The organism is Haematospirillum sp. H1815 (assembly GCF_012102705.1).
Lineage (GTDB): Bacteria > Pseudomonadota > Alphaproteobacteria > Rhodospirillales > Rhodospirillaceae > Haematospirillum.
The window spans coordinates 1-57,671 of sequence record NZ_JAAVTA010000002.1; the positions used below are offsets into that span (position 1 = coordinate 1).

Sequence of the window (57,671 nt, forward strand, 5' to 3'; positions counted from 1 at the left end):
ACACGGTCGTCCACGTATCCCTTCCGTCTCTTCACTCTGAAAAACAGCACCGACAATCAAAAAACCAGAAATTCCAGTCCCTCAACGTCGGGACGCACCTTCTAAGCCCCAAATCAAAAACCGTCAACACAATTCATTAAACTAAGATCAAAAAAATGCATCATCCCCCAAGGGGCGTGGGCGTTATAGGGCATGACTGCAATCACATATCGTCAACCTTCGTGGTTGTCTCTGGGTATCAGTGTCGATAGTATCACCGCTTACGCGCGTCAGGCTGTGTTTGTGTTTGGATAAGGATCATCAGGGTGCGGCACGGAAAACCGGTTATCTTTGCGACAGTTGGAATGCTTTTTGGCGCTGCTGCTGTACTGGTTGCCTCTCATCTTTCCACGCCCGCCCCACAACATCTGTCTTCCCAACGCAAAAAATCATCCATCACTGCCGATGCTCAGGTACCAATTGTTGCCGGACCCCGTAGCTTTTCGATGGCATCCCCACCGCCCTCTTCCGGCAGTGACACCATCACTTCAAAAGCGGCGCATCCGTCACCTGCTACGCCCCGCATACATACGGTCAAGATAGAACAGGGCGACACCCTGATGGGTGCCTTGATATCAGCTGGCGTGGAACGGCAAGATGCCCATTCAGCCATCGAAGCCTTGCGTAGCGTCTATGATCCACGTTCTCTGCGTGTTGGTGATGAAATAACAGTTACATTCGACGAACCTGAAAACCAACACCAGTCGTTCCAGGGTTTTTCCCTTGAGCCCAGCCCTGCCTTCAAGGTGCAGTCTTCCCGGAGTGACGACGGTAGCTTCTCATCGTCATCAATCAAGACCCCACTCAATGACGAAATGGTCCGGATTGAGGGCGACATTGGAACAAGCTTGTTTGCAGCAGCGGGTGAAGCTGGTGTGCCGGTTGATATCATACAGAACCTGATTAACATCTTTTCTTATGATGTCGACTTTCAACGCGACATACAGAAAGGGGATCGATTTGCTCTGCTTATCCGGCGCAAGATAACCCCACGGGGTGAGCCGGTTGGTGATGCCGTTCTGCTTTATGCGGCCATGACGCTCTCAGGGCGGACAACAGCCCTGTGGCGCCACGAAAGTAAAGACGGACGGATCGATTACTTCAACAGCAAGGGCGAGAGTGTTCGGAAGGCACTGCTCAGAACTCCGATCAATGGGGCCAGGCTGACATCAGGTTTTGGTACCCGCGTGCACCCTGTTCTTGGGTATTCCCGTATGCACAAGGGTGTTGACTTCGCCGCGCCCCGCGGCACACCCATTTACGCGGCCGGTGATGGCGTCATTGAAATTGCTGGCTTCAAGGGAAGCTATGGCAATTACGTTCGTTTGCGCCATAACAACGAGTACGCTACCGCGTATGCCCACATGTCTGCGATCGGCAAGGGTATAGCAACGGGCAAGCGTGTCCGGCAGGGGGAGGTTATTGGCTACGTAGGAACAACAGGCCGTTCGACAGGCCCACACCTGCACTACGAAATCATGAAAAGAGGCAAACAGGTCAACCCGCTTGGTGTCAAGTTCCCAACGGGGAATGTCTTGGCTGGCGCTGAGCTGAGACGCTTCCAGGGGCAGCGGGCTACGATGGAGAAGGTGTATGCAGATCTTCCTGTCGGTATGAACAGGAAGCTTGCACGCGCACACTAACGCCTCCCTGCCTGATCAAAAAAGCCCCCTGCAAAAGGGGGCTTTTTTACTCGCTCAGAAAAGAAACAGACCGATCATCATGCCTCAGCCTGTTCTGTCGATACAGGATCAACAGCAACACGGGCCACTGCACGACGACGACGCGGCTTTCTGACGTCCGTTGTTGATACATCTGAAGCAGCCGTATCAACGTCACTAACACGAGAAACCGTCTCTTCCTGATGGATAGCGGGGGCGAGGGCGGGAGCTGGCGCGGGTGCAACAACGTCAGGACCAGCCTGATCGACCTCACTTGGCATAACAACAAAAGGCTGGGCCTCACTGCCAAGCACCGGAGCAGAGAAAACCTCCCTCTCACGGACAGGATGCTCATCATTACGCCGGTTTCTTGCGTCACCACGTCGATCGGAACGGGGGCGGAAATCAGCATCTCGCGGACGTCGCGGACGCGACTGTCCCTCATTGCCAAATTCAGAAGATGCCTCTTCCAAGGCAACACCGGGATCAGTAACAGATCCCGTACTACCTGCAAGACCAACGGCTTCAACCGTTGCTTCCTGCAAATCTTCACCGTCCTCGTAAAACTCGTCCGGGCCCTCCAGGGCTTGCCCCTGATCAAGCCTCATAACCGAGCGCTGCGGATTGTTCTGATTGATGGCGAGAATAATGCGGAGATAGTGCTCTGCGTGCTGAAGATAGTTTTCGCACAGCAGGCGATCACCCAAAGCAGCCGCATCACGGGCCAATGCCTGATACTTCTCAACAACCTGATGCGCATTTCCGCGCACACGAACACCCGGTCCGTTGCTGTCATACACTTGGTTGCGCGATGGCCCCCGTCCCTTGTACATCTGGGACTGGGGCTGGTTATTGCGGCCGCGCATGCGGCCCTTGCCGTTCGAGCCTGGCTTCATGACTCCATCAACATCAAGAATTCGACCTCCCGTTCGGGGAGCGTCCCGTTTATTCACGAATCCCGCAATGGCACAACAGGAACCCACAACCGGAAAACAACCGGCACACGCCATGCAGGATAATGATTTTCGCGTGGTACTCGCCCGGGGCGTCCGTAAGGACACGTACGCAACGACAACCAGTCTGAAAAAATTCGGATCTCCGGATCTTTCTGTATTTTGATTGACTTCACGATACACGCCACGTTCGACGTGTTTACCCCCGGCGCCTCAGCGCCTTGCATCACCTCTAACCCTAAGCGGGTCTGCTCTCTCTTCCAAGCTCTTTTTTACAGTTATCCTTTCTTTTTTTTCACAAACCGCCCTTCCCATGATCAAGAACCCCCTGAAACAGAAGCCAAGCAACGCTCCACTCCCCCCAAATCACTGTACCGTGTCGGCACAGAAAAACCATGAGCCGTGAACAGAGCCGCAACGGCATCAGCCTGCCCGATCCCGACCTCCACAGCCAAAAGACCATCAGGAGGAAGCAAACGGGCGGCATCCGGGATCAAGGCCCGATAACACCCCAGCCCATCCTCATCTGTACCCACCAAGGCAAGAGCGGGGTCATACAGACGGACCTCAGGCTCAAGAGCGGCTATATCCGATAGCGGAATATAAGGCGGGTTGGACACAATAACATCAAACGTCCCGGCAAGGCTCTGCCCCCAGGAACCCACGATAAAAGATGCCCTGTCACCAACGCCATTGGCATGCGCATTACAAAACGCCATCGCCGCCGCTGCGGGAGCAAGATCGACACCAACCCCATACGCATGGGGCAATTCACGCAACAGGGCAACAAGGATAGCCCCGCTCCCGGTTCCCAGATCCAGAATGCGTAAAGGCACGTCCGGATCTGGGATGTTGCGCAGAACAGCGTCAACAAGCGTTTCCGTATCGGGCCGCGGGTCGAGTGTTGCCGCGTTCAGGGCCAGCTCCAGCGTCCAGAAACCACGATGCCCTATAATCCGCGCCACAGGCTCCCGCGCTTCACGACGCTGAACGAACGTTTCAAGCACCTCCTGTTCCGCGACAGATACAAGGCGATCCGGATACAGCGACAAGGAGCGCGCTGATAATCCGGTCGCAGCGGCTATCAGTTGACGCGCGTCAAAACGCGGATTATCGACCCCCGCTGCATCCAGACGGCAGGTTACCGTTTGCAGAACCTGACCTAACGGCTCTTCCATGCCTCAATCCAGCTCGGCCAGACGCGCAGCTTGGTCATCGGCCATCAAAGCATCAATAAACTCGTCCAGACCATCTCCCTGCATCAGGCGGTCGATAGTGTAGGTTGTCATGTTGATCCGGTGATCCGTCACCCTGCCCTGCGGGAAATTATAAGTCCGGATGCGCTCCGACCGATCACCGGACCCCACCTGGGACCGACGGTCTGCAGCCCGTTCAGCCTCGGCTCGGCGGCGCTGGCTGTCGTACAGGCGAGCCCTCAACATCATCATGGCTTTTGCGCGGTTCTTGATCTGACTGCGCTCTTCCTGACAGGCAACCACTACACCGGTCGGGATATGGGTAATCCGGACGGCTGAATCAGTGGTGTTCACATGCTGGCCGCCAGCACCCTGGGACCGATAGGTATCGATACGGAGGTCCTTGTCCTCAACCTGAACATCCACCTCCAACGCTTCGGGTAGAACTGCAACCGTTGCCGCAGACGTATGAATACGCCCCGATGATTCCGTTTCCGGTACACGCTGTACACGGTGCACACCGGATTCATACTTCAGACGACCAAAAACATTGCGTCCGCTGATACGGGCAACCGCCTCGCGGTACCCGCCCAAACCCGTTTCGTTGGCATCCAGGATTTCAAATGACCACCCATGCATGGCGGCATAACGGTCATACATACGGAACAGGGTCGCTGCAAACAGGGCCGCCTCTTCCCCGCCCGTCCCGGCACGGACTTCCAGAACGGCGTTGCGGCTGTCAGCTTCATCACCGGGCAGAAGAGCAATGCGTACGGCCTGCTCCAGATCCGGTAACAGACGCTTAAGGCGGTGGTATTCTTCCTCGGCCAGATCCTTCATCTCGGGGTCTGACAGCAGGCTCTCAGCATCCTGGAAAGCCGAGCGGACATCACGAAAGGCACGGACCTTCTCAACGACAGGATCCAGCTCCGAAAGCTCCTTGGACAGGCGAGCAACATCGGCACCGGGCTGTTGCAACAGGGCAGAAATTTCATCATGGCGGGCCAGAACCCGCCCCAGCTTCTCATCAAGACTCACGTGTGTATCAGTCCTTGTTTTCCAGAACAAACAAACGCCGCAGTGCGCGTTCTGCCCACCGATAATCCTCTGCGCTGTCCGGACTTCCGGCCATGGAGCGAAGGGTCTCGGACGGATCATGCAGCAAGCGGCCAATCAACAAACGGGTTGCCTTTGACGCATCATCCCCGGCTTCGTGCAGGGCGCGAAGACGCTCAGCCTCAAACCTCTGATGCAAGGCCGCAATAACGGGAACCGCATCACGCTCTGCATGGCAACGAAAGAACGAAGCCACCTCGGCCGAAACCAAGGACCAGGCGGCCCGGGCTTCATTTTCCCGCAGGCTCCGCCCCTCCTCTGCCACATGCTCCAGATCCTGCATGTCATACAGAAAGGCATTGGGCATACGCCCGACAGCGGCTTCTATGTCACCGGGAACCCCCAGATCAAGAAGAAGAACAGGCTTCTGACGGCGCATCCGCAGTGCCATGGCCACCATATCCACTGTCACTGACCACGTTCGCGCCCCAACCGAGGCAATCACAATATCGGCGTTCACCAAAGCCGTTGCAATCGCTTCAAAGGGCAGAACATGTGCATTCAGGCGGGCCGCCAGACGCTCTGCAAGGGATGGTCGACGGGCACTTGCCATAATTGCGCTGACGCCGGCCTCCTGAAAGGCATCGGCCATCATGTCACCCAGATCAACACCGCCAATGACCAGCAAACTCCGCGATCGCAGGTCACCGAAAAGATCACGGGCCACCTGCAAGGCGGATGCTGTCAGGGATACGGGATGCCGGGCAACACCTGTTTCCTGACGCACGCGCTTTGCCGTAGCGTACGCGGCCTGCAAACAGGATTCCAGAGCCGACCCTGTCATCCCCTGTTCGCGAGACAGACGATGCGCCGCCTTCAGCTGTCCAAGAACATGCGGTTCCCCGATCACCATGCTGTCCAGGGAAGAAGCAACAGCAAACAAATGCTGCACAGCCTCTTTCCCGTGCCGGACATACCCCTGCTCCCGGATCTCTTCCACACTCTGACCGGCATGTCCGGCCAGGAATGCCATCGCAGCCATACACAGCGCAGACGGATCGGAACCGACAGCAATCACTTCCACACGGTCACAGGTGGACAACAGGACAGCCTGTCCGACCCCCGATGCTTTCAGCGCATGCAGGGCAGCAGGAATATCCTGGTCCTCGAAAACCAGGGCATCCCGCAGGGAAAGCGTGCCGGAACGGTGGTTCACCCCGACAATACACAGAAGATCTGCCGCCCGCCCGACCATCACACGCCCATTACCCGTGACAGGAGCGGAAACGCGCCAACGCCTCCTCCAGGCTGGCCAGAGGTACCAGTTCCTGCTCACCCGTATCAAGGTCCCGTAAGGTTACGCCACCCTGCGCCTGCTCATCCTCTCCCAGCAAAAGGGCTGCACAGGCATGGACCGCATTGGCCCGTTTCATCCTTTTTTTCATGGCACCCGAAAAAGCCATATCGACCGCAAACCCAGCATGACGCAAACGCGACACCAACTGATCAGCGTCCACCTCCAGCGCCGGGCTGGCCGGTATCACAGCCAGTGGGCGCAGACGGGGCGGCACATCGGCTATCATCATCGCCAACCGCTCGACGCCGGCAGCCCAGCCAATACCCGGAACATGCGGCCCACCCATAGTTTCAATCAGGCCATCATAACGACCGCCGGCCAGAACCGTTCCCTGGGCACCCAGATCATCGGTCACAAACTCAAACGCTGTGTGACAATAATAATCCAGACCACGAACCAGCTTCTGATTGACGGTAAAGGCAATACCATGCCGGGAAAGACCATCCTGGACTGCGTCAAAGAAGTGCTGCGACGCCGCATTCAGGTAGTCTGCCATACCCGGCGCATCTGCAATCAACGCACGGTCTTTTTCATCCTTGGAGTCCAGAATCCGCAGCGGGTTTTTCTCCAGACGGATCTTGCTTTCTTCAGACAGATCATCGCGGTAACGTGAAAGCCAAGACCGCAACGCATCCCTGTACGCCATCCGGCTTTCTGTATCGCCAAGCGTATTGATCTCAAGCCGGACCCGGTCCTTCAATCCGTAAAGGTCAAGAATGTGGGCTGCAAGGGAGAGAACTTCCACATCTGCACGGGGGCTGTCAACCCCCAGAAGTTCGACGCCAAGCTGGTGAAACTGGCGCTGACGCCCCTTTTGCGGGCGCTCGTAGCGAAACATCGGCCCGGCGTAGAAAGCACGAAAAGGAACCTGCTGCACCAGCCCGTTGGACAGAAAAGCCCGGCAAACACCTGCTGTGCCTTCAGGACGCAGGCAAAGGCGATCGCCCGATCGCTCAAACGCATACATTTCCTTGGAAACGATATCCGATGTCTCACCGATGGTGCGGCTAAAAACTTCGGTAAATTCGAAAATCGGCGTCATAATCTCGTCAAAGCCGTACAGGGCACTGACAGAACGGGCCTGCTCGATAACAGCCCTGTGGCGGCGTACGTCATCGGCCATAAGGTCGCGCGTACCGCGAACAGGCTGAAGGGAAGCCATAATACTTTTCTCCCGGAACTCAAAGAACGTGAAAACAGAAGGTATTGACGTTAACGAAAAGGCTACCCTGTAACCATGCTTTCCTGACCACCATCGGCTTTCTCGGCTTCTATGGCCGCAGCGCGCTTTTCCACCATCTCGACCAAGTGGTCAATCATACGATCCGGATCAATCTTGTGATCCTGCTGCCCTGCCACATACACCATATGATTGCCCTTGCCGCCCGTCAGGCCGATATCGGTTTCACGCGCCTCCCCTGGTCCGTTGACAACACAGCCGATGATCGAAAGACTGACGGGCGTGTTGATATGGGCCAAACGCTGTTCCAGAATCTCAACCGTCCGGATCACATCAAACCCCTGCCGCGCACAGGAAGGACACGAGACAATACGGACACCACGGTGACGCAGGTCAAGCGCCTTGAGAATATCGAAACCAACACGAACCTCTTCCTCGACCGGGGCCGACAGGGATACGCGGATTGTATCGCCGATCCCGCTCCACAGCAGCATGCCAAGCCCGATCGAACTTTTGACGGTACCTGTGCGCAATGCCCCGGCTTCGGTAATGCCCAAGTGCAGCGGATAATCACAGGCATCAGCCAGCTCCTGATACGCTGCAACCGCCAGAAAGACATCCGATGCCTTCACGCTGATCTTGGTTTCGAAGAAATCATTATCCTCCAGAATACGAAGATGCCGCAGGGCGCTTTCAACCATCGCCCCGGGGCAAGGCTCCCCATAACGCTCCAGAAGGTCACGCTCCAACGATCCGGCATTAACGCCAATACGGATAGAACACCCATGATCCTTGGCAGCCTTCACAACCTCGCGCACACGGTCATCCGACCCGATATTGCCGGGATTGATGCGCAGACACGCAGCCCCGGCCTCCGCAGCCTCGATAGCCCTGCGATAATGAAAATGAATGTCGGCAACCAAGGGCACCGGTGAACCCCGCACAATATGACGAAGAGCGGCCGTGGACTCCTCATCCGGACACGAGACCCGCACGATATCAGCACCCGCTGCTGCGGCACGGTGAATCTGGTCCAGCGTGGCCTGCACATCTGTGGTCAGTGCATTGGTCATGGTCTGGACCGATATGGGGGCATCACCCCCCACCGCCACCGGCCCGACAAAAATCTTGCGGGATTTCCTGCGCATGATCTGGCGGTATTCCCGGATACTCATAATCCTGCAACCTCCGGACAAAGGGATCCGGGCCGGTTATAAACCAGCCTCCACCAGAACGGAACGGGGGTTTGCGCCCAGTTGACCCGGTAAATGCTAACCCGCAGGATTTTCGGCCGTTCTCAGGGCATCCGGGTCCAAGGGGATATGACGGCGAACCTCCCCCGCCTTGCCCAACAGGGGCATCACGGCCCCATCAACCTCTACCCTCAGGCCGCCGGCATTACCGGTCATCAGCTCCAGGTTCTTGCGATTCGGTACTTCCAGCTCCTCCCCGCGCCGCATAAGGCGACTGAGAACCAACCCTTGGGGAGAACGCACCTGCACCCACGAATCCTGGGTAGCACGCAGAACAATACGACGCGGAGTAGCCGCACCATTCCCGGGAACACGCAGCGGGACTGCACTGACTTCTGTCTGGGATGGTGCGGCTGCCGACCCACGACGCTCCACCGGTGCCGCCTGGGGATCTCGACGAACGGATGGCGGGGTCGGGCGCGAAAGCGGCATGGGGGGAACCGGCTGAGCCTTCTGCTCCACAGAGACAGAGGGGGCAGCAGGAACAACAGGATCGACAGTCGGAAGCGGCACCGCGGCATCCGCAGCACGCCCGGAAGAGTCTGGTACCGATGGTTCCCCGGCACGGGCAGACGCAGCATCTCCCCCTACAGGATCACTCGTACCGACAGAATCAGCGGCAGAACCGGTCACAGGCTCCCCGGTCTTCTCAACCGGTGTATGATCAGGGCCAACCTTGGCATCCGCTGGCTCAGGCTCAGCTGATCTTCTTTCTTCCGCATCAAGAATACCGGACGGCTCAGGATCAGATGACAACGGCAAAACCGTATGATCCGCATCCTGCGCTGGCGCCATACGGACCGAGCCTTCATCGGCATCAACATGCCCCGGCATCTCCGGCTCCCTGAGGACAGGCTCATCCCCCGTATCAACAACAGGCACAGTCCCCCCATTGATCAGGGACATAAAACGATCCGGGACTTCCTGCACAAGAACAGCCAAGGACGTATCTGTGGAATCAACCAGACGCCAGCCACCATAGACCAAACCGACCATAACCACGGCAGCAACAAGGAGATTACGGGATGGCATGCCACCATCCGTGGCCGGTCCGGGAAACTCCAGATGCGAACGACCGGGCACCATCGCACTTTCCTCGCGGAAACGGCGCACAATCTCCGCGCTATCAAGCCCCAGAAAGCCGGCATACGCACGCACGAAGCCCACAGCATAGGTTGGTCCGGGCAACTCGTTGTAGCGGCCTTCCTCGATCGCAACCAGGAAAGCACTACGTATGCGCAGACGATCCGACACGTCGGAAACATTCTGCCGGGATTCTTCGCGCGCCTCACGCAGCAGCCGCCCCACTTCACCAACACGGGACAGCACGGCATCAGGGGATTTGAGAACATCAATCATCACGGCGGTCCACAATCCTTGTACTCTTCTTCACGGCAAGCACTCCGGAAACCAGATCCGTGAATACTCCCGTTGTCGGGCGACAGCACCGGCTCTGCTACACGCTATCAAAAAATCAGCATGGTCCGCAACCACTGCCCCACACCATGAGGAAGAACCACGCACACAAAACACACGACACTCAGGGAAGCGAAATCCCGTGATCGCGGGCATAGCCACGTAAACGTTCACGCAAGGAACGATACCCCAGATTCAGAAGATCATCCAGATAGCCCGCAAGATCACCCAAATTTGCATCCCGGACAGCCGCCTTGACAGGGCCAACCCCCGAAGCCGACATGGACAACGTCTGAACACCAAGCGCAGCCAGCACAACGGCTTCCAGCGGCCGCCCGGCCATTTCCCCACACACGGAACAGGCAACACCGGCATCGGCACAAGCCCGGATAACCTGCCTCACCACCTTCAGGAACGGTGGTGAAAGAACGTCATAGCGGTCGGCCACACTGGGATTGCCACGGTCTGTTGCAAACAGGAACTGCGACAGGTCATTGGTTCCAATCGACAGGAAGTCAACATGATCCAGCAAAGCGGGCAACTCCCAAAGCAGGGAGGGAACCTCCAGCATTGTCCCAACGCGAACAGCGGACGGCACAAAACCCGCAGCCCCCTGGCGGGACAGTTCCATGTCCAGAAGCTGACGGGCCTGACAGAATTCCTCAACCGTTGAAATCATCGGGAACATGACACACAACACACGGCCATGCGCTGCCTGGACAAGGGCCTGAAGCTGCTCAAGAAAGATCGCTGGCCGATCCATGGAAATACGTACCGATCGCCACCCCAGAGCCGGATTTTCCTCACGCGTGCTGTGCCAGTACGGCAACACCTTGTCGGACCCGACATCCAGAGTACGGAATACGACCGGACGCTCTGGCCCGGCATAATCCAGTATCCGGCTGTACAGCGCACGTTGTACGGCGACATCCGGCAAAGCCGGACGGGACATGAACGGCAGCTCCGTCCGGTAAAGACCAATGCCGCTGGCTCCTGTTTCCTCCAGGTGAGGCAGATCCAGAAGAAGCCCGGCATTGAGCATGAGATTAACCGTTACACCGTCACGACTGACCGCAGGCACGGTTCGCAGCTGCGCCCATGCCTCCAACTTATGTTGTCGCAGGCACAGCGATTCCTCGAACTGCTGGCAGATGTCTTCCGATGGACGGATAAACACTTGCCCATGCTCACCATCCACAATGACGGAGTCACCAGACTCCACCATCGAGAACACCGAATCAACACGCCCCACAACCGGAATTCCCAGTGCACGGGCCACAATGACCGCATGCATGGTGCGTGATCCCTCTTCCATCACAAGACCACACAGGCGGGAACGGTCATAATCCAGAAGCTCGGTCGGGCCCAGGTTGCGGCAAACCAGAACGGCATCCTCGGGCAATTCATCCTGAACATCTTCACCGGCCAGATGGCGCAGTAAGCGGTTGGCCAGATCTTCAAGATCATGCAACCGCTCACGCAGGTACGGATCAGAAACCTGGTGCATGCGCATGCGCGTATCGTCATGCACTCGCATAACCGCAGCCTCGGCCGTCAGGCCGGATCGTACCGCGTCCGAAATCCGGCCAATCCAGCCTTTGTCTTGGGCAAACATGCGATAGGCCCGCAGGATATCAAGGGAATCTCCGCTCACCCCGTCGAACCCCATCATGGTGTCTACCTCGGCCCGCAGGGTTTGCAGGGCTTCGTGAAGACGATGGAGCTCACACTCCGGATCCTCGGCAACAACATCATTGATGCTGCGCCGGGGCTCGTGCAGCACCACGGTACCAATCCCGATACCCGGGGCCAAGGTCAGACCATCGAGGCGCAGTGGCAGCAAACCAATGCCATCTGCAGGCATCAGTTCATCACGGCTGACAAGGTCCGACGAGCCGATCAGCTCGGCCAAAACCATGGTGACCGTTTCCAAGGTCTCGATTTCCAGATCAGAGAACACCCGGGTATCCCTGTTCTGCACAACCAGAACGCCGATAACCCGCGACCCGCGTATAATGGGGACACCGACAAAGGAATGGAAAAGGTCTTCGCCTGTTTCCGGACGATAGACAAACGACGGATGCTGCCAGGCGTCCGCCAAGGACAGGGAACGCCCACGGGCGGCAACGTCCCCCACCAACCCTTCCGCCACCCGCAGACGTGTCTGGTGAACGGCAGACTGGTTCAGCCCTTCGGTTGCGAACAACTCCAGAACTTCACCGGCACGCATGACATAAATGGAACAGACTTCAGCCTGAAGGGAATCAGCAATGACCATGGCCACGCCGTCCAGTCGGCTCTGCGCATCACCATCGCCGGCCAAAACGTCGCGCAAACGGGACAGCAGACGCCGGGCAACGTCTGCATCCACCTCGATTTTGCTCATCCCTGCTCCCCCTTACCGGTTTATACCCGTCAGATATTGGGACCATCTACCCGGTTTTCAAGGGCTGAAACCGCCTGCCCCACCAATTCCTGAAGAATTTCCGCCACAGGCTGTTCCCGCGTGACCATGCCAACACTCTGGCCAGCCATCAAGGACCCATGATCCACGTCCCCATCGATCACTGCCCGCCGCAAAGCCCCAGCCCAGAAATGCTCGATTTCCAGCTGGGCCTCTTTCTGATCCAGCTCCCCGGCGCGAAAACGCTCGATTACAGCGCGCTGGGTTTCCATAAACAGCTCCGTTCCCTTGTTGACAAGGGCACGCACCGGAATAACAGGAAAACGTGGATCAAGCTGGACTGTAGGGACCGCATCACGGGCACTGGCTTTCAGGAACGCACGTTTGAAGGCCGGGTGCGCGATACTTTCGGTGGCACAGACCAACCGCGTACCAATCTGGACCCCCGCCGCACCCATCTCAAGGAACGACGCAATAGCCTCGCCGCGCCCGATGCCGCCAGCGACAAAGACCGGAACATCGCGCATGACAGGCAGGACTTCCTGGGCCAGAACACTGGTGGAAACCGGTCCAATATGGCCACCAGCCTCGGTTCCTTCGATCACAAGGGCATCCACACCGGAACGAACCAGCTTTTTGGCCAGAACTACAGCCGGTGCAAAACAGATCACCCGCGCCCCGCCATCCTTGATACGGCGTATGGATGCGGACGAAGGCAGACCACCGGCCAGAACAATGTGGCCCACGTTTTCCGCCAGACACACAGAAATCAAGTCATCCAGACGCGGATGCATCGTAATCAGGTTCACGCCAAACGGCTTGCCGGTCAGGGCACGGGTCGCCCGTATCTCAACCTCCAGCAGATCCGGTGTCATCGAACCAGAGGCAATGACACCAAACCCCCCGGCATTGGACACCGCTGAAACCAGGTTGCGCTCCGATACCCAAGACATGGCACCGCCAAGAATGGCGTACTCACACCCCAGAAAAGCCTTGCCGGCAGCCCAGAGGCAATCAAGATGCCTTCTGCTGTCCCCACTCATATCCCGCGCGGCCGACACTCCGTTCCCCTCCATCATCAGGCATCCAGCCGATAGGCTGTGTGCAAGGCACGCACGGCCAGCTCGGTATACTCTTCGGCGATCAGAACTGAAACCTTGATCTCCGACGTGGAAATAACCTGTATGTTGATCCCCTTCTCGGCCAGAGCCCCGAACATCGTCTGCGCAACACCGGCGTGGCTGCGCATGCCAACGCCGACAACCGACACCTTGGCGACATCGGGATCCGTTACCAATTCAGCATAACCCAGCTGCTTCTGGCGGGACTCAAGAACCTTAACCGCCCGCCCGAAATCATCACGGCTGACCGTAAAGGTCATGTCAGTCGCCCCGATCCCGCGGGAAATATTCTGGACGATCATGTCCACATTGATATTGGCTTCCGTCAGGGGACCAAAAATAGCGGCGGCAACCCCCGGACGATCCGGCACATTGACCAAGGTAATTTTGGCCTCGTCCCGGGAATAGGTGATGCCGCTGACAAGTTCCTTTTCCACGATTTCATCCTCGTCACAGATAATGGTCCCGGTTGCGTCCGAGAAACTGGAGCGGACCTGCACCCGCACCCCATGCTTCATGGCCATTTCCACAGAGCGGACCTGCAGAACCTTGGCCCCGAGAGAGGCGCTTTCCAGCATTTCCTCATAGGTAATCTTTTCAAGCTTGCGGGCACGGGCCACAATGCGGGGGTCGGTTGTGTAAACGCCGTCAACATCGGTATAGATATCGCAGATATCAGCCTTTATTGCCGCAGCCAAGGCAACAGCCGATGTATCGGAACCACCACGCCCAAGGGTCGTAACCCGGCCATCAGGCCCCATACCCTGGAAACCGGCGACCACGGCCACTTCCCCCCCGGCCATGCGCTGGAGCAGTGCGGCAGTCTCTATGCCCACAATACGGGCGCGGGAATGGGCCCCGTCGGTATGAATGGGCAATTGCCAACCTGCCCATGAACGGGCACGGACCCCCAGATCCTGAAGAGCCATGGCCAGAAGACCGATCGTAACTTGCTCGCCTGTTGCAACCACAACATCATATTCCCGCACATCGTGCAGAGGAGCGAGATCCCGGCAGAATCCCACCAGCTTGTTGGTTTCACCGGCCATGGCCGACACCACAACAGCCACCTCGTGACCCGCGTCAACCTCGGACTTCACACGGCGGGCGACATTGCGGATACGGTCAAGATCTCCGACGGAGGTACCGCCAAACTTCATAACAACTCGAGCCATCGGGAAAAGTCCGTCCCCTGGATTCATGTAAAACACGGTTCTGCAATTGCCGGAACCTGCGGGCCGGTATACATACTCCGGCAGGTTCTGTGGCGCAAGGTTCCGACACACCAGACCTGTCTTGCGTTGTCTTTACTATATGTCAACCAGCGGAGTATGCCCGGATGAACAAGGCTCAAACCACAGCATCGCCCGAAGAGCTGGCAAAATTCGAGGCCATGGCCGATTCGTGGTGGGATCCAGAAGGCAAGTTCAAGCCCCTGCACCGGTTCAACCCACAGCGGCTTTCCTTTATCCGTGACGCAGCCTGCACCCATTTCCGCCGGAATCCAGCGGATACAACGCCGTTTCAGGGATTGTCACTGGTTGATATTGGCTGCGGGGGTGGCCTGCTGTCTGAACCCATGGCACGGCTGGGCTTTGCCGTCACCGGCATCGACGGGGTGGAAAAGAATATCGGCACGGCACGTACCCATGCGGCCCGCTCTGGCCTGGATATTGATTACAGGGCCACGCTGGCGGAAAACCTGGTTGAGGAAAAGGCCCAATTTGATGTGGTCCTGTCCATGGAGGTCGTTGAGCACGTCGCCGACCCGGACTTCTTCCTGCAAACCTGCGCGAACCTTGTCAAGCCGGGGGGCATGCTGGTCGGCGCCACCATCAACCGTACCATCCGCTCGATGTTACTGGCCAAGATCGGGGCCGAATACATCCTGCGCTGGCTTCCCAAGGGAACCCACGACTGGGATAAATTTGTGAAACCCAGTGAATTTGCCGCCGGGTTGCGTCGTGGAGGCATGGAAGTCACAGACCTGCGGGGGATGAGCTACAATCCCCTGTCCGGTGACTGGTCCATCACCGATGACCTGTCCGTCAACTATCTGCTGATTGCCAAACACCCGGCCTGACACAGGCCGGGATCAATCCCGCCAGAAGCGCCAGAACAACAACACAAGAACCGAGAAAAACTCCAGACGGCCAAGGAGCATACCCACGGACAGGGCCCACTTGGCAGCATCAGGAAGGGGCTGGAAGTTGCCAGCCGGCCCGATAATATCACCCAGACCCGGTCCAACGTTCCCGACTGCGGTTGCAGCACCCGAAATCGCCGTAACCCAGTCCAGGCCGACCGCAGCAAGGAACAGGGTAATACCGCCAACCGTTGCAATGTAGATGAAGAAAAACAACAGGACCGAGGCAGCAACATCTTCTGTAATGCGGCGATCGCCGTACCGCTGGACCTCCACCGCATTCGGGCTGATCAGACGGTGGATATGCGACACGAAAAGCTTCCAGGCGATATGAAAACGGAAGATCTTTATCCCGCCGGCCGTTGACCCAGTGCATCCGCCAACGAACAAAAGGGCAAAGAAACTGGCCACGGCCAGATTGCCCCACTGGGTATAGTCAGCACTCGCAAAGCCGGTTGTTGTGACCACCGAAACAACGCTGAACATTACGTGGCTGAAGGTATCAAACAGATCGTCCTTGCCAGTCAGCATCATCCACACGGTCAGAATAACAGATGTCAGGATCAGGAAGCCCAGAAACCCCCTGACCTGCAGATCAGAAAACAGAACCCGGACCCCGCCACGGCCCATGCGGATAAACAGGGTAAAGGGCACCCCCCCGCAGATCATGAAAACAATGGCAACCCAGTTGATAAAATGGCTGTTGAAATGAGCAATGGAGCTGTCCGAGGTAGAATAGCCGCCCGTAGAAAGGGTCGACATCGCATGGTTGACAGCCTCGAAAAGAGTCATGCCGCCCAGCAGGTAGAAAACCGTACACAAGGTCGTCAAGGCGATGTAGATCAGAACCAGGGCCGCTCCCAGCTGACTGACCTTTCCCAGCACCTTGTCGCCTGTATCCGAGCTTTCCATCTTGAACAGCTGCATACCCCCGACCCGCAGGAACGGCAGCAGCGAAATAGCCATGACAACAATTCCGATCCCACCCAGCCAATGCAGCAGGGAACGCCACAGCAGGATACCGGGAGGAGCCAGGTCAAGACCGGTGATAACCGTTGCTCCGGTGGTTGTCAGGCCGGAAATAGCTTCAAAAAATGCATCCGTATAGCTCATACGGAAACGCGACAGATGAAACGGCATTGCTGAAAAGGCCGTAACGCCAAGCCACGACAGAACCGTCAGCAAGAAGGCCTGATGGCGGGACAGGGTGATATTCCGGTCAAAATTGGCAAATGTCAGCAACAAGCCGACCAGAACAGTCAACGCTCCGGAGACAAAAAAACTGACCCAATCCGGATCACCACCGGCCAGGTCAACAGCAGCCGGCACCAGCATGGCCACGCCAAGAATGGTCAGAAACGCCCCGACCACAAACAAGACCGGCCGAAGACCAAGCGGACTATTCCCTTTTTGTTGCTGCATGAACGGCTGTATGTCCCCCGCACACCGTGGCCTACCCTGCTTGCTGCGCCCCACAGCAGGATCAAGCATTTTCCACCAACCAGGGCAGTGAAGCAAACTCTATCCCCTCTTCCCGCAAGGAATCACATTCCTGCGGTGAAGCCTCTCCATAAACCGGACGCGGCTCAACCTCGCCATAGTGGATCTTCCGGGCCTCTTCAGCAAAGCCCTGCCCCACATAATCACACTTTTCCTCAATGACACGTCGCACCATACCCATCGCCTCACGCAGACGGACATCATGCTCGCTGCGCAGATCAGGCACCCCGCCCGGTGTTGCATCAGAAGAAGCATCCCTTGCTGAGACAGAGGACGAATCCCGTTCATCCCTCACGCCACATGCATCACGTTTTTTGGCAATCTTGGGGACAGAAAGCGATTTTTTGACCTGGGTGCTGCCACAGACGGGGCACAGAACAGCCTGCTTTTCAACCATACGGTCATAGGCCGCGCTGCTGGCAAACCAGCTTTCAAAAGTGTGCCCACCGGCACAGGCAAAGTCATAAAGGATCATCGTGCTGCTTTGTCATGATACAAGATGTCAGCATGTTGAAAACCGACACCGTCGTTTAAACGGCCCGGAAACCAAAGGCAATACAGAAGCCGTCAACAGGCCTCCCAAATCGCGCCCAGATATCTTGCCTTGCCGTCAGGCGCCCTATACTCTGGCGCCCCCAGTGAGAAGAGGATGCCATGACAACCGCCACCCTGCCCCCGGATATTGCCGGACTCAGCTTCGAGGATGCCCTGCGCGAACTGGAGCAGATTGTCCAGCAGCTTGAGCGTGGTCAGGTCCGACTCGACGAGGCTGTTGGGGCCTATGAGCGCGGGACCCTTCTCAAGTTCCACTGTGAAAAGCGACTGGCGGATGCAACAGCCAGGGTGGAAAAAATTGCTCTTGCTGCCGACGGAACGGCCAGCGGCACAACCCCCCTTGATCCAGCCTGAGGTTCCAGAACAATGCCCGGCATGAGCCTAGCCCTGCAGGCTGCCCTGAAAGAAAAAACAGCTGCGGTCGAAACAATGCTCGCCCGTCTGATACCGGAGATACCGGAAGCAGAAGGACGGGTTTTTGAGGCCATGCGCTATTCAACGCTGGCTGGCGGCAAACGGCTGCGTCCATTCTTGGTCCTGGCAACAGCCGACATGTTCAATGTCAGCGAAACCGCGGCCTTGCGCACCGCATCTGCAGTGGAGATGGTCCACTGCTATTCCCTTGTCCACGATGATTTGCCCGCCATGGATGACGACAGCATGCGCCGGGGAAAACCGGCCTGCCACCGCCAGTTTGATGAAGCAACAGCCATCCTGGCCGGTGATGCCCTGCTGACCCGTGCATTCGAAGTCCTTGCTGCCCCGTCAACCCATGCCGATCCTGCTGTGCGCTGTACCTTGGTCAGTGAACTGGCCAAAGCTGCAGGGCCTCATGGCATGGTGGGCGGGCAGATGGTTGACCTTCTGGCCGAACGGAAAGGGCGGGATCATCTCGGGCTTGATGTTTCAGCCATCACCCGCATGCACCAGATGAAGACCGGCCGCATTATCGGCTTCTCGTGCATGGCCGGGGCCATCCTTGGCAAAGCACCACCACAGATCCGCCACGCGCTGCAGGCTTATGCCCACGACCTGGGGCTGGCCTTCCAGATCGTCGATGACCTTCTCGACGTAGAAGGCGATCCGGCCCGCATGGGTAAAACCCAGGGAAAGGATGCCGCCGCCGGAAAGGCAACCTTTGTCACCCTTCTGGGCCTGGAGAGAGCGAAGGAACAGGCCCGTGCCCTTGGCGAACAAGCCATTTCCCATCTTAAAGTCTTTGACGAAGAGGCATCTTTGCTGCGCGATGTTGTAGGATATGTCCTTGAGCGCCAGAGCTGACTACCACGACACAACACGCACCTGATCGCACCGGAGGTTTCCTTTGCCGGCAAGACCCGACACCCCGCTTCTTGATACGATTACATACCCTGCAGACCTGCGGCATCTGTCGATCGATCAGCTTGGTCTTTTATGCGAGGAGCTGAGGGCCGAGCTTGTCGATGCCGTCTCGACAACCGGCGGGCACCTGGGGGCCGGGCTGGGCGTGGTCGAGCTGACTGTCGCCCTGCATCATGTTTTCAACACACCGAAAGACAGGCTGATCTGGGATGTTGGCCACCAGTGCTACCCGCACAAGATCCTGACCGGACGCCGTGACCGTATACGGACCCTCCGTCAGGGGGGTGGTCTTTCGGGTTTCACCTGCCGTGCAGAAAGTGAGTACGATCCTTTTGGGGCCGGGCACAGCTCCACCTCCATTTCCGCTGGCCTGGGAATGGCCGTGGCCAGTGACCTGTCAGGCGCCGGGAACCATGTTGTTTCGGTCATTGGTGATGGCGCCATGAGTGCCGGCATGGCCTATGAAGCCATGAACAATGCCGGTGCCATGAACGCCCGGCTGGTTGTCATTCTCAACGACAACGACATGTCGATTGCTCCGCCTGTCGGGGCCATGAGTGCCTATCTGTCAAAGCTGATCTCGTCCAAACCCTATGTGTCCCTGCGCAGCCTGGCCAAGGGACTGATCAAGCGCTTCCCGGAATCGTTGAACCGTGCCGCGCGCCGCGCGGAGGAATATGCCCGTGGCATGATGACCGGGGGAACCCTGTTCGAGGAACTGGGCTTTTACTACGTCGGCCCCATTGACGGCCACAACCTGGAACATCTTGTGCCGGTGCTGCGTAACGTCCGCGACCATGGTCACGGACCGGTTCTGGTTCATGTCGTGACCCAGAAAGGCAAAGGGTATGCCCCGGCCGAAGCGGCATCGGACAAATACCACGGCGTGGCACGCTTCAACGTCATGACCGGGGCACAGGAAAAAAGCAAGCCCAACGCACCCAGCTATACCGGGGTCTTTGCCCGGGCCCTGACCGATGCAGCAGACCAGGATCCGCGCATTGTCGCCATCACGGCAGCCATGCCCTCAGGAACGGGGCTGGATGTTTTTGCCTCGTCATTCCCGGAGCGCTGTTTTGATGTCGGCATTGCCGAACAGCATGCTGTTACCTTTGCTGCCGGCCTGGCCTCCGAGGGGTACCGGCCCTTTGCTGCCCTGTATTCCACGTTCCTGCAACGGGGCTATGATCAGGTTGTCCACGATGTTGCCCTGCAGAATCTTCCCGTTCGCTTTGCCATCGACCGGGCCGGTCTGGTAGGCGCTGACGGGGCAACCCACCATGGCTCCTTTGACCTTGCCTATCTGGGCTGCCTGCCGAACATGACCATCATGGCCCCTTCGGATGAAGCGGAACTGGTTCATGCTGTAGCTACAGCCGCCGCCCACGACAGTGGCCCCTTTGCTTTCCGCTACCCCCGGGGCGAAGGTGTTGGCGTCTCCCTGCCCGAGAAACCGCAGGTCCTGCCGATCGGCAAGGGCCGAATCGTACGGGAAGGCAAGGGAACAGCCCTGCTGGCCCTGGGCACCATCCTGCACCAGTGCCTTGAAGCCGCTGATATACTGGGCAGCCACGGACTGTCGCCGACCGTGGCGGATGCCCGCTTTGCCAAGCCCCTTGACCTTGCGCTGCTGGAAAACCTGGCAACACGCCACGCCATCCTTCTTGTTGTAGAGGATGGGGCAACCGGCGGATTCTCGTCCTGGGTCATGAAGGCATTGTCGGACTGCGGGCTTCTGGACGGTACCCTGAAGGTACGAACGCTGACCCTGCCCGATACCTTTATCGAGCAGGACACACCCGCCAGACAGTTGAAAGAGGCGGGTCTTGATGCCGGATGCATTGCCGCAAAGGTCATGGAGCTGCTGGACAGCGACACCAGTGTTTCTATAAAGCCTGTATCAGGCTGAGATCGTTTGCGAACAGCAGATCAAGAGGATATTGTGGCCGGACTATCGGCTTTCTGCCGGTTCCTGATTGCTGGATCCCCGTGCCATGACGATTTTATCGGTCACAATCACCCTTTTTCTGCTTATGGATTCCCCAGGGAATGTCCCGATCTTTTTGTCTGTGCTGGGGCGGCTGGAAAAAACCCGCCGCCGTCGTGCAATCCTGCGTGAAATTACATTTGCCCTGATCGCCCTGCTGCTGTTCCTGTTTTTCGGTCGGACCCTCCTGTCCTCTCTGGGTATCTCGGCGCCGGCTCTGTCGGTAGCCGGAGGGGTTGTCCTGTTCCTGGTCGCCCTGCGCATGATTTTTCCCGGCCAGTACGGCAGCCTTACGGAAGGGACAGATCCGGATCCTTGGCTGGTTCCTCTGGCCGTGCCCTTGGTTGCCGGTCCATCCAGCATGGCCTATGTCATGTTGATTGCCACGCAGGAGCCCGACCGGATCGGTGACTGGGCCCTTGCCATTGTCATGGCATGCGTGCTTGGCGGACTGACAATTTACACCGGCGATCTTCTGCGCCGCTGGATCAAGGATCGGGCCCTTAACCTGATCGAGCGCCTGATGGGCATTATTCTTGTTGTTATTGCCATCCAGATGCTGATGAACGGCATTGGCCAATATGTACAGACCCTGAGTACCGCAACACCCTGATGACAAAGAAGACACAAGACCATTCCAAAAAAGCGACCAAGGAACGCATTGACCAGATGCTGGTGGACCGCGGCCTGGTCGAAAGCCGGACACGCGCCCAGGCCTTGGTGATGTCTGGCCTGGTTCTGGTTGATGGGCACCGCGTTGACAAACCGGGAACCCGTGTTGCCCTGGACCAGACAATCGTCCTGAAAGGACAGGATCACCCTTGGGTCTCACGCGGGGGCTTGAAGCTGGACAAGGGGCTGGGGGTTTTCAACATTCCCGTTACCGGAAGCACGGCACTGGATGTCGGGGCCTCTACCGGCGGCTTCAGCGATGTTTTGCTGACCCGGGGGGCATCACGGGTTTATGCGGTGGATGTGGGCTATGGACAGCTGGCTCATCGCCTGCGGACTGATCCACGCGTCGTGGTTCTGGAACGAACGAATGCCCGCTATCTGACCACAGATCATATCCCGGAACCCGTTGACCTGGTCGTCTGTGATGCCAGCTTCATTGGCCTGCGGACGGTACTGGAAACACCCCTGACCTTCCTGAAGCCCGGAGGATATCTGGTTGCGCTGATCAAACCGCAGTTTGAAGTCGGCAAAGAGCGCCTGGGCAAAGGAGGAGTTGTCCGGGATCCCACGCTGCACCAAGAGGTTTGCGATACCATGCATGCATGGCTGACGGCACAACCCGGATGGGCTGTTCTGGGTATAACGGAAAGCCCCATCCGGGGGCCGGAAGGAAATATAGAGTTCCTTCTGGGAGCACAGCGACTCCCAACCTGAAAAGCCCGGCGAGGGGTATGAATTGCGTATGCCACACCCCTCATCACCGCTCCTAAAATCCTTCAGAAGAAGGAGCCATCAGAACAGCCGGGCTTCGTCCGATAGCACGCTGACGTTCAATCCCGGAAACAAACGGCTTTACAATCGGTTCCAGGGTACCCAGATAGCTCAACTGACGCATGCCATGCGCCGACCCGCCAAAGACAGCCAGAATCTGCTCCCATTCTGTTTTCGGGGCCGGAAATGGAACCAGCTCGATCTCTGCATCTTCGGAAATACCGGCGGCCTCCCGCGCCAGGCGCACGGCCGTACCAAAACCGCCAAGGGCATCAACCAGGCCGACAGCTTTTGCATCATGGCCCGACCAGACCCGGCCACGGGCCACATGGTCCACCTGATCGGGTGCGAGACCACGCCCCTGAGCCAATTTTCCGGTAAAATCCGTATAGATGGCATCAAGAGAGCGATCGAACCAGGCGCGTTCTTCCGGCGTGAACTTGCGATTCGGACTCAGCATCAAGGCCCCGGATCCTGTCTCGACCCGCGCCCAGGAAACACCCAGCTTGTCCCACAGCCCAGACACCACTGTCTTGCCCGAAAACACGCCGATAGAGCCTGTTATTGTCCCCGGATTTGCAACAATCGCATGCGCGGGCATGGACAGGAAATAGCCACCTGACGCAGCATATTCGCCCATACTTACAACCAGGGGGATGCCTTTTTCCTTGGCCCGGGCCACCTCGCGCCAGATGGTATCACTGGCAACAGCATCACCACCGGGGCTGTTGATCCGCAGGACAATGGCCTTGATATCCGGATCATCCACCGCACTGCGAATAGCCCCCGCAACCGTATCGGAACCAATACTGTGTGTTCCGGACATGGTTCCATCTTCACTTGCCCCGGCATGGATGACACCAACCCCGTGAATCAGGGCAATACGCGAAGCATGCGGCGATGGAGGCGCTATTGCACCGGCAAGGTAATCATCCAGCGACACCTCCTTGTCAGTGCCTGCTGCGCTGTGTACAGCATCCATGAACTCATCCAGATACCCGATGGTATCAACCAAGCCAGCATCCTTTGCTTCACTGGCAAACAGGGGGGGACGAGCCGCCAATGCCTCTACGGATGCCCGTTCAATGCCTCGCCCGGAAACAACCGCATCAAGCAACTGGGACTGCCAAGAATCCAGCAAAGCACGCAGCGAGGCCCTGTGCGGCTCACTCATGTCATCGCGCACCAAGCTGTCCATCGCCGTTTTATATTCCCAACGGCTTGCAAACTCATGCTCGATACCGATTTTTTCCAGGGCAGACTTCAGGAAAGGCACCTCGACACCAAAACCTGTTAGACCCAAGGTCCCTGAAGGCTGCAACCAGATTTCCGAGAAACCCGATGCCAGAAGGTATTCTGCACCGCCACCATTGGATTGCCCAAGAGTCTCGGCAAAGGCAAAAGCCGGTTTGCCCGAAGCACGAAAGCGCGCGATCGCGTCGCGCAGTTCCTGCGCTTCCGCCATACCACGCCCGGCATCACCAATACGGGCCGTCACCGCCTTGACCCTGGGGTCCGCAGCCGCACGATCTAGGACAGTGACAATATCGACCAGCGAGACTTGCGGCTCGAACAAATGATCAAGATGAACCTCTGGCAATTCCGGCGTTGGATAATCCAGGGACAGGGACAAAATCATCTCCGAAGGCAGATCAGCCGATCGGGAGAAAGAAGGCCCCAGACGAGATACACCAAGCACAAGAACAACAGATAAACTGACAAAAACAACGCCGCACAGAGCCAATGCCCACAACAACGCCCTACCAAAAATACGCATGACATCTCCCTGAAAGGATCAACCGGAATTGACGGACAACGCAAAAAGAAGCATTCCGGCAATTGACCCGCCCTGTAGTATGCAGCAAAAGTGGCAGTTGACGGACAGAAGTGCAAGCTTGGTCCACCAAGGTGTCAGAGAAGAGGGTTTCGTTCATGCCTCATCCACGCATCGGCATCAGTCTTGGCCATAACAGCTTTGATGTTCTGGCTCTGACGACCAACGACTTTGTGCTGACGCGCGAACAGCACCCCCTGACATCGCCATCCTACCACGACAGACTGCAAGCGATGGCCAGCCGGGTCAGAATGCTGGACCGGGAATATGGAAAGGGAAGCCTTGGTGTCGCCATCCCTGGCAGCATCACACCAGACAGCGGACATATCCGGACATCACCTGTTCAGGACTTGATTGGCCACACGATGCTCCTTGACCTTGCCGCAGCGATTGGACGTCCGGTGCGCATTGCCAGCGATGCAGACTGCATGGCGCTGTCAGAAACGATGGATGGTGCCAGTGCGGGCCTGTACTGCTGCTTCCATGCCATTCTGGACCACGGTGTAACCGGTTGCCTGACCATCGGAAACCGTATCCTGAGTGGCCCTAATGCCTTGGGGGGAGAATGGAGCCACAACCCTATTCCATGGCCACGGGAATGGAAACACGCCGACGAACGACCCGGCCCGGACTGTTACTGCGGACTGACAGGCTGCACAGAAACGTTTCTGTCAACGCATGGCTTGATGGATGACCACGCAAAGGCAACGGGCATGATGCTGCCATGGCCTGATATTGCTGCATCGGCCACAGCCGGGGATCCTGACTGCCTGGAAAGCATGCAACGCTATGCAGACAGGCTGGCCCGGGCCCTGTCCATTATCGTCAATCTGGTTGACCCCGATGCCATTGTGCTGGGCGGTGCCCTGTCGGACATAGACTGGCTGTATGAAAAGCTTCCCCTGCTGTGGTCCGGTTGGGCGCTGAGCAACACGACAAGAACCCGTTTATGCAAAGCTGCACACGGGGCCGACAGCATTGTAAGGGGAGCATCACTGCTGTGGGATTGCCCGGATCAGGTTCGCCCCCAACCGGCCCTGCTCCTCCATCCGGCAGACTAAACGCCCTATAGGGCACAGTCCGGCGCCGGGGGAGGATGGACCTCGACGAGCGTACCGCGCAGGCTGAACGTGCCAAAATTCTGCAGCAGGCTTTCGGCTATGCCATTATTCCGGTAACGCAGGGACACCTCGAAATCAGGAACACCGCCGCCGTTGGCCGGGTTGAAAAATGCCAGAACAATCGGCCACCCCCCACCTTTCAGCAAGGCATTACCGGGAAGAACGGAAGAAGCCTGATCAGGGAACGGGTTGCCAACAGCAGCCGACAGATCAAAGGCGGGTCCGATGATGGAACCATCAAAAACGGGACGGGCCAGGAAACGCCCCCCATTACGGGCCTGCCGGAAGAGAAGGTCTGTGTGTGCTGCCGGAAACAGCGTACCCGGGGATAGATCAAAAACAACGTCCTGCTGGTCTCCCTCTATCCGGAAAATGGCACTGCCAACCCCGGCAGGGGGCATCCGCGCTTCCCCTTGATAGGCATCAAGAACCTCCCCATCCCGCATGTTCTGGACGGAAAAGCGGTAGGACTGGCCATCCTTGCTTTCCCACGACATAAAGTCCCAGCTGGACGACACCGCATCCCCCTGACTCTGGAACAGGGTAAGATCCGTGCGGGTCTTGACCTTCCATGCTGTACAGCCATCCTCAAAAGTATAGCGCATGGTCCCCGAAGCCCCGACAATCCCCGAAGAAGAACGGGCCGAGTGCAGCTCCATCCGATACACGGCAGCGTGGGGCACAAGGCTGGAGCCATTCGATGGAACAACAGGCTTTGACCAGACCGCAACAGAAAAGCCGGCACCTAGGAAGGGCCCGACAACACAAGATATCAAAGCTATTCTCAGATGACGCCCATACATGGCAGAGTTCCTGCGTCCTGCCCCTTGGCCGAAACAATGACGACCTAGAATGGTGCAGTTCAAAGGATTTGCCAAGTCAGCTCCACGCCCGGGAATGGGCTGCGCGTCTGTTTTCCTGGGAGTGTTGCATAAACGCAAGCCTCCCCGGGGCATGTATAACCCGGGGAGGCTCGGACACATAAGGATCAAGGCAGGGGAAGAACTCTATGCACCAGCAGCACTGGCCGGGGCTGTTCCGCCCTTCTGGACCTCGATCTTTTTCGGCAGCTGGAGACGAATATGAAGCTCGCGCAGCTGCTTCTCGGTGACCTCTGAAGGCGCCTGCATCAAAAGATCCTGAGCCTGACCGTTCATCGGGAACAGGATAACCTCGCGGATATTGGGCTCGTCGGCCAGCAGCATCACCATACGGTCAATACCCGGCGCCGCACCACCATGCGGAGGCGCCCCGAACTTGAAGGCATTCAACATGCCGCCAAACTTCTCTTCGACCACATCAGGGCCATAACCGGCAATCGCAAAGGCCTTGTACATAATATCCGGCAGGTGGTTACGGATGGCACCGGAAGACAGCTCTATCCCGTTGCAAACGATGTCATACTGAAATGCCTTGATATCCAGCGGATCCATGGTCTCCAGAGCGTTCATGCCGCCCTGGGGCATGGAGAACGGGTTGTGGCTGAATTCGATCTGGCCGGTATCTTCGTTGCGCTCGTACATCGGGAAGTCAACCGTCCAGCAGAACCGGAAAACGCCCTGTTCGCGCAGCGACAGGTCATCACAGACCCGTTCCCGCACCTTGCCGGCAAACTTGGCAGCACCCAGTGTCTTGTCGCAGACAAAGAACACCGAATCACCATCCTGAAGGCCACAGGCATCCTTGATGGACTGCAGGCGATCGGCTTCCAGGTTCTTGGCAATCGGGCCTTTCGGGCCATCGGCGGCAAACTGGACATAGCCAAGGCCACCCTGCCCTTCCTCACGGGCCCATTCATTCAGCTTATCATACCAGCCCCGCGGACGGGCGGCTGCACCGGGAGCCGGAATGGCACGGACCACGCTACCAGCTGCAACGCCACGGGCAAAAATCCCGAAACCGGAATCGCGGAAGGCATCGGTCACATCGGTAATCAGCAGCGGGTTCCGAAGATCCGGCTTGTCCGACCCGTACTTCAACATGGCGGTATCATAGGGGATACGCTCGAACGGCATGGGCGAAACCGCTTTGCCACCAGAGAACGACACAAACAGGTCATGCAGGACCGGCTCGATGGCGTTGAACACATCCTCTTGGGTGACAAAGCTCATTTCAAAATCAAGCTGGTAAAACTCACCCGGCGAACGGTCAGCACGGCTGTCTTCGTCACGGAAGCAGGGCGCAATCTGGAAATAGCGATCAAAGCCAGCGACCATCAACAGCTGCTTGAACTGCTGCGGGGCCTGGGGCAACGCATAGAATCGACCCGGATTCAGACGGCTGGGAACCAGGAAATCACGGGCCCCCTCGGGGCTGGAGGCCGTCAGGATCGGGGTCTGGAACTCGTTGAAACCATCAGCCGTCATACGCTGACGCAACCAGGCAATCACCTGCGAACGCAACAGCATGTTGGCATGGACTTTCTCGCGCCGCAGATCAAGGTAGCGATAGCGCAGGCGGGTATCCTCGCCAAAATCTTCGGTACCGGCGACCTGCATCGGCAGTACCTCGGCCCGGGACTGTACGGCAATATCGCGGACCCGCAGCTCTACTTCACCTGTGGTCAGACGGGCATTGACTGTTTCGACTGAACGAGCCACCACATCCCCGGTCACCGTCACCACGCTTTCCGGCCGCAGGGTTTCAAGAACCCGGAAAATCTCCGAAGATACATCGGTCACGCACTGGGTGATTCCGTAATGGTCACGCAGGTCGACAAACAGCAGGTTGCCGTGGTCACGCTTGCGGTGAACCCAACCGGACAGCCGCACCTGCTGGCCCACATGCTCCTTGCGGAGATCGCCACAGGTATGGGTACGGTACGCGTGCATGGAAGATACCTCTTGGTTCATGGAAACAGCCGGATCGGGCAAACCACACAGCAATGCGGCCCCGAACCGGCGAAAAGCACACGGTTCGGGGCAAATTGTCAAGCAGAAGCGCACAAAACCATCAGGCCGATATCTGCCGGACGGCCTCCAGAACTTCAGCAACATGGCCGGGAATCTTGACCTTCCGCCACTCCCGCACGATTTCTCCACCCGGCGCAATCAGGAATGTGGAGCGATCAATACCCATATACTTACGGCCATACATGCTCTTCTCGACCCAAACCCCATAGGCCTCGCACAGGCTGCCGGTCTCTTCATCAGACAGCAGGGGGAACGGAAGGCTGTGCTTTTCCACAAACTGGTCATGCTTGCGCACGGAATCCCTGGATACGCCAAGAACCACAGCGCCGGCAGCCAGGAAATCATCGTGCAGGTCACGGAAGTTCTCAGCCTCGGTTGTACACCCCGACGTCAGGTCTTTTGGATAGAAATAGAGAACAACAATCCTGTCCTGCAGCGCGGCCAGTGACACGCGTCCCCCACCGCTGGCGGGAAGGTCGAACGCGGGAGCCGGCTGGCCTGTCATCATGTTCATGGTTTCGATTCTCCTTGTACCGGAGCAGAACCAGAAGCCCGGCGGGCTTGGTCCGCCGGATGTTCAATCAGGCGTGCAAAAAGGGCTGATACCTGCCTGTACACATGGTCCATGCGTTCCTTCAGATGCGGGAAATCAGGCTCCCCGGCTAAATGGGCCAAACGCGCACACAAACCGGGTGGCGCCTCCTGCTCCCGGAAAACGCCGTCGATGGAATAGCGCAAAATACCCTGTAGTCCAAGCCAGAGTTCCTGAGCCTCCTGCAACAGGTCCGCATCAGGGGATTCAAGGAAACCCGCATCCCGCAGACGATCGATGGCACCGGCGATGTTGGTATCCAGAACGGCTGGCTGCGCATTGGCATGCCGAAGCAGAAGATACTGCACGATAAATTCGATATCCACCAATCCACCGCGCCACAATTTGACATCAAACATGTTGGCGGCACGGCGTTCACGGGCCATACGGACCCGCATATCCGCCACATCCAGCAGCAACGCACCCGGATCAGGAGGCATGCCAAGAGACTGCACAAGAGCCAGGGAAACCCGCCGGGCCAAGGCGGGGTCTCCACACACAACCCGGGCCCGGGTCTGGGCCATGCGCTCCCACGTCCATGCCGACTCAGCGTTATACCGGACAAAGGCATCCAGACTGACTGCCAGCGGTCCCTTTGATCCTGACGGACGAAGGCGCATGTCCACCTCGTAGAGAATACCTGCAGGGGTCATGGCCGTAACCGCATTGACAAACCGCTGGGTCAGACGGATGAACCAGGTGCTGGCCGCCAAAGGAACCGGGCCATCCGACGTTTCACAGTCTGCCGGAAAATCATAAATGAGGGTCAGATCAAGATCAGAGGTCACGGTCATTTCCCGCCCGCCCATCTTCCCCAGAGCCAGAACCACCAGGGACCCACCCGGGACACGCCCGTGACGAAGGGAAAATTCGCGTTCTGTTTCACGCAGGAGGCGATCAAGCACCACATCGGCAACAGCCGTCAGGGCCTCGCCCGCCGGACGGGGAGCAACCATGTGACGCAGCACCTGCACCCCAACCTGAAACTTCCGCCCGTTGACCCAGATCCGGCACAGGTCCAGCACATCCTCGAACGCCGATGTTCCGGCAAGAATCCGGTCAAGATCAGCCCCCAGGGCATCCCGGTCAGGCAGCGGAGCCAGAAAATCCCGGGCCATAACCGCATCAAACAACCCGGGGCGACGGGCCAGGATACCCGCAAGACGCGGTGCATCCCCCATGATATCGGCCAGCAGATCCAGCAGCCGGTCATTGTCATACAGAAGCGAGAAGATCTGTATGCCGGCCGGCAGACCCCGCAGAAACTCGTCAAAACGGTAAAAGGCTTCATCAGGGCGGAACGTCCTGCCCAGCGCCCGCAACAAAGTTGGCACCAGCTCGGTCAAGACCTCGCGCGCCCGGGTAGAGCGGGTCACCCGATAGCGGCCATGATGCCAGGCACGGATCATTGCAGCAATGGCACGGGGATTGGTATAGCCCAACCCCGAAAGGGTCTGCAGAGTTTCCGGATCATCTTCATGGCCGGTAAAAACCAGGCTTCCTCCCTGCCCGTCCGGGGTCTCGGTCCCAAGACCGGGAGCATCACCAAAAAGTGCTGCATAGTGGGTTTCAACCGTACACAGAACGGCCTGTATGGCCTGGTCAAACGATGCCAGGTCCGGCCACCCGAGGAAACAAGACAGATGCGCCCGGCGCTCCGGATCCAGGGGCAGGGTCTGTGTCCGGGCGTCATCAATCATCTGCAACCGGTGCTCCACCGTCCTGAGAAACTGATAGCATCGGCTCAGGTCATCACGCACAGTGCCGGTAATCCGCCCGGCATCCGCAAGGGCATCAAGGGCGTCAAGGGTTCGGGAAAGGCGCAATCCCGGTACACGCCCGCCCCAGATCAGCTGCTGGGTCTGGGCAAAAAACTCGATCTCCCGGATACCCCCACGACCGAGCTTGATATTGTGACCGGCCACAGCGACATGCCCTCCTCCCTTGTGGGCATGGATCTGACGCTTGATGGAGTGAATATCCTGTATTGCATTGAAATCCAGTGATTTGCGCCACACAAACGGACGCAGGCCGGACAGAAATTCACGCCCACGCACAATGTCACCAGCAACCGGACGCGCCTTGATCATCGCCGCCCGTTCCCAGTTCTGACCAAAGCTTTCATAGTAAATTTCTGCAGCCTGCACCGACAACGCCAAGGCTGTCGATCCCGGATCCGGACGCAGGCGCAAATCCGTACGGAAGACATACCCGTCGGCCGTGCGCTCTTCCAGAAGACGCATCAGATCACGGGTCAGACGGACATAGAATTCTGATGGAGACTTGCGCCCCCGGTACCGGATTTTCTCCTCGTCGTAGAGGACAACCAAGTCAATATCAGAGGAGTAGTTCAGCTCGAAAGCGCCCAGCTTACCCAGCGCCAGGATCATGTAGCCACAGTCCTTCTGGGGATCGTCGGCATGAGGAAGATCAATCTGTCCCGTGTTCTGCGCTGCACGCAACAAGGCCGCCACACACAGTCGCAAGGCCATGTCCGCAAAATCGGACAATGCCGCACTGACCCGAATGGAATCCCAGACACCGACCATATCCGCAAGGCCAGCCAGCATGGACATCCGCCGCTTGGCCACGCGCAAGGCCTTCATCAGTTCAGGCGTGGTTACGGGCTGTACCAGCTCCTGCCTCAGGGTATGCAACAACACCGTTATTTCAGCATCGGGGCCGCGCGAGAACAGGGAAAAGAAAAAAGCCGGCTCCTGCAAAAGGCAGGCGGTCAGAAACGGACTGTTGCCAAAACAACTTTCCAGAACCCTCTGGACATCAGGATGACCGGATACCATATCAGGTACAGGAACCGCCTGCTCTGTACAAGAATCCACAAAACGCGCCACCACGTCCTGCCAGTGTTCCATCGCCACGGCGACTTTCAAGCGGTCAAAGGGAAGTGGCAAGGCCGACCAGTCACCCCACTCCAGCAGGGCTGGCAAAGGGGCGGATTCAGGCTTGCGGATAAACAGGGGAACAGGCACGTCAGGCATTCCAATTCAGTCTGTTTTACCGCAGACTGCGGGAGCCGGAACAAACGGTCAAGGCTGACCTCTGTCACGGGGTTATTGCCGGCATGATGACAAAAATCGGGGTTGTTGTGATTCAAAAGGGCGTAAGTCAATTTTTGCGTATTCTGGCGGGTATACTGTTTGCCATCCTGCTGGCAACCGGTGCCCTGACGTGGCGACTGGACCAAGGGCCTGTAGCGCTCGATGCCCTGACACCTTACCTGGAAGATGCCCTGTCCGATCCACAAGCAAATGTACGGGTTTCCATTGAGCATACCGAACTGCGCTGGGATCACGGGCTTGGCTCTGTCGGATTACGCCTTCAGGGAACACGCGTAAGGGATAACCAGGGGAGGCTTGTCGCACGCTTCCCCGGATTGGGTATTACCGTCGAGCCATGGTGGCTTCTGCAAGGCCGCATTTACCCAAGGATGATCCGGATCATCAATCCCAGCATCCTGATGATCCGGGACAAGAATGGCCAGATACGCTTGGGCATGTCAGATCTGCCGGATAATCCGTTGCCCTTGCCGGAAGAACAAGGACACACAGAACCCGACAGCACGGCAACAGAAACAACAACCAACTTTGTACAGGGGATTCTGGCGTCCCTGACCAACCATAGTTCACCCGATGGCACACCAGGCAGCGTTGTCCTGTCGCATCTGTCACTGTTACAGATCAGCGATGCCAGCATGGTGGTTATCGACAGAATAGCCGGAATGACATGGCATATTCCCCAGGCATCTGCTGACATGACCCGCGCCCGTGGTCAGCTGGATTTTGATGCCGACCTAGAACTGGCCACATCACAAGACACGACACATCTGGATCTAACAGGCTCCTATAGCGCCCGATCCCGGCATCTGGAAGTCAGGCTGGAAACACGGGACCTGCGTCCGTCCATCCTGTCCAACCTGTCCGGAGCGCTGTCCCCGCTGGCCGGCCTGGATATCCCGCTAAGTGGCACCGTGGACGCACGCCTTGCCTTGGGAGAGCAGACAACTCTTGTCTCAGGGGCCGCTCATATCACCGGAAAATCAGGCGTTCTTCACCTCCCCGAACCGATAGAAGGTGATATCCCGGTCAAATCCCTGGAAATAGGACTGAAGACAACAGCAGACCTGCAGGAGATTCAGCTGGAAACCCTGATACTGGATCTGGATGGAACCACCGTCACAGCCCAAGGCCACCTTCAGCCCGGGACAGGAGGGACCACGTCTTCCTCAGGGCAAGTGACCGTCTCTGTCGATACGCTTCCGGTCAACCGGCTCCGCGACCTGTGGCCCGCTGCACTTGCGGTCAATCCAAGAACATGGATTACGGAGAACCTGGAGGATGGAATCGTACGCAACGGATCATGGACATTCGACCTGGGTGCTGATGAACACAATACCATCACACTCAAGGCTCTTTCCGGCACGGCACAGGCTGAAGGGGTCACCGTCCACTACCTGCGCCCCATGCCCCCGGTATCCGACACACACGCCGCCATTTCTTTCACAGGGGATACTGTCGGTATTATGGTTGAAAGTGGGCACTCCGGCGCGCTCAAGGTCACCGGCGGAACGATCGCACTGGAAAAGCTGGACCAGGATGACAACACCGCTGCCGTCAATCTGTCCATAACCGGTCCCTTGCCTGAAGCCTTGGCACTGATCGACAACAAACCGCTGGGCTATGCCCGCAAAATCGGCATTGTACCGGACAAAACAGCCGGCCATGTGGAAACAGAGCTGAAGCTATTATTTCCCCTGCTCAGCGACCTTCCCCTGGACCAGTTGTCTGTCCATGCCAACGTGCAGGCAAAGGACGTATCGATTGCCAATCTGGTCTTCAACCAGAACCTGGAAAAGACCCGGATCACCATGGCGGTGACAACACAAAACCTTGAGGCAAAGGGAGAGGGAGAGATAGGCGGAATTCCCGCTCGTTTCACGTGGACAGAGAACTTCTCCGGCACCCCCTTTGCCAGCCGTTACCTGGTTGATGCCACCATCGCGCAGGACAAAAGACCCGTTGTCGGCCTGACCTTTACGCCCTTTGACGGAGAATGGATCGAAGGACCCATTACCGCAAAGGCCGACATGACAACCCAAAGCGACGGCCATGCCACCCTGAACGTGGACGCTGACCTGACCGCAGCCCATGCCGCAATACCCGAACTCGGATGGGTCAAGCCAACCGGAAAGCCCGGACATGCCAAGGCAACGTTGCTGCTGCGCGGACAGAATGTGACGGAGGTGCCATCGTTTTCAGCCAGCGTTGCCTCGGACCTGACAATACGTGGGTCCCTGAATGTCGGACGCAACAGCACACTGGCAGACCTGCGCCTGGATACGGTGCGGATCAACGGCACGGACGCAAAAGTCCGGATCAGACCAGCCAAGGACAGCGACGGTCTGAATGTTACGGTCACTGGGTCAACCCTGGACCTGTCTCCCCTGTTCTCGAGCCAAGATAACAGCGAAGGCAACAGTAAAAAGGAGCCGGACAGAACATCCAGCATGGCCGATGATGCACCCCTGCCGGACGGTATACCGACAACCCCGCTGACGGTCACACACCTGGATTTTACAAAGGTCTTGATGTCCGAGCATGGGGGACTGGAAGACCTGAAAGTATCTGCGGCACGTCGTAATGGTCGCTTCGAAAGCGTACAGGCCACAGCCCGTGTTGATGAAGGAAAACCGGCGGAATTCCGAATTACCTCCTCAGGGGAACAGAATGGAAGAAATATGACCCTGCGCACATCGGATGCCGGTGCACTGGCCCGTGCGCTGGGTATTATCACAACAATGCGGGGCGGAGAGCTTCAGGTCAACGGAACCCTGAGTCGTCATGGTGTGGCCCGGGGCACCGCGACGGTCGGTCAATACCGGCTGGTGGATGCTCCACTCCTGGCACGGATCCTGTCCGTTGCCGCCCTGACCGGGATTCTGGATACCTTGCGAGGGGAAGGCATCGCCTTCGAATCCCTGGAAGCTCCCTTCGTATACGACAGCGACCGCAACAGGCTGACCCTGAATGACTTCCGGACCCACGGGGCATCACTTGGCATGACAGGGCGCGGAACTGTGTGGTTTTCTGAAGGTCAGATCGACGTAGCCGGCTCCATCATACCGGCCTATGCCCTGAACAGCCTGGTCGGCAAAATCCCCCTGATCGGGCAGGTCCTGACTGGTTTTGAAAAAGACGGCGGTCTGATTGGGGCCAACTACGCCATACGCGGCACAACCAGTGAACCGTCGATTTCTGTCAACCCCCTCAGCGCCCTTGCCCCGGGCTTTCTTCGCCGGCTGTTCAATCTGGGACAGGGCAGTACAGCGAACGAGGCCGAACCTCAACCGGCACCTTCTCCCTGAAGCGGGGAAGGACGCCGTCCCCGGATCAGACGCCCGTCAAGTACGGCAAGGCCCAGCGCAATAAGGGCCATGCCTGCGCCATGGCGGGGTTCCAGCTGCTCTTCCAGGAACAGGAATCCCAGAACAACGGCACTGACCGGAATCAGGAAGGTAACAAGGGACGCATTGGACGCCCCGACACGATCCAGCAGGTTATAAAACAGCAGGTAGGCACAGACCGTTGACAGAACAGCAAGCCCAAGAACCGCACCCCATGCCGGGATGCCGGGTACAGGCAAGGTCCACGGCGTTTCCAGAACCAGGGCAAGGGGCACCAGAACCAAGGCTGCCCCGCTAATGCTTCCCACAGTAACAATCAAGGGGGATACGCCGTCCTGCTGCGCAAGGTAACGCCCATAAATCGCCGCCATGGCATACGACAGGCTGGCCACCAGCACCGCACCTTGGGCCAGAACAGACAGACCGATGCCATCAAGGGCATCCAGACCTGTCATCACCACCACACCACCAAATCCCAGCACCACACCAAGGCATTTGCCCGGTGTCATCCTCTCATCGCGGATCAGGACGTGGGCCAACAAAACGGTAAACAAAGGCGTTGTTGCATTCAGGATTGAAGCCACACCGGCTGAAACCGTGCCCTGGGCCCAGGCAATCAGGACCTGTGGAATCGCGTTGTTCAGCAAACCCATGGCAACAAAAGCGAAAAAGGGCGCAGACCCGATCAGGAAAAATTGACCCCGGATCATCAACAGGCCCCACAGAAATGGCAGGGCACAAAAAACACGCAGGGCAACCAACGTAAAGGGCGGGATCTCAGGGACGGCAACACCAACAAAGAAAAAAGCACCCCCCCAAAGAACCGACAAAAGAACAAGCAAGCCCCATTCCCGTACCCCCATCACTGTACCCGCCACGTCTGCATTCCCTGCCTGAAAAGTCTTGTGAAGAAAAGGGGCCACGCGCCCCCAGAAGGAAAAGTACCTGAACAGATAAGGGCAAACCTGTCATCTGGTTTTATCCCGAACAGACCATTGACCCAGAACCGGGGCTGCGATACCCCTGCCCGGATACTCTGGACAACAGGAATGCTGTACTGTGTTTGCCACCATCTCCGACGCTGCCCATACGGTTCTGACAACAGCAGACCCTGCCCGTAAATGTCTACTGACACGGCGGCTTTGCCTGCTGTGGGAACGAACCGGGCTGCCACCGGCAGGGCAAACCCTGCCACCGGACAGGCCGGCACGACCGGAGCATCCCGCCCTTCTGCCACCCCGGGATATGCCAAAGCGGTCAACAGGACCGGGAAAGGGGCGCATTGGCCTGATCCATGCCTTGGCCCATATCGAACTGAATGCTGTTGATCTGGCCTGGGACATTGTCGCCCGCTTCAATGATGAAAGAATGCCCGTCGCCTTTTACACGGACTGGATCCGGGTTGCTGATGACGAAGCCGGACACTTCATGATGCTGGAAGGGGCACTGCGTCGGCACGACTCCTTCTACGGTGCCCTGCCGGCCCATGACGGGCTGTGGCAAGCCGCCGAGAAAACAACAGGGTCACTGTCCGCGCGCCTGACCCTTGTCCCCATGACACTGGAAGCACGCGGACTGGATACCACACCCGCAACAGAAAATCGCTTGCGGGCGCAAGGAGAGCATGACCTGGCCGATATGCTGCATGTGATCTTCGAGGATGAAATACGCCACGTCCATAGCGGTGTGCGGTGGCTGACCTACCTGGCCCAGCGCGACAACCAGGACCCCGCCGCGCTGTTTGCCACCCATATTCAGACCCTGTACCCCGGGGGCCTGAAACCACCTTTTAACGTGGAGGCTCGCACGCAGGCCGGCTTCCCGGAGAGCTGGTACCGGCCACTACAGGCAGAACCAACATCACGGGAAGCGCAACGCCCTGTTACAACAGCGGTGGACTGACCAAGGCTTGTACGGATCCTTCTGCGGTATCAACCGCAACGGGTTGGGCCTTGGTGCCATCGATCACAAACCTACCCAGGACCAACCGACGCAGGGCCTCCGGATAAATCCTGTGTTCCTGTTCCAGAACACGGGCAGCCAGTGTATCCGGGGTATCCCCTGACAGAACAGGAACGGCTGCCTGCATCAGGATTGGCCCGTCATCAAGGGCCGGGCGTACAATGTGAACCGTACACCCGTGCACACGGACCCCGGCCTCAAGAGCCTGCCGGTGTGTGTGCAATCCCTTGAAAGATGGCAGCAAGGATGGATGGATATTGATGATCCGGTCCTGCCAGCCACGAATGAAACCGGCGGACAGAACCCTCATAAAGCCGGCAAGGCACACAAACTCCACGTCAGACTCCCGCAGGCAGGCATCTAGGGCGGCATCAAAGTCTTCCCGTGAAGGAAAAGTTTGATGCGGGATAACCGTTATGGGAACACCAGCCGTCCGGGCACGATCCAGTGCATAGACATCGGGAACATTGGATACGACGCGAACAACAGAGGCCGGAAAATCCGGCCTGTCCGCCGCATCAAGCAAGACCTGAAGATTGGATCCCCGGCCGGACACCAGCACCCCGACCCTGGCACGGGATGATGCAGCTGCTGTCATGGCTCCCATGCCTTTTCCAGCCCCTCCATCAGAACCGCCTCCCCTCCCGGGGCACGTTCAACCAAGGCACCAACAACACGGGCCTGCTCACCAAAAGACTGCAACAGGCCCAGGGCCTCTCCGACATGGTCCGGCGACACCACCAGGATCATGCCCAGACCGCAGTTGAACGTCCGCGCCATCTCCCGCGCTGTCACCCCACCCTCGCGGGATAACCACTGGAATACAGGAGGCAAGGGAACAGCCGCCATATCCAGCGATGCCGCCAGATGGCCGGGCAGGACGCGGGGAATATTCTCGGTAAAACCGCCACCGGTAATATGGGCCAATGCCTTGGCATACCCGGCCCGCACCGCGGCCAGGCAACTTTTCACGTATATCCGTGTCGGAACCAGAAGCGCCCGCCCCAGCGACATTTCTGGCGCGAAGGGGGCTGGAGCATCCCAGCCAAGCCCCGTTCTTTCAACAATACGGCGCACCAAGGAATAGCCGTTGGAATGCACACCGGTAGATGCCAGCCCGATGATCACATCCCCGGCCTGGCATCCAGATCCGTCAATCAAGGACCCCCGTTCGGCTGCACCAACGGCAAAACCGGCCAGGTCGTAATCCTTGCCGGTATACAGACCCGGCATTTCAGCGGTTTCCCCGCCAATCAGGGCACAACCGGCCTGACGACATCCTTCGCTGATCCCGGCAATAATGGTGCGGGCACGCTCCACATCCAGGGATCCGGTAGCAAAGTAGTCCAGAAAGAACAGGGGTTCGGCCCCCTGCACAACCAGATCGTTGACACACATCGCAACAAGGTCAATACCAACCGTATCGTGACAGTCGGCATCGATGGCGATTTTCAGTTTGGTACCAACGCCGTCGTTTGCAGCACACAGGACCGGATCCTGAAAGCCGGCGGCCCGAAGGTCAAAAAGACCCCCGAAGCCGCCCAGGGCCGAATCCGCTCCGGGACGTGCTGTTGAACGGGCAAGGGGTTTGATGGCTTGCACAAGGGCGTTTCCGGCGTCAATGTCAACGCCGGCATCCCTGTAACTTAGCCCTTTGGGTTCGGAAGGAGTAGTAATGGCGGCCTCACAGAGGTTCACTGTCAAATGGATGGACCGGATGCGCAAGATACTGCAACGGGCAGCTAATGCAATGGCTGGAAAAAAGGCAGTACGCCTGACCTTGCTCGGGATGGCTGTTTTCGTACCGTTTCCGGTAACGGCCGCCGATATTCCCGGGGCGATGCTGTCCGTCTATACCGTCAGCGATGTTGCTGTGGATGCTTCGGCCCCGAATGCCGTCCAGGCCCGTGAAGAGGCCTTGACCAATGGACAGCGCGATGCCTTCCGTATTCTTGTGACCCGTCTGGGCGCACCGGCAGACCGTGTTCCCGTACCGGACCCCGCAGCCATGAACGAGCTGGTTCTGGGTGTTGCCATTCTGGAAGAAAAGACATCCAACGTCCGTTACATCGGAAAAGCCGCCTTCACATTTTTCCCGGACGGGGTGCGTGACCTTTTGCGCAAGGCTGGCTTTACGGCGGTTGATGTACCGGCCCAGTCCCTTGTCGTTCTGCCCGTCTGGACACCGTCCCCAGGTACTCCATCCCGGTTGTGGGACGATCCGAATCCATGGAAAGCAGCGTGGGACAACCGTCCGAAAGCCGGCTTGGTTCCCCTGGATGTTCCCTTGGGGGATCTGGAAGACGTGACTGCCATCGATGCTGCACGCGCCTCAGCCATGGACCCGATGGCCCTTGATACCATTACGCAGCGGTATCAGGCTGAAGATGCGTTGATCGCTCATGCCGAGGCCCTGTCCCTTGATCGCTCCAGTGGTCTTCCGACAGAAATACGGATCCGTGCCACCCGTGGACAGGACCGGGATGCAACGTTCCACGATACGGTTCCGGTCCTGAATAGTCTGTCCTTGGAAGCAGCCCTGAACGAGGCCGTAACCCGCACCGTTGCCTGGCTGGAACGCAGCTGGCACGACGAATACAGCAAGATCGCCACAGGAGAGACGCAAACACTGAACCTGAGGGTTCATATTCCTGCCGGACTAGAAAACTGGCTGGCTGTGCGCAAGGCCCTGGACAAAAACCGAAATATCCAGTCCTGGACCCTTGATGCCCTGACCCGTACAGAGGCCCTTGTTTCTGCAACGATTTATGGTGACGCCGAACGTCTGTCATCCTCCCTGTCTGCCGATGGTTTGCAAATGACCTTGGAAGGGGAGCAATGGGTCATTCACCCGGCAACCCATACACAGGCACCCCCGTCATCACTCACGCCCGTGCCATACAATAGCCAGTATCCCGAATAACAACTGGGCAGCCACGAAGACACGTGCATGAAGACGGATCTGGAAAGAAGGTGAGCCCCCGGTTATGGTGGGCACTGGCACACGATAAATACCGAGCCTCGATGACTGCATCACCCTCTCCGCTTCCCGGCGCCCCATACCCCCCCTCACCACCCTCACGAACGTGGGTGTTCTGGGTGTCGATGGTGCTTCTGGCTCTGCTGTCGGTTTATGTCTTGAGAACCGCGCTCCTGCCCTTTGTGGCAGGGGCCGCCGTGGCCTATTTCCTTGACCCCGTCGCAGACTGGCTGGAACGTCATGGCCTGTCGCGCCTGGTTGCAACCATTCTGATTACATTTTTATTCCTGATGGTTGTCATCGGCGTACTCCTGATTCTTGTGCCCGCCCTTCAGGCAGAGATCGTGGGCTTTGTCCATCGCATTCCAGCCTACGCCCAAGCTATTGCAAAGCGGCTGGAACCCTTGGTGAGCCAAGCCGCAGAATTCTTGCCCAAATCCCAGGTCCAGAAATTGACCGACGGCGCATCAGGGATGTTCAGCAATGTCCTGTCCTGGATTTTTGATCTGGTACGGAGCCTTCTTTCCGGTGGAGCCGCCCTGATCAATGTCCTGTCCTTGGTGGTGATTGCGCCCGTAGTGGCCTTTTACCTGCTGCGCGACTGGGACGCCATTGTGACCAGAATTCATGACCTCTTGCCGCGACAACACGCCGGAACCATTGTGGAACTGGCACGGGAATCCGATACAGTGCTGGCCGGCTTTGTCCGTGGACAGGCTATTGTGTGCGTGTCGCTGGGCACCTTCTATGCAGTGGGGCTCAGCCTAGTGGGCCTTGATCTGGGGCTTCTGGTCGGGTTGGGTGCAGGGCTGATCTCTTTTGTGCCCTATGTCGGCACCATTCTTGGCTTTGTCATATCCATGGGCCTGGCCTTTGCCCAGTTTTCCGATACGTTGCACATCGCCCTGACGGCTGCTGTCTTTGCCCTGGGGCAATTCCTGGAAGGGAATTTTCTCTCTCCTTGGCTTGTCGGCAACCGCGTTGGCCTTCATCCCGTGTGGATGATTTTTGCGCTGCTGTCCGGGGGAACCCTGTTCGGCTTCGTCGGCATTCTTATGGCCGTGCCGGTTGCCGCCGTTCTGGGGGTTCTGGTACGCTTTTCCCTGCGTCGTTACCGTAACAGCCACCTTTATCACGGCCACAAGCCGACATGACGGGGGGCTACTCCCCCGATACCGTCAAAGGACCTGCCCAGATCATGCAGCAATTGCCCCTGCCACTTGAACACCGCCCTGCCCTGGGGCGGGAGGATTTTCTGGTTTCCTCTCATAATGCCGAGGCCGTTGCTTGGATTGATCGCTGGCCAGACTGGCCAACCGTGGCCGTAATCCTGTATGGTCCGGGCGGATGCGGTAAAAGTCACTTGGCCCATGTGTTCTCTGCCTGCGCGGATGCCCCCGTCGTTCAGGGAAAAGCCAATCTGGTTCTGGACCCGCCCGCACTCCTTGCAGGGCATCGCGCCTTGGTCATTGATGACGCGGATGCCGGGCTTGATCAGGTTTCCTTTTTTCACCTTTTCAACAGCGCCCGCGAAGCAGGCTGCTCTCTGCTTTTAACGGCGTCCGCTCCACCGTCCGTGTGGGGCCTGACACTGCCCGACCTGCGTTCACGCCTGAATACGGCCCCGACAGCATGCATCAGCGACCCGGATGACACCGCAATGGCTGCCGTCCTGATCAAGATGTTCTCGGACCGGCAACTGCGCATTGGCACCGATGTCCTGGATTATCTGGTCCGCCATATGGAACGCAGCTTTGAAGCCGCACGGACCTTGGTACAGAATGCAGACCGAATATCATTGGCAGAACAACGCCCGATTACACTTCCGCTTGTACGGCGACTCTTGCAGCAGGATGAGCGCATGGAGGCTTCTTGATAACACCTTGAAAAGACAGGAAGGTGACAAGATGACAGTGTCTTTTTGACATATCAGGCACAATATCTGTCGCGTGACCTCGTCCAAGATCCTGAAAATGCATCTCAACCACCATTACACTGAAGAAAGGTGCCTTTTGACGTATATCCCTTTCTTTCCGAAGGGGTTTTCGTGGTAACATAAGGTATGCTTACCCTTGTACGTGGAGTATTGCCACAATGCCTGAGACACCTGCCGGAGAGTCCCGCAGAAATCGGGATGCCGGAACCAGCCGTTCTGATCAGACAGAATACCGGACCAGCCGTGGCAGTACGGGACACGTACCGGCAGAAGATGCAACAACGCCTCACATTCATGCCTCCAGCCCTGAGCGCTTCATCAACCGTGAGCTATCGTGGCTGGCCTTTAATACCCGCGTTCTGGAAGAAGCGGAAAACACACGTCACCCCTTGCTGGAGCGTGTACGGTTTCTGTCCATTTCAGCATCCAACCTGGATGAGTTCTACATGGTGCGTGTTGCCGGCCTGAAGGGGCAGGTGCATGCCGGCATCACAACCCTGAGTCAAGACGGGCTGACACCGGCACAACAGCTGGAAGCCATCCATGTTGAAGCACGCAACCTGATTGAAAAACAGAACCGGGTCTGGGACACCCTGAAAAGGGAACTGGAACAAAACGGCATTCATGTGATCAATACGGATGCGCTGTCTTCCGATGACCGGATCTGGCTTGAACACCACTTTATGAGCCTTATCTTCCCGGTTCTGACGCCGCTGGCCGTTGACCCTGCACACCCCTTCCCCTTCATCCCCAACCTGGCCCAGGCGTTGGTCCTGCACCTGACCCGGCGCGAGGACAATGAACCCTTGCGCGCCCTGATTCCCCTTCCCACGGGGCTGGACCGTTTTATTCGCATCCCCGGAGACGCCATTCGCTTTTTGGCCATTGAAGATGTGGCGCTTCTGTTTCTGCACCACCTGTTTCCGGGTTTTGAATTGCAACAATGGGGTCACTTCCGGGTTATTCGTGACTCAGAAATGGAGATTGATGAAGAGGCACAGGATCTGGTCCAGTCGTTTGAAAGCGCCCTGAAACGCCGGCGGAGGGGGCTTTGCATCCGCCTGAAGATGAATGCTGACATCCCTGATGACCTAGCCAAGCTGATTTGCGACGAAATGCATGTGGCCCCGGCGGATGCTTTCCGGGTTAACGGGCTGATTGGTCTGGCCGATACACGCAAGCTTATTACGGATGAGCGCCCTGATCTTCAATTTGTCCCCTTCAATATCCGCTTCCCGGAACGGATACGGGATTTCGGGGGGGATTGCTTCGCTGCCATCCGCAAGAAAGATATTGTGGTTCATCACCCATATGAATCTTTTGATGTTGTGATCCAGTTTCTGCGACAGGCCGCACGCGATCCCAGCGTCATGTCCATCAAGCAGACTCTGTACAGAACATCCAAGGGCAGCCCGATTGTCGCCACGTTGATCGAAGCCGCAGAAAACGGTAAGTCCGTTACGGCCATGGTAGAGCTGAAAGCACGCTTCGACGAAGAGGCCAACATCCAATGGGCCCGCGATCTGGAACGGGCCGGTGTCAACGTCGTCTATGGATTCCTTGACCTGAAAACCCACGCGAAAATAAGCTTGGTGACGCGGCGCGAAGGGAATGAACTACGGTCGTATGTGCACTTTGGGACTGGAAACTACCACCCAATCACAGCCAAGATTTACACTGACCTGTCTTTCTTCTCTGCGGATCCGGCCCTATGCCTTGATGCTGCCCGCGCATTCAATTTCATGACCGGGTATGCACGACCCGAAAAGATGGAAAAGCTGATCATCGCCCCATTGGGATTACGGGATTTCCTGCTGGCCTGTATCGATGACGAGATCAAGAACGCAAAAGCCGGGAAACATGCGGCGGTCTGGGCCAAGATGAATTCCCTGGTTGACGGAAAGGTCATTGATCGCCTGTATCAGGCGTCCTGTGCCGGCGTGCAGGTTGATCTGGTCATACGCGGGATCTGCTGCCTGCGCCCCGGGGTACCCGGCCTGTCTGAAAACATACGGGTCAAATCGATTGTCGGGCGTTTTCTTGAACATTCCCGTATCATTGTCTTTGCCAACGGAGGCCCTTTGCCCGGTGCACAGGCAAAGGTCTATATCTCATCGGCGGATTGGATGCCACGCAATCTGATTCACCGGGTCGAGCATCTTGTGCCAATCGAAAATCCAACCGTCCACACGCAGATCCTGGACCAGATCATGGGGGCAAACCTCAAGGATACCAGCCAAAGCTGGAGCCTGCGCCCGGATGCGACCTTCGTCAGGGCAAAACCATCAACGCATGCTTTCTCCGCGCATGACTTCTTTATGAACAACCCATCACTGTCCGGTCGGGGAAATGGTGTACAACACCCACCGAAGAAATCTCCGCGTATCATCCTTCAGCGCGAATAGGCCAAATACATATGCAGGACAGGATTTGCCGCAAGCCGGTTGGCATCATCGATATCGGGTCCAACACCGTTCGACTGGTTGTGTATGACGGTATTCACCGGACACCGATGGCTCTGTTCAATGAAAAAGCCACCTGCGCCTTGGGTGCCGGCATTGAAAGCCGTGGACGTCTGAACCCGGATGGGGTGCCAATGGCTGCGGCATCTATCGAACGCTTTGTTCACTTGGCCCGGGCCATGAATGTAGAGCGTCTGGATATTCTGGCAACAGCCGCCTGCCGGGACGCCTCGGACGGTCGCAAATTCCTGAAAAACATCGAGAAACGAACCGGTGTGCCGGTGACCCTGCTCAGCGGGGAAGAAGAAGCGATCCGCGCTGCCTATGGAGTGCTGTGCTCTATACCGGATGCAGACGGCATGGTGGCCGACCTTGGGGGCGGTTCCCTGGAGCTGGTTACGGTAACACCAGACAGCAAACCCGATACCGGGGAATTCATAAGCCTGGCTCTGGGGGTTCTGCGCCTGGCCGAGAACGCCGGCAACAGCTGTGGCAACAAGCTGCGCAACCTGATACGCAAGCGCCTTGCTGCTGTTACCTTCCTGGAACACGGAAAGGGCCGCCACCTGTACGCCGTCGGGGGATCGTGGCGGGCATTGGCCCAGATCATTATCGAGCATATGGACTACCCCCTGCATGTTCTTGACAACTTTTCCCTGCCCTACGACACCGCACGCGAAATGGTGTCACTGGTAACCCAGCAAAATAAACGCGCACTGGAAAAAATGGGGCACGTCTCCAAACGGCGCCTCCCCTATTTGCCACTGGCCGCAACGCTGCTGGATATCCTTCTGGAAGAGATTCAGCCCGATGCGCTGGTGTTCTCTGTGTATGGCATGCGCGAGGGGCAGTTCTTCCTGAATCTGCCGCAGAAGATGCAGGACGGTGACCCGCTTCTGTCTGCGGCTACAGAATGGGCCCGTGCCGCCGGTCGCTTCCCCGAACATGGGCGAGAGCTGCTTGAGTGGATGGCCCCGCTGTTCCCCGATGAGCCAAAGCACCTGAACCGCCTGCGCCATGCGGCGTGTCTTTTGGGGGATATTTTCTGGAGCGAACACCCGGACTATCGGGCCGAGCAGGCGTTCCTGAAAGTCCTGCGCCTGCCCTTCATGGGCCTGAACCATACTGACAGGGCTGCGTTGGCCTTGGCTGTCTATTACCGCTACAGTAGCAGCGACGCCCTGCTCGCTGTCAAGCAGGCCCAAGAGCTTCTGGATGCCAAGCGTCTAAAACGTGTACGGCTTATTGGCGCAGCGCTACGCCTTGGCCACTCCATCAGTGGCGGCGCGGCGGGCATTCTGGCGCAAACACAACTGGAGAAAGGTAAAAAGAACCTTGTTCTGGCTGTACCCGCAGACGACCCCGTGTACTACACGGAACTTTTCGGGAAGAAGCTGGACAAACTGGCCAACGAGCTGGGCTGCAAGGGACAAGTTATCCAGATCTAGGAAAGGGGTGAATGAATCATCCCTCTATTTCTACGGCCTCAACACGCCGCCCGTTACGGGACAGACAGAGGGCAAGGCTACCGTTCTTCAAGGCCAGGGCATCAGCCCCGAAAACATCACGGCGCCACCCCTTCAAGGCCGGAACATCCGCATTGTCATCAAGGGCAATCAGCTCCAGGTCTTCACTGTCGGCAACCAGCTTCTGCGCCACGTCGTGCTCTTCACACCGCATTTTCAGAAGAACCCGCAGCAGATCGGTCGCCGGGCCAATACCCGGTGGCAGATCGCGACGATATGGTGGGGTCGGAAGATCCTCCGCCGGCATAGCCTTGCCCCGGGCAACAGCCTCCAGAATAGACTGCCCCGTGATTCCTTCTGCCTGCCCCTTGACGAAACCGCGCGTCCGCTCCAGCTGCTCGACCGTACGGGGGGCATGGGCCGCGATTTCAAGGAGAGCCTCGTCCCGCAGCACACGCTGACGCGGAATATCGCGCGTCTGGGCCTCAATCTCGCGCCATGCCGCAAGCTCACGGACAATGCCAAGGAAACGGGGCGTCTTGGTCCGGGTCTTGAGACGCCGCCATGCCTCTGGCGGATCAACACGATAGTTGGAAGGATCAAGCAGCACAGCCATCTCCTCATCCAGCCAGTGGGCCCGGCCGGTTTCTTCCAGACGGGCAGCCAGTTTTTCATATATCACGCGCAGGTGCACAACATCTGACAGGGCATAAGACACCTGCTGGTCTGTCAGCGGACGTCTGGCCCAATCCGTGAAGCGCATGGACTTGTCGATGGAAACCTTTGCCAGTTTGCTGGCCAGCGTTTCATAGCCGACCGAATCTCCGAAACCGCAAACCATGGCTGCGACCTGGGTATCAAAGAGCGGCGCGGGAAACGTTCCCATCATATTATAGAATATTTCCAGGTCCTGCCTGGCTGCATGGAAAACTTTCAGAACCGCCTTGTCACGCATCAGGGAAAACAAGGGAGAAAGGTCAATGCCCGGCGCCAGGGGATCAATACAACGCGCCTCATCAGGCCCGCCAACCTGCACCAGACAGAGCTGCGGCCAGTAGGTCTTCTCCCTCATGAACTCGGTATCCACCGTAATGAAGGGTGTACCGGCGAGGCTGTCACAAAAGGCCTGCAAGGCCTGCGTATCGGTGATGAGGATGCTTGTGTCGTTCATGCGGAAACATATAGCGTGACAGGCACAGCCTTGCAATCCGTGGCCTGCGGAAAGATGCGCCGCCCCATCGGCAGGAAGAGACAAACGGAGTACCTCTCTGGATCCGTGAGACCCGGAAGCCCCCGGCATATAACCAACCAAATAACACCCGAAATGATGCAACACGGCTTGACACACTGAAATTAGGTTTTCCAAACCTACAGGCTCGGTCTAATATCCTCGGCAGATGCGGGAGGATCGGGAAGGCTCTGAAAATGTTGCCCCGCTTGACAAAAAGATGCAAACTAACGCTAAAAACAGATGCAATAGTGCTCGGAGGCTTCGTTGGATGAATAGAATACTGATTGCCGTTGCGGCTGCGGCTGCCGTGTCACTTGCGACAACAGGCGCACTTGCCGGGGCCACTTTGGATGCTGTCAAGAAGCGTGGCACCGTTGTGTGTGGGTCGCATACCGGTCTGGCCGGGTTCTCCACGCCCAATGAAAAAGGCGTGTGGACGGGGATCGATGTGGATGTCTGTCGCGCTGTCGCAGCGGCCGTCTTCGGTGACGCAACAAAAGTGTCCTACGTTCCCCTGTCAGCCCAGCAACGCATTACAGCCGTACAATCCGGCGAAGTGGACTTGCTGGCACGTAACACGACATGGACCCTCTCACGCGATACGGCCAATGGTATGGATTTTCCAGCCGTCAACTACTATGACGGTCAGGGGTTCATGGCACACAAGAGGCTGGGCCTGAAAAGTGCCAAGGAACTTGATGGTGCAACCGTATGCGTGCAGACGGGAACAACCACCGAGCAGAATCTCGCCGACTATTTTCGTGCCAACAACATGAAAATGAATCCGGTCACAATTGAGAAGTACGAGGAAGTCAGCGCAGCCTACTCATCCGGACGCTGTGATGCCATCACCTCTGACATTTCACAGCTGGCTGCAATCCGCGCCAACGACGTGCCCGACCCGGCTGAGCATGTAATCCTGCCCGAGCTCATTTCCAAAGAACCACTTGCCGTATCTGTCCGTCATGGTGACAACCAGTGGACCGATATTGTCCGCTGGTCGTTCTACGCTATGCTGAATGCCGAGGAGCTGGGGATCACATCCGCCAACGTGGATGAGCAGCTGAAGTCAGCTACGGATCCAAATGCCAAGCGCCTGCTGGGGATAACCCCTGGCATGGGGGCTGCCCTTGGCCTGGATGAAAAGTGGGCCTATAATATTATCAAGCAGGTTGGCAACTATGGCGAAAGCTTTGAGGCCAATGTTGGACTGAAGACGCCAATGCGCCTGGAACGGGGCCTCAATGCCCTATGGAACAAGGGCGGCATCATGTATGCCCCTCCTGTCCGCTAGGACAGGCGCTGTATAATACCCCGCCGGTCTTCTTTTCACGATGACCGGCGGGTTGTGTCTTTCTTGTTGCGAGTGCAGACACGCCTCTGACATCCTGTCGCAGGATAGTCAGGGAAACGCTGGATGGCGTAGCAGGGCCGCGACGCAATAAATGGCACACCTGTTTTGTTTGAGCTGTTGTTTATAAACTTTGGGATCGCAAACCATGTCCGAACTTGGAAAAAGCCGGTCGGGCGGAGCCCTCTTGAATGATGTCCGCATACGCGGAATCATTGCCCAGGTGCTTGTGCTCGGTGCTGTGTCGGCACTGATTGCCTGGCTGGTACACAACACCCTGAGCAATCTTGCCGCATTGCAGATTGCGACCGGGTATGGGTTTCTCGAACGGGAAGCTGCCTTTGATATCAGCGAGAGCGTTATTCAGTACTCCCCGGCTGATAGCTACCTCAGGGTTCTGGCTGCTGGCCTTCTGAACACGCTGAAGGTTTCTCTTATCGGCATTATACTGGCAACATTTATAGGAACATTGTTTGGTATCGCGCGCCTGTCCAGCAACTGGATCATTGCCCGTATTGCCGGCATATACGTTGAAGGCTTGCGCAATATTCCCCTGCTGCTACAGCTTTTTTTCTGGTACGCCCTGATCACGGAAGCGTTGCCCAACCCAAAACAAGCGCTTCAGCCGCTGGAAGGCGTTTTCCTTTCGAACCGTGGCATAAAGGTTCCGTGGCCTGTCTGGGAAACCGGACACACCATCGCCGTCATTGGCTTTTTTGCCGCCCTTGTTGTTGCTTTCTTCCTTAATGTACGCGCCACACGCATACAAAATGCAACCGGTCAACGCCCAGGCGTCTTGCTGCCCGCCTTGGGGCTGATGATTATTTTTCCGGTATTGGGGTGGCTGGCAGGCGGTGCACCGACAGAAATCAGCACTCCTGTCCTGCAGGGCTTCAACTTCCGGGGCGGGGCTAATCTGTCTCCCGAGTTTACAGCGCTCCTGACCGGCCTGACCTTGTACACGGGCACCTTTATCGCCGAGATTGTCCGCGGTGGCATCAGCGCTGTTCCATGGGGGCAAACCGAAGCTGCCGTCGCCTTGGGCCTTAAACGGTCACGCGTGATGAGGCTTATCCTGCTTCCACAGGCGTTGCGCGTCATCATCCCACCCTTGACGAGCCAGTATCTGAACCTCGTCAAGAACTCCTCCTTGGCTGTTGCCATTGGCTACCCTGACCTTGTCAGCGTTGCAAATACGGCAATCAACCAAACCGGCCAGGCCGTAGAGGGGGTTGCCATTATCATGGCAGTATATCTGACAATATCCTTGAGCATTTCGGCCTTTATGAACTGGTATAACGGTCATATAGCATTGCGGGGAGGACGGTGATGAATACCGAACGAGACCCGCGTCCGGGCGATGCCCTTTCCCACATTGAAGAACCGGTCAGTGTTTACCCAGGCTCCCCCCAGATGCGTTCCATGCATGTCTTGGGGTGGGCACGGCAGAACCTTTTCAGTTCGACATCCAACACCATCATGACTCTTCTGTGCCTGGGACTGTTGGTACAGATCGTGCCTGGACTGCTGAACTGGGCTTTCATCAATGCCATCTGGTCTTCTGCAACACCGGATGCCTGCAAAGTCTCCGGAGCGGGTGCCTGCTGGGCGGTTATTGAGCAGAAACACCGTTTTATACTGTTTGGCCTTTACCCATATGAAGAGCATTGGCGCCCGATCATGGCCACGGTTCTCTTCATCATCGCACTGGCCATAACCTGCAATCCGCGTTTCTGGGGCCCGACCTTGGCTTTGGTGTGGATCGTAACCCTCCCCCTGTGCGCCATACTGATGTGGGGCGGTATTCTGGGCATGACCCGGGTCAGCAATGATCGCTGGGGTGGTCTGCCTCTGACGCTTCTCCTGTCTGTCATCGGCATTGGACTGGCGTTTCCTATTGGGGTTCTGGCTGCCCTTGGCAGACGCTCGGAACTGCCGATCATTAAATCAATCAGCGTTATCTACATCGAACTGATTCGCGGTGTGCCGCTGATTTCTGTCTTGTTTATGGCATCGGTCATGCTGCCGCTGTTCCTGCCCGAAGGAACAACGATCGACAAGCTGCTCCGGGCCCTTGTCGGCATTACCCTGTTCACAGGCGCCTATCTGGCAGAGGCCATTCGTGGCGGGCTTCAGTCGTTGCCACGGGGGCAGTATGAAGCCGCTGATGCCCTTGGACTCGGCTACTGGCAGAAGACACGGTTGATCATCCTGCCCCAGGCTATCCGCATTGTTATTCCGCCACTGGTGAACCAGTTTATTTCCATGTTCAAGGATACATCGCTGGTTATCATTATCGGGCTGTATGACCTGTTGACCACAGCAAAGACAGCCATGACCGATCCGGCATGGCGCCCGTTCTATGTAGAAGCATACGTCTTTACAGCCCTGATTTACTTCGCCTTCAGCTTCTTCATGTCCCGCTACAGCCTGTATCTGGAGCGTCACCTGAATACGGGAGTTCGCCGATGAGCGACCACAACACCTCCACCAACGCCGCGTCCCAGCGCAAACCCGGTGAGGAAATCGTTATCAGCCTGACCAATGTCAACAAATGGTACGGTCAGTTTCATGTCCTGCGTGATATCAACCTTGTGATCCGTAAAGGTGAACGCGTTGTTGTCTGCGGTCCTTCGGGATCGGGGAAGTCAACCATGATCCGCTGCATCAATCGCCTGGAGGAACATCAGGCGGGCGTCATCATGGTCAATGGCACGGAACTGACCAATGATGTCCGTGCGATTGAGGCCATCCGGCGCGATGTTGGTATGGTGTTCCAGTCCTTTAATCTGTTCCCGCACCTGACGGTTCTGGAGAACCTTGTCTTGGCACCGACGTGGGTCAAAAAGGTTCCCCGCAAGGAAGCCGTGGACGTGGCCATGTACTATCTGGGGCGCGTCAAGATTCCCGATCAGGCCAACAAATACCCCGGCCAGTTGTCAGGAGGACAGCAACAGCGCGTCGCTATTGCCCGCGCGCTGTGCATGAAGCCAGACATCATGCTCTTTGACGAACCGACATCAGCCCTGGATCCCGAAATGATCAAGGAAGTTCTGGATGTCATGACAGAGCTTGCGCAGGAAGGCATGACCATGGTGTGCGTCACCCATGAAATGGGCTTTGCCCGCTCGGTAGCGGATACGGTTGTTTTCATGGCTGACGGTACGATCGTTGAAATGGCCCCTCCTCAACAGCTGTTCAACAGCCCACAGGAAGAGCGGACCAAACAGTTTCTCAGTCAGATTATCCAGCACCACTGACACGGAAACACCCTACAAAACCAGAGCAAGCCCTTTCTCGATACAGGGCTTGCTCTTTTTATTGCGCGTAAGTGTGTGAAGAAACGTTCGGGTCCTCTTGGGGACACCGGATCCTAGCCGTCGAATGACACCGCATCGGGACTTGGCGCATCTTCCTTGTCCTTGCTCTCGTTCGGACGAACAGGCTCACCCTCTGCCACTTTCCGGACAACCTCATCAGCCGTGGCCTCAACGCCCAGAAAACGCTTGGCCGTAGAAGGATGTGTGGAACCGGCAAGATGAATGGCCGTAGGGTTGGAAGTCGCCATCCGGCGCCACAAGTCAGCGGCTCCCTTCACATCATAACCAGCCCGTGCAGCGTAATAAACGCCTACGTAATCGGCCTCTTCCTCAAAATCCTGAGCATGAACCCCGGCCGCCACTTGCTCTCCAAGCCTGGCAAAGGCACCTGTACCCCCCAGAAATACGTCCAGAACAGAACCAACAATATAACCGGCCATGCGGTTCCCACGCTGTTTACCGATATGATTCATGGCATTATGCGCCAATTCATGCCCAATAATCAGTGCCAACTCATCATCTGATCCCACGAAACTCATCATGCCCGTTGTCACATGAACCTTGTCACCGTCGGCAAAGGCGTTGACAGCATCATTTGCAGCCAGAAATACGGGAAATGAACATGTCTGCAACGGATGAAGGGTGATAACAGGCTCATCCTGTCCTCGCCTGATTTTCAGGTTCACAGCGCCGGTGGACTCACCAATTTTCTCCGTCAGGAATTCATTGCCCTTCTTCCCACCCGGAACAGCCTGCCCATCCAGCTCCAACAGGACGTCACCGGTCTTGAGGCCCGCCAGATGTGCTGGCCCCCCGACAATGGTGTGCAGTATGGTGGCCTGATCCTGGATCCCATAAAGAGAAAGAAGAGCAGGCCGGAAATCCGGCCAATCGTCTTCCTGAACCATGGTCTTCATTCCCGCTTCGGCATGCACCGAATCATCGCACAGTTCCACATTCGACGTCCGCACACGCCATGCAACGGCTTGCAGGCGCTGATCAAGCGTGACACGCTCCCGGATCGCAAGCTCTCTTTGCCTCCTGGCCTCCTCGGCTGAAGCCGCATCCGTAATTTTGGGGGCCTGTGTTGTTGGTGAACACGCAATGACAGCGCCAGTCAACAAAACGACAGATGATATGCGTCGTAAAAAAGACATGCTTGGAACCCCATAATCCCCCCATGGCCAATCATGACGATATGGCCACGCCCCAAAAAGATAATAAATATAATTATCAATTCATTCGATCATAAAGGGTGGAAACGACTACACGCAACCCTTACTCACGCCCTTTTCATGGAAAAGAGTAAAATGAAGTCCATCTGATCCAAGATAATACGTGCCGAAAGGCACATGCCCCACGCTGCAAGCAGGATCGATAAGAATGTGCGTTATCGGTATGATCAATAAAAAGCCCCTGAAACTGTTTTAGTTTCAGGGGCCATAATGGTGCCCAGAGGCGGGATCGAACCACCGACACTGCGATTTTCAGTCGCATGCTCTACCAACTGAGCTATCTGGGCCCTTTAAACACAAACCGGCTTTCTTTATTAAGACAACCAGCGTGTCGGGAGCACGCTTATAGGAAATTAACCTGTTCCTGTCCAGCCTGTTTTCACAATTCGTTTTCTTTTTTATCGTCAAGCGAAGCACCTGTATCGACTGCCTGCTCTGGCGCATCCAGCACAGGAACACGGTAGCTTTCGCTCATCCAGCGATGCAAATCAACATCAGCACAACGCTTGGAACAGAAAGGCCGATAACGCGGATCAACAGGCTTCTTGCACTCAGGGCAACAAGCTGCCGACACACGAACAGGTTCGACACACGCAACAGGCCGTGAGTCATCAGAGGAACTGGACATTATGTAACCTCGTAACGGCTGGCTGGGTAAGAAGGAACAATCTCCAAGCCAACAGGAGAGCCCGCCTTGCGCCCAGCCTCTTCCAAGGCCGGAGCAAGGCGCCCTGTCAACAAGGCATGAATAACGGGGGATACCCTGAGAGAAACACGCGCAGCCCGGGTTGAACGTAGCACGTCAAGAGCGGCACGCAGGCTGTCCAGCGCACTGGTTTCGGGCAGGATGTCTGCCTCCCCCCCCTGCGCGGAGGATAATATGATTTCCCCAAGAGGAGTCCGGGTCCGGTCGCGACGAATTTCCACAAGTCCCAGCCCCGAGACACCCAGCACCGTTGAGGGAACGCAATCAGCGGACAAAGCGTCTTCCAGTGCCCGGGCCAAGGCTTTCTTGGCAGGGCGGGCCCCACCGCGCTGCGGGGCAATAAAATCAACAACGATCATCCCGGCCAGGGCCCGCAACCGAATCTGCCGCGCGATCGCGGCAACAGCACGGGCATTGACCTCATCTGGATCATCCCCGCCTGAGTCAACATCAATGGCTGTCAACGCCGCTGTTGGCTCAATCCACAAACATCCCTTGGCACCAAGAGGGACACGCCGCGCAAGCGCACCCCCAAGGACAGCATCATAATCAACCGTCGACAACACGGACCCCGGACCATCCCAGAGACGCACAGTAAAGCCAGCAGAACGCATCTTCAGAAGCAGGTCGGCATCGTCACACACAACGGCGTCAACCTGCCGGCCTGACAATGCAACAGACAAGGGCAAGGGACAATCTGTACCGCCCGCTAGAACAGCTTGGTAGCGTGCTCTCAGATTATCAAGCTCCCGGATCAGGGCATCTGCCTGCATGGAGCAGGCTTCAGGGCGCACGACAAGCCCCTCCCCGGCGCAGAGAACGGGCAAAAGGCACGCCTGCAACTGCTCCCTTTGCCCAGGATCACGAAGACCAGAAGAAAACGTAAGCCCCGGACGGGAGGACGTCAGAACAAGGCCATGCCCGGCAATCGACACATCCGAACCAAGCCGCGCGCCTTTTCCCCGCCGGGGTTCGTGCACAACCTGCACCGGAAGCCGGGTTCCTTCAGGAAACGGAGGGCGACCGGGGCTACCCTTTACAGGCAAGAACCCCGGATCCTCCGCCCCGATATCAACCAGAACCGCTTGGCAGGCTGGCAAATGCTGAATCACAAGACCCGGGATGATAGACCCGACCACCGGACGACAGTCGCGGAAAAGGTGAATCTCAACGACAGACCCACCCTCGACAAGAGCAACCCGTGTATCCCCCGGACTACGGCTGACCAAGGCTACACGTCCGGACGCTGCCATCAGCCTTACCCCCGGCGAAAACCCAAGCCACCCAGAAGACAATCTGTCTCGCGCAAGGGCAGCCCCACAACATTGGACCAAGACCCATGCAAACCCGTCACAAAGACCTCGGCCATGCCTTGGATAGCGTAACCACCCGCCTTCCCGTCCCATTCACCGGAATCGATATACTGTTGCACACGATCAGATGAAAGAACCGCAAAACCAACGACAGTCTGGACAACACGCAAGGCCAGACGGCCATCGGGGGCCACCACACAGACGCCGGTGTAGACGCGGTGACGACGCCCGGACAACAGGGACAGACAACGACGCGCCGTATCCGCATCTTCTGCTTTTGGCAGAATACGCGCCCCACACGCCACAACCGTATCCGCGGCAAGCACAAAGGCCCCGTGATGGCGTGGCGCAACAGCTTCGGCCTTGGCACGGGCCAAACGAAGGGCATACGGCCGAGGCCCTTCTTGCTTCAGGGGGGTTTCGTCTATTTCAGCGGGATCAACAACCGCAGGCACCAAGCCAATACGGGACAAAAGATCAAGGCGACGAGGAGATGCAGAGGCCAAAACAAGGGGCGACGGCATGCACGACCTATCCATGCCAGACACCGGCCACTCTTCCTGCAAAACCAGCATGCCTATTTGAAGCGGAACGTAATACGACCTTTGTCGAGGTCGTAGGGGGTCATCTCGACCGTAACGCGGTCACCCTTCAGGACACGGATTCTGTTCTTCCGCATGCGCCCGGATGTGTGGGCAATAATTTCGTGATCGTTGTCGAGCTTCACACGAAACATGGCGTTAGACAGCAGCTCTGTGACTTCTCCCATAAACTCGAGGGAATCTTCCTTGGACATTCTTGCTCCTGATTTGGCACGTGCCAGTAAAACTGCATCACATAAATGTTAAAAAGCCGCCGCGCGGTCAAGCTCTTTGACCACGGGACCGGCACGAACGTATCCGGGACGCACAACACACCGCACTGCAACACAGTGGCATTGGGCCTGAATGGCTCCATAGAACCCCGAATATGGCCTTTCGTCCACACTTTTTACCAATTCCGGCTTTTGCCCATACTGAAAGAACCTTCCGGGCGTTATTTGCCTGATACAAAACAGAACCGCATAGTGAACCAGGCCATGTGCACGCATGGTCTTGTCCGGCAGGGTGCGTGTTCCTGATGCCTGTTCCAGATCGGTCCTCCAGAGCTGTTGCAGAGCCATTGCGGCGCATGATGAACGCAATGCAGGTTGTGCCGCGCCACTCGTCCATTTCCAATGGCTCTTTCGTGGAAGCCGCCCGCAGTATGACCGAACTGGCTGTAACATCACTGGAAGTGGAACAGGCCGGCATATGGCTTTACAACGAAAGCCGCAGTGAATTGATGTGCCAGGATATTTATGCCCCGATGGAAGAGGGTCATGGCCGCTGCGCTCCTTTTCAGGTCTCCCTGCTTCCGGACTATATCCATGATCTGGATCGGCAGCGGCTGACGATCCTGACCATGCCCGAACACCGTGCCCCCCTGTCCGTTATGATTCAGGCCGGCGCTATCTCGGCACAAAGCCAGGCCCATCTCGGGGCCCATATCTACTCCAATGGCCGGGTTATCGGGCTTTTTGGCATGACCACCGAAACACCAAGACCAACCTGGAGTGCAGAAGAGCGCGCCTTCGCTACCTATCTCTGCGATGTTCTTGGCACCGTATGGCAAGCAAAGCTGCGGCGCGAAGCAGAAGAAGAGCTGCGGCTTCTCAACGAATCCCTAGAACGTCAGATCGAGGAACGCACACACCAGATCCAAGTGCAAAGCGCCCTGATGGAGGCTGTCCTCAATAATATCAGTCGCGGCGTCGGATGCTTTGATGCAGATAACCAGTTGGCACTGTGCAACCCTCAATTCCTGAAGATCCTTGGTCTGCCAGCCCGGTGCAGTACCGTTGGCACGCCCCTGCTCTCTATTACACAAAGTGGAAAAAGCGGGCAGGATCTGGCCCCTCTTCCACAGGCGGTACAGGACGAACAAGGCCGTTACGTTCCCTTCAGCCTTGCCCTGCAACGACACAACGGCCATATCGTGGAGCTGGAAGGTATTCCAATGCCGCATGATATCGGAGGCACGGTGATCACGTGCACCGACATGACCAAGCGCATACAGGTTGAGATCGAGATCAGGGATGCCCACCACGCCGCCCAGACAGCCAATGCAGCCCTGCGCAAGAGCCTGGAAGACCTGCAACGCACCCAGAAAGAACTGGTGGAATCTGAAAAGCTTGCAT

The 57,671-nt window shown here is 57.4% G+C and carries 46 protein-coding genes and 1 tRNA gene (1 of these 47 running past the window's edge); 20 read left to right on the forward strand and 27 right to left on the reverse strand.

Features of this window, described 5'->3' with window-relative positions; translation table 11 throughout:
* Positions 1–305: 305 nt before the first annotated feature.
* Positions 306–1,682 carry a M23 family metallopeptidase gene (locus tag HEQ60_RS02360; protein WP_322099275.1) on the forward strand — a complete coding sequence of 459 codons (1,377 nt, stop codon included), beginning with the start codon at positions 306–308 and terminating at the stop codon, positions 1,680–1,682.
* A 77-nt stretch (positions 1,683–1,759) separates the two neighbouring features.
* Here HEQ60_RS02360 and HEQ60_RS02365 read toward each other — a convergent pair whose 3' ends face one another.
* From HEQ60_RS02365 to HEQ60_RS02410, 10 genes are all read right to left on the reverse strand, one after another.
* A complete protein-coding gene (locus HEQ60_RS02365; protein ID WP_322099276.1) occupies positions 1,760–2,653 on the reverse strand; it encodes a DUF4167 domain-containing protein in 894 nt (297 codons plus the stop codon).
* A 317-nt stretch (positions 2,654–2,970) separates the two neighbouring features.
* The gene (gene prmC / locus HEQ60_RS02370; protein ID WP_168069170.1) at positions 2,971–3,831 is read right to left on the reverse strand and encodes a peptide chain release factor N(5)-glutamine methyltransferase; all 861 of its coding nucleotides are present in this window, start codon (positions 3,829–3,831) and stop codon (positions 2,971–2,973) included.
* A 3-nt stretch (positions 3,832–3,834) separates the two neighbouring features.
* Positions 3,835–4,887 (reverse strand): peptide chain release factor 1, encoded by a 1,053-nt coding sequence (gene prfA / locus HEQ60_RS02375; protein WP_167805573.1) that lies wholly within the window; start codon positions 4,885–4,887, stop codon positions 3,835–3,837.
* 7 nt (positions 4,888–4,894) lie between these two features.
* Positions 4,895–6,160 (reverse strand): glutamyl-tRNA reductase, encoded by a 1,266-nt coding sequence (gene hemA / locus HEQ60_RS02380; RefSeq protein WP_168069614.1) that lies wholly within the window; start codon positions 6,158–6,160, stop codon positions 4,895–4,897.
* Between the two features lie 10 nt (positions 6,161–6,170).
* Positions 6,171–7,424 (reverse strand): histidine--tRNA ligase, encoded by a 1,254-nt coding sequence (gene hisS / locus HEQ60_RS02385; protein ID WP_168069172.1) that lies wholly within the window; start codon positions 7,422–7,424, stop codon positions 6,171–6,173.
* Positions 7,425–7,486: 62 nt separating this feature from the next.
* Complete coding sequence (gene ispG, locus HEQ60_RS02390) at positions 7,487–8,617, reverse strand: flavodoxin-dependent (E)-4-hydroxy-3-methylbut-2-enyl-diphosphate synthase (protein WP_168069174.1); 1,131 nt, start codon at positions 8,615–8,617, stop codon at positions 7,487–7,489.
* Between the two features lie 96 nt (positions 8,618–8,713).
* The gene (locus tag HEQ60_RS02395; RefSeq protein ID WP_245183736.1) at positions 8,714–10,054 is read right to left on the reverse strand and encodes a helix-turn-helix domain-containing protein; all 1,341 of its coding nucleotides are present in this window, start codon (positions 10,052–10,054) and stop codon (positions 8,714–8,716) included.
* 181 nt (positions 10,055–10,235) lie between these two features.
* Positions 10,236–12,497, reverse strand: coding sequence for a phosphoenolpyruvate--protein phosphotransferase (gene ptsP, locus HEQ60_RS02400; RefSeq protein WP_168069178.1), 2,262 nt, complete (start codon positions 12,495–12,497; stop codon positions 10,236–10,238).
* Positions 12,498–12,526: 29 nt separating this feature from the next.
* Positions 12,527–13,594 carry an NAD(P)H-dependent flavin oxidoreductase gene (locus HEQ60_RS02405; protein WP_245183722.1) on the reverse strand — a complete coding sequence of 356 codons (1,068 nt, stop codon included), beginning with the start codon at positions 13,592–13,594 and terminating at the stop codon, positions 12,527–12,529.
* Positions 13,594–14,811, reverse strand: a complete 1,218-nt coding sequence (locus HEQ60_RS02410; protein ID WP_168069180.1) for an aspartate kinase — start codon at positions 14,809–14,811, stop codon at positions 13,594–13,596. Before HEQ60_RS02410 ends, HEQ60_RS02405 begins: the two co-directional genes overlap by 1 nt.
* Before the next feature lie 164 nt (positions 14,812–14,975).
* Here HEQ60_RS02410 and ubiG point away from each other — a divergent pair, with 164 nt between their 5' ends.
* Positions 14,976–15,719, forward strand: a complete 744-nt coding sequence (gene ubiG / locus HEQ60_RS02415; RefSeq protein ID WP_168069182.1) for a bifunctional 2-polyprenyl-6-hydroxyphenol methylase/3-demethylubiquinol 3-O-methyltransferase UbiG — start codon at positions 14,976–14,978, stop codon at positions 15,717–15,719.
* 12 nt (positions 15,720–15,731) lie between these two features.
* On the opposite strand, the gene HEQ60_RS02420 is transcribed toward ubiG, so the two are convergent.
* Both HEQ60_RS02420 and HEQ60_RS02425 read right to left on the reverse strand, forming a co-directional pair.
* Positions 15,732–17,273, reverse strand: coding sequence for a TrkH family potassium uptake protein (locus HEQ60_RS02420; protein ID WP_245183723.1), 1,542 nt, complete (start codon positions 17,271–17,273; stop codon positions 15,732–15,734).
* A complete protein-coding gene (locus HEQ60_RS02425; protein ID WP_168069184.1) occupies positions 17,266–17,757 on the reverse strand; it encodes a DUF1178 family protein in 492 nt (163 codons plus the stop codon). The genes HEQ60_RS02420 and HEQ60_RS02425 overlap by 8 nt, the downstream gene beginning before the upstream one ends.
* A 179-nt stretch (positions 17,758–17,936) precedes the next feature.
* On the opposite strand from HEQ60_RS02425, the gene HEQ60_RS02430 reads away from it, so the two are divergent.
* From HEQ60_RS02430 to HEQ60_RS02450, 5 genes are all read left to right on the forward strand, one after another.
* Positions 17,937–18,191 carry an exodeoxyribonuclease VII small subunit gene (locus HEQ60_RS02430; protein WP_168019574.1) on the forward strand — a complete coding sequence of 85 codons (255 nt, stop codon included), beginning with the start codon at positions 17,937–17,939 and terminating at the stop codon, positions 18,189–18,191.
* Positions 18,192–18,203: 12 nt separating this feature from the next.
* On the forward strand, positions 18,204–19,118 hold the full coding sequence (locus HEQ60_RS02435; protein ID WP_082811903.1) for a polyprenyl synthetase family protein: 915 nt from the start codon (positions 18,204–18,206) through the stop codon (positions 19,116–19,118).
* 43 nt (positions 19,119–19,161) lie between these two features.
* Entirely contained in the window at positions 19,162–21,087 is a 1,926-nt protein-coding gene (gene dxs / locus HEQ60_RS02440) for a 1-deoxy-D-xylulose-5-phosphate synthase (protein WP_168069186.1), read from the forward strand.
* Positions 21,088–21,172: 85 nt separating this feature from the next.
* Positions 21,173–21,778: a MarC family protein gene (locus HEQ60_RS02445; protein WP_168069188.1), complete on the forward strand. Its 606-nt coding sequence runs from the start codon at positions 21,173–21,175 to the stop codon at positions 21,776–21,778.
* Positions 21,778–22,554, forward strand: a complete 777-nt coding sequence (locus tag HEQ60_RS02450) for a TlyA family RNA methyltransferase (RefSeq protein WP_168069190.1) — start codon at positions 21,778–21,780, stop codon at positions 22,552–22,554. Before HEQ60_RS02445 ends, HEQ60_RS02450 begins: the two co-directional genes overlap by 1 nt.
* 52 nt (positions 22,555–22,606) lie before the next feature.
* On the opposite strand, the gene sppA is transcribed toward HEQ60_RS02450, so the two are convergent.
* Positions 22,607–24,388: a signal peptide peptidase SppA gene (gene sppA / locus HEQ60_RS02455; RefSeq protein WP_168069192.1), complete on the reverse strand. Its 1,782-nt coding sequence runs from the start codon at positions 24,386–24,388 to the stop codon at positions 22,607–22,609.
* Between the two features lie 155 nt (positions 24,389–24,543).
* Between sppA and HEQ60_RS02460 the strand changes: the two genes are divergently transcribed.
* Positions 24,544–25,506 carry an ROK family protein gene (locus HEQ60_RS02460; protein WP_168069194.1) on the forward strand — a complete coding sequence of 321 codons (963 nt, stop codon included), beginning with the start codon at positions 24,544–24,546 and terminating at the stop codon, positions 25,504–25,506.
* Positions 25,507–25,511: 5 nt separating this feature from the next.
* On the opposite strand, the gene HEQ60_RS02465 is transcribed toward HEQ60_RS02460, so the two are convergent.
* The 4 genes from HEQ60_RS02465 to HEQ60_RS02480 form a co-directional block, all read right to left on the reverse strand.
* Positions 25,512–26,369, reverse strand: a complete 858-nt coding sequence (locus tag HEQ60_RS02465) for an EipB family protein (protein ID WP_168069196.1) — start codon at positions 26,367–26,369, stop codon at positions 25,512–25,514.
* 204 nt (positions 26,370–26,573) lie between these two features.
* Positions 26,574–28,397: an aspartate--tRNA ligase gene (gene aspS, locus HEQ60_RS02470; protein WP_168069198.1), complete on the reverse strand. Its 1,824-nt coding sequence runs from the start codon at positions 28,395–28,397 to the stop codon at positions 26,574–26,576.
* Between the two features lie 121 nt (positions 28,398–28,518).
* On the reverse strand, positions 28,519–28,992 hold the full coding sequence (locus HEQ60_RS02475) for a peroxiredoxin (RefSeq protein WP_168069200.1): 474 nt from the start codon (positions 28,990–28,992) through the stop codon (positions 28,519–28,521).
* The gene (locus HEQ60_RS02480) at positions 28,989–32,069 is read right to left on the reverse strand and encodes a bifunctional [glutamine synthetase] adenylyltransferase/[glutamine synthetase]-adenylyl-L-tyrosine phosphorylase (protein ID WP_245183724.1); all 3,081 of its coding nucleotides are present in this window, start codon (positions 32,067–32,069) and stop codon (positions 28,989–28,991) included. The genes HEQ60_RS02475 and HEQ60_RS02480 overlap by 4 nt, the downstream gene beginning before the upstream one ends.
* A gap of 83 nt (positions 32,070–32,152) precedes the next feature.
* Here HEQ60_RS02480 and HEQ60_RS02485 point away from each other — a divergent pair, with 83 nt between their 5' ends.
* The gene (locus HEQ60_RS02485; RefSeq protein ID WP_168069202.1) at positions 32,153–35,452 is read left to right on the forward strand and encodes an AsmA-like C-terminal domain-containing protein; all 3,300 of its coding nucleotides are present in this window, start codon (positions 32,153–32,155) and stop codon (positions 35,450–35,452) included.
* On the opposite strand, the gene HEQ60_RS02490 is transcribed toward HEQ60_RS02485, so the two are convergent.
* A complete protein-coding gene (locus HEQ60_RS02490) occupies positions 35,431–36,369 on the reverse strand; it encodes a DMT family transporter (protein ID WP_322099277.1) in 939 nt (312 codons plus the stop codon). The genes HEQ60_RS02485 and HEQ60_RS02490 overlap by 22 nt on opposite strands.
* A 181-nt stretch (positions 36,370–36,550) precedes the next feature.
* Here HEQ60_RS02490 and HEQ60_RS02495 point away from each other — a divergent pair, with 181 nt between their 5' ends.
* The gene (locus tag HEQ60_RS02495) at positions 36,551–37,393 is read left to right on the forward strand and encodes a ferritin-like domain-containing protein (protein ID WP_168069204.1); all 843 of its coding nucleotides are present in this window, start codon (positions 36,551–36,553) and stop codon (positions 37,391–37,393) included.
* On the opposite strand, the gene purN is transcribed toward HEQ60_RS02495, so the two are convergent.
* The gene (purN, locus tag HEQ60_RS02500; RefSeq protein ID WP_209315376.1) at positions 37,374–38,060 is read right to left on the reverse strand and encodes a phosphoribosylglycinamide formyltransferase; all 687 of its coding nucleotides are present in this window, start codon (positions 38,058–38,060) and stop codon (positions 37,374–37,376) included. The genes HEQ60_RS02495 and purN overlap by 20 nt on opposite strands.
* Positions 38,048–39,130 carry a phosphoribosylformylglycinamidine cyclo-ligase gene (purM, locus tag HEQ60_RS02505; RefSeq protein WP_168069625.1) on the reverse strand — a complete coding sequence of 361 codons (1,083 nt, stop codon included), beginning with the start codon at positions 39,128–39,130 and terminating at the stop codon, positions 38,048–38,050. Before purM ends, purN begins: the two co-directional genes overlap by 13 nt.
* 40 nt (positions 39,131–39,170) lie before the next feature.
* Between purM and HEQ60_RS02510 the strand changes: the two genes are divergently transcribed.
* The 5 genes from HEQ60_RS02510 (at position 39,171) to HEQ60_RS02530 (ending at position 46,279) form a co-directional block, all read left to right on the forward strand.
* The gene (locus tag HEQ60_RS02510) at positions 39,171–40,376 is read left to right on the forward strand and encodes a DUF2066 domain-containing protein (RefSeq protein WP_168069206.1); all 1,206 of its coding nucleotides are present in this window, start codon (positions 39,171–39,173) and stop codon (positions 40,374–40,376) included.
* 50 nt (positions 40,377–40,426) lie between these two features.
* Positions 40,427–41,587: an AI-2E family transporter gene (locus HEQ60_RS02515; protein WP_322099278.1), complete on the forward strand. Its 1,161-nt coding sequence runs from the start codon at positions 40,427–40,429 to the stop codon at positions 41,585–41,587.
* 44 nt (positions 41,588–41,631) lie between these two features.
* Positions 41,632–42,309, forward strand: coding sequence for an HdaA/DnaA family protein (locus tag HEQ60_RS02520; protein WP_168069208.1), 678 nt, complete (start codon positions 41,632–41,634; stop codon positions 42,307–42,309).
* Between the two features lie 218 nt (positions 42,310–42,527).
* Positions 42,528–44,774 (forward strand): RNA degradosome polyphosphate kinase, encoded by a 2,247-nt coding sequence (locus HEQ60_RS02525; protein ID WP_168069210.1) that lies wholly within the window; start codon positions 42,528–42,530, stop codon positions 44,772–44,774.
* A gap of 11 nt (positions 44,775–44,785) precedes the next feature.
* A complete protein-coding gene (locus HEQ60_RS02530) occupies positions 44,786–46,279 on the forward strand; it encodes a Ppx/GppA family phosphatase (protein ID WP_168069212.1) in 1,494 nt (497 codons plus the stop codon).
* A gap of 16 nt (positions 46,280–46,295) precedes the next feature.
* Here the strand turns inward: HEQ60_RS02530 and rnd are convergent, their stop codons facing one another.
* Positions 46,296–47,468 carry a ribonuclease D gene (gene rnd / locus HEQ60_RS02535; protein ID WP_168069214.1) on the reverse strand — a complete coding sequence of 391 codons (1,173 nt, stop codon included), beginning with the start codon at positions 47,466–47,468 and terminating at the stop codon, positions 46,296–46,298.
* A 328-nt stretch (positions 47,469–47,796) separates the two neighbouring features.
* Here rnd and HEQ60_RS02540 point away from each other — a divergent pair, with 328 nt between their 5' ends.
* From HEQ60_RS02540 to HEQ60_RS02555, 4 genes are all read left to right on the forward strand, one after another.
* Positions 47,797–48,822: an amino acid ABC transporter substrate-binding protein gene (locus HEQ60_RS02540; protein WP_168069216.1), complete on the forward strand. Its 1,026-nt coding sequence runs from the start codon at positions 47,797–47,799 to the stop codon at positions 48,820–48,822.
* A 205-nt stretch (positions 48,823–49,027) separates the two neighbouring features.
* Positions 49,028–50,209 carry an amino acid ABC transporter permease gene (locus HEQ60_RS02545; protein WP_168069218.1) on the forward strand — a complete coding sequence of 394 codons (1,182 nt, stop codon included), beginning with the start codon at positions 49,028–49,030 and terminating at the stop codon, positions 50,207–50,209.
* On the forward strand, positions 50,209–51,351 hold the full coding sequence (locus tag HEQ60_RS02550) for an amino acid ABC transporter permease (RefSeq protein WP_168069220.1): 1,143 nt from the start codon (positions 50,209–50,211) through the stop codon (positions 51,349–51,351). Before HEQ60_RS02545 ends, HEQ60_RS02550 begins: the two co-directional genes overlap by 1 nt.
* Positions 51,348–52,139: an amino acid ABC transporter ATP-binding protein gene (locus HEQ60_RS02555; RefSeq protein WP_066135014.1), complete on the forward strand. Its 792-nt coding sequence runs from the start codon at positions 51,348–51,350 to the stop codon at positions 52,137–52,139. The genes HEQ60_RS02550 and HEQ60_RS02555 overlap by 4 nt, the downstream gene beginning before the upstream one ends.
* A 113-nt stretch (positions 52,140–52,252) precedes the next feature.
* On the opposite strand, the gene HEQ60_RS02560 is transcribed toward HEQ60_RS02555, so the two are convergent.
* The 6 genes from HEQ60_RS02560 to infA all read right to left on the reverse strand — a co-directional run bounded on the left by HEQ60_RS02560 (position 52,253) and on the right by infA (position 56,249).
* Positions 52,253–53,356 carry a M48 family metallopeptidase gene (locus tag HEQ60_RS02560; RefSeq protein ID WP_168069222.1) on the reverse strand — a complete coding sequence of 368 codons (1,104 nt, stop codon included), beginning with the start codon at positions 53,354–53,356 and terminating at the stop codon, positions 52,253–52,255.
* Positions 53,357–53,645: 289 nt separating this feature from the next.
* Positions 53,646–53,721: transfer RNA gene (locus tag HEQ60_RS02565), tRNA-Phe, on the reverse strand.
* Positions 53,722–53,813: 92 nt separating this feature from the next.
* Positions 53,814–54,062 (reverse strand): DNA gyrase inhibitor YacG, encoded by a 249-nt coding sequence (locus HEQ60_RS02570; protein ID WP_168069224.1) that lies wholly within the window; start codon positions 54,060–54,062, stop codon positions 53,814–53,816.
* The gene (locus tag HEQ60_RS02575; RefSeq protein WP_168069226.1) at positions 54,062–55,393 is read right to left on the reverse strand and encodes a ribonuclease E/G; all 1,332 of its coding nucleotides are present in this window, start codon (positions 55,391–55,393) and stop codon (positions 54,062–54,064) included. The genes HEQ60_RS02570 and HEQ60_RS02575 overlap by 1 nt, the downstream gene beginning before the upstream one ends.
* A gap of 5 nt (positions 55,394–55,398) precedes the next feature.
* Positions 55,399–55,977: a Maf family protein gene (locus HEQ60_RS02580; RefSeq protein ID WP_168069228.1), complete on the reverse strand. Its 579-nt coding sequence runs from the start codon at positions 55,975–55,977 to the stop codon at positions 55,399–55,401.
* Positions 55,978–56,030: 53 nt separating this feature from the next.
* A complete protein-coding gene (infA, locus tag HEQ60_RS02585) occupies positions 56,031–56,249 on the reverse strand; it encodes a translation initiation factor IF-1 (RefSeq protein WP_066135009.1) in 219 nt (72 codons plus the stop codon).
* A gap of 323 nt (positions 56,250–56,572) precedes the next feature.
* On the opposite strand from infA, the gene HEQ60_RS02590 reads away from it, so the two are divergent.
* Positions 56,573–57,671 carry the 5' portion of an ATP-binding protein gene (locus HEQ60_RS02590; protein WP_168069230.1) on the forward strand. The gene runs 755 nt beyond the window's last position, so only the first 1,099 of its 1,854 coding nucleotides appear in the window; it begins with the start codon at positions 56,573–56,575; its stop codon lies off the right edge, out of view.

What these genes read in the sequence shown, in the direction of transcription:
- prmC (WP_168069170.1), bottom strand. Translation starts at nt 3,831, where the DNA reads ATGGAAGAGCCGTTAGGTCAGGTTCTGCAAACGGTAACCTGCCGTCTG.
- hemA (WP_168069614.1), bottom strand. Translation starts at nt 6,160, where the DNA reads ATGGTCGGGCGGGCGGCAGATCTTCTGTGTATTGTCGGGGTGAACCAC.
- hisS (WP_168069172.1), bottom strand. Translation starts at nt 7,424, where the DNA reads ATGGCTTCCCTTCAGCCTGTTCGCGGTACGCGCGACCTTATGGCCGAT.
- ispG (WP_168069174.1), bottom strand. Translation starts at nt 8,617, where the DNA reads ATGAGTATCCGGGAATACCGCCAGATCATGCGCAGGAAATCCCGCAAG.
- HEQ60_RS02395 (WP_245183736.1), bottom strand. Translation starts at nt 10,054, where the DNA reads ATGATTGATGTTCTCAAATCCCCTGATGCCGTGCTGTCCCGTGTTGGT.
- ptsP (WP_168069178.1), bottom strand. Translation starts at nt 12,497, where the DNA reads ATGAGCAAAATCGAGGTGGATGCAGACGTTGCCCGGCGTCTGCTGTCC.
- HEQ60_RS02405 (WP_245183722.1), bottom strand. Translation starts at nt 13,594, where the DNA reads ATGATGGAGGGGAACGGAGTGTCGGCCGCGCGGGATATGAGTGGGGAC.
- HEQ60_RS02410 (WP_168069180.1), bottom strand. Translation starts at nt 14,811, where the DNA reads ATGGCTCGAGTTGTTATGAAGTTTGGCGGTACCTCCGTCGGAGATCTT.
- ubiG (WP_168069182.1), top strand. Translation starts at nt 14,976, where the DNA reads ATGAACAAGGCTCAAACCACAGCATCGCCCGAAGAGCTGGCAAAATTC.
- HEQ60_RS02420 (WP_245183723.1), bottom strand. Translation starts at nt 17,273, where the DNA reads ATGCTTGATCCTGCTGTGGGGCGCAGCAAGCAGGGTAGGCCACGGTGT.
- HEQ60_RS02425 (WP_168069184.1), bottom strand. Translation starts at nt 17,757, where the DNA reads ATGATCCTTTATGACTTTGCCTGTGCCGGTGGGCACACTTTTGAAAGC.
- HEQ60_RS02430 (WP_168019574.1), top strand. Translation starts at nt 17,937, where the DNA reads ATGACAACCGCCACCCTGCCCCCGGATATTGCCGGACTCAGCTTCGAG.
- HEQ60_RS02435 (WP_082811903.1), top strand. Translation starts at nt 18,204, where the DNA reads ATGCCCGGCATGAGCCTAGCCCTGCAGGCTGCCCTGAAAGAAAAAACA.
- HEQ60_RS02445 (WP_168069188.1), top strand. Translation starts at nt 21,173, where the DNA reads ATGACGATTTTATCGGTCACAATCACCCTTTTTCTGCTTATGGATTCC.
- HEQ60_RS02450 (WP_168069190.1), top strand. Translation starts at nt 21,778, where the DNA reads ATGACAAAGAAGACACAAGACCATTCCAAAAAAGCGACCAAGGAACGC.
- sppA (WP_168069192.1), bottom strand. Translation starts at nt 24,388, where the DNA reads ATGCGTATTTTTGGTAGGGCGTTGTTGTGGGCATTGGCTCTGTGCGGC.
- HEQ60_RS02460 (WP_168069194.1), top strand. Translation starts at nt 24,544, where the DNA reads ATGCCTCATCCACGCATCGGCATCAGTCTTGGCCATAACAGCTTTGAT.
- HEQ60_RS02465 (WP_168069196.1), bottom strand. Translation starts at nt 26,369, where the DNA reads ATGTATGGGCGTCATCTGAGAATAGCTTTGATATCTTGTGTTGTCGGG.
- aspS (WP_168069198.1), bottom strand. Translation starts at nt 28,397, where the DNA reads ATGCACGCGTACCGTACCCATACCTGTGGCGATCTCCGCAAGGAGCAT.
- HEQ60_RS02475 (WP_168069200.1), bottom strand. Translation starts at nt 28,992, where the DNA reads ATGAACATGATGACAGGCCAGCCGGCTCCCGCGTTCGACCTTCCCGCC.
- HEQ60_RS02480 (WP_245183724.1), bottom strand. Translation starts at nt 32,069, where the DNA reads ATGCCTGACGTGCCTGTTCCCCTGTTTATCCGCAAGCCTGAATCCGCC.
- HEQ60_RS02485 (WP_168069202.1), top strand. Translation starts at nt 32,153, where the DNA reads ATGATGACAAAAATCGGGGTTGTTGTGATTCAAAAGGGCGTAAGTCAA.
- purN (WP_209315376.1), bottom strand. Translation starts at nt 38,060, where the DNA reads ATGGGAGCCATGACAGCAGCTGCATCATCCCGTGCCAGGGTCGGGGTG.
- HEQ60_RS02510 (WP_168069206.1), top strand. Translation starts at nt 39,171, where the DNA reads ATGCGCAAGATACTGCAACGGGCAGCTAATGCAATGGCTGGAAAAAAG.
- HEQ60_RS02520 (WP_168069208.1), top strand. Translation starts at nt 41,632, where the DNA reads ATGCAGCAATTGCCCCTGCCACTTGAACACCGCCCTGCCCTGGGGCGG.
- HEQ60_RS02525 (WP_168069210.1), top strand. Translation starts at nt 42,528, where the DNA reads ATGCCTGAGACACCTGCCGGAGAGTCCCGCAGAAATCGGGATGCCGGA.
- HEQ60_RS02530 (WP_168069212.1), top strand. Translation starts at nt 44,786, where the DNA reads ATGCAGGACAGGATTTGCCGCAAGCCGGTTGGCATCATCGATATCGGG.
- rnd (WP_168069214.1), bottom strand. Translation starts at nt 47,468, where the DNA reads ATGAACGACACAAGCATCCTCATCACCGATACGCAGGCCTTGCAGGCC.
- HEQ60_RS02540 (WP_168069216.1), top strand. Translation starts at nt 47,797, where the DNA reads ATGAATAGAATACTGATTGCCGTTGCGGCTGCGGCTGCCGTGTCACTT.
- HEQ60_RS02545 (WP_168069218.1), top strand. Translation starts at nt 49,028, where the DNA reads ATGTCCGAACTTGGAAAAAGCCGGTCGGGCGGAGCCCTCTTGAATGAT.
- HEQ60_RS02550 (WP_168069220.1), top strand. Translation starts at nt 50,209, where the DNA reads ATGAATACCGAACGAGACCCGCGTCCGGGCGATGCCCTTTCCCACATT.
- HEQ60_RS02555 (WP_066135014.1), top strand. Translation starts at nt 51,348, where the DNA reads ATGAGCGACCACAACACCTCCACCAACGCCGCGTCCCAGCGCAAACCC.
- HEQ60_RS02560 (WP_168069222.1), bottom strand. Translation starts at nt 53,356, where the DNA reads ATGTCTTTTTTACGACGCATATCATCTGTCGTTTTGTTGACTGGCGCT.
- HEQ60_RS02570 (WP_168069224.1), bottom strand. Translation starts at nt 54,062, where the DNA reads ATGTCCAGTTCCTCTGATGACTCACGGCCTGTTGCGTGTGTCGAACCT.
- HEQ60_RS02575 (WP_168069226.1), bottom strand. Translation starts at nt 55,393, where the DNA reads ATGGCAGCGTCCGGACGTGTAGCCTTGGTCAGCCGTAGTCCGGGGGAT.
- HEQ60_RS02580 (WP_168069228.1), bottom strand. Translation starts at nt 55,977, where the DNA reads ATGCCGTCGCCCCTTGTTTTGGCCTCTGCATCTCCTCGTCGCCTTGAT.
- infA (WP_066135009.1), bottom strand. Translation starts at nt 56,249, where the DNA reads ATGTCCAAGGAAGATTCCCTCGAGTTTATGGGAGAAGTCACAGAGCTG.